The 57151-nt window shown below is 67.8% G+C and carries 54 protein-coding genes and 1 tRNA gene (2 of these 55 running past the window's edge); 27 read left to right on the top strand and 28 right to left on the bottom strand.

The genetic code is table 11. The features are described 5' to 3' along the window. Together crcB (A5659_RS10000) and crcB (A5659_RS10005) are read right to left on the bottom strand one after the other, a co-directional pair. Positions 1 to 78 carry the beginning of a fluoride efflux transporter CrcB gene (gene crcB, locus A5659_RS10000; protein ID WP_067180737.1) on the bottom strand. The gene continues 306 nt to the left of window position 1, outside the view, so only the first 78 of its 384 coding nucleotides appear in the window; the start codon lies at positions 76 to 78; the stop codon falls past the left edge of the window. After that, the gene (gene crcB / locus A5659_RS10005) at positions 75 to 473 is read right to left on the bottom strand and encodes a fluoride efflux transporter CrcB (protein WP_066879128.1); all 399 of its coding nucleotides are present in this window, start codon (positions 471 to 473) and stop codon (positions 75 to 77) included. The genes crcB (A5659_RS10000) and crcB (A5659_RS10005) overlap by 4 nt, the downstream gene beginning before the upstream one ends. A gap of 102 nt (positions 474 to 575) precedes the next feature. Between crcB (A5659_RS10005) and pgm the strand changes: the two genes are divergently transcribed. The 5 genes from pgm to A5659_RS10030 all read left to right on the top strand — a co-directional run bounded on the left by pgm (position 576) and on the right by A5659_RS10030 (position 6211). Then, positions 576 to 2207, top strand: coding sequence for a phosphoglucomutase (alpha-D-glucose-1,6-bisphosphate-dependent) (pgm, locus tag A5659_RS10010; RefSeq protein WP_067180740.1), 1632 nt, complete (start codon positions 576 to 578; stop codon positions 2205 to 2207). A gap of 74 nt (positions 2208 to 2281) precedes the next feature. Continuing rightward, positions 2282 to 3469: an MFS transporter gene (locus tag A5659_RS10015; RefSeq protein WP_231997801.1), complete on the top strand. Its 1188-nt coding sequence runs from the start codon at positions 2282 to 2284 to the stop codon at positions 3467 to 3469. A gap of 55 nt (positions 3470 to 3524) precedes the next feature. Continuing rightward, positions 3525 to 3600: transfer RNA gene (locus tag A5659_RS10020), tRNA-Ala, on the top strand. 46 nt (positions 3601 to 3646) lie between these two features. Further along, the gene (locus tag A5659_RS10025) at positions 3647 to 3943 is read left to right on the top strand and encodes a hypothetical protein (RefSeq protein ID WP_067180743.1); all 297 of its coding nucleotides are present in this window, start codon (positions 3647 to 3649) and stop codon (positions 3941 to 3943) included. A gap of 138 nt (positions 3944 to 4081) precedes the next feature. Next, positions 4082 to 6211: a hypothetical protein gene (locus A5659_RS10030; RefSeq protein WP_067180746.1), complete on the top strand. Its 2130-nt coding sequence runs from the start codon at positions 4082 to 4084 to the stop codon at positions 6209 to 6211. Positions 6212 to 6231: 20 nt separating this feature from the next. On the opposite strand, the gene A5659_RS10035 is transcribed toward A5659_RS10030, so the two are convergent. Further along, on the bottom strand, positions 6232 to 6447 hold the full coding sequence (locus A5659_RS10035; protein WP_067020680.1) for a hypothetical protein: 216 nt from the start codon (positions 6445 to 6447) through the stop codon (positions 6232 to 6234). 298 nt (positions 6448 to 6745) lie between these two features. On the opposite strand from A5659_RS10035, the gene A5659_RS10040 reads away from it, so the two are divergent. After that, the gene (locus A5659_RS10040; RefSeq protein WP_066881330.1) at positions 6746 to 6940 is read left to right on the top strand and encodes a long chain fatty acid-CoA synthetase Faa4p; all 195 of its coding nucleotides are present in this window, start codon (positions 6746 to 6748) and stop codon (positions 6938 to 6940) included. 4 nt (positions 6941 to 6944) lie between these two features. Here A5659_RS10040 and A5659_RS10045 read toward each other — a convergent pair whose 3' ends face one another. Then, a complete protein-coding gene (locus tag A5659_RS10045) occupies positions 6945 to 8348 on the bottom strand; it encodes an aldehyde dehydrogenase (RefSeq protein ID WP_067180749.1) in 1404 nt (467 codons plus the stop codon). A gap of 186 nt (positions 8349 to 8534) precedes the next feature. Between A5659_RS10045 and A5659_RS10050 the strand changes: the two genes are divergently transcribed. From A5659_RS10050 to A5659_RS10095, 10 genes are all read left to right on the top strand, one after another. Continuing rightward, entirely contained in the window at positions 8535 to 9803 is a 1269-nt protein-coding gene (locus A5659_RS10050) for an aromatic ring-hydroxylating dioxygenase subunit alpha (RefSeq protein ID WP_067141103.1), read from the top strand. Further along, positions 9800 to 10135, top strand: coding sequence for a hypothetical protein (locus A5659_RS10055; RefSeq protein WP_197497968.1), 336 nt, complete (start codon positions 9800 to 9802; stop codon positions 10133 to 10135). The genes A5659_RS10050 and A5659_RS10055 overlap by 4 nt, the downstream gene beginning before the upstream one ends. Further along, on the top strand, positions 10132 to 11379 hold the full coding sequence (locus tag A5659_RS10060; protein ID WP_067180752.1) for an amidohydrolase family protein: 1248 nt from the start codon (positions 10132 to 10134) through the stop codon (positions 11377 to 11379). Before A5659_RS10055 ends, A5659_RS10060 begins: the two co-directional genes overlap by 4 nt. Positions 11380 to 11390: 11 nt before the next feature. Next, positions 11391 to 11843, top strand: coding sequence for a MarR family winged helix-turn-helix transcriptional regulator (locus A5659_RS10065; protein WP_066864875.1), 453 nt, complete (start codon positions 11391 to 11393; stop codon positions 11841 to 11843). Between the two features lie 77 nt (positions 11844 to 11920). After that, positions 11921 to 13009: a ferredoxin--NADP reductase gene (locus tag A5659_RS10070; RefSeq protein WP_082976008.1), complete on the top strand. Its 1089-nt coding sequence runs from the start codon at positions 11921 to 11923 to the stop codon at positions 13007 to 13009. Positions 13010 to 13031: 22 nt separating this feature from the next. Beyond that, positions 13032 to 13775, top strand: a complete 744-nt coding sequence (locus A5659_RS10075; RefSeq protein ID WP_067020673.1) for an SDR family NAD(P)-dependent oxidoreductase — start codon at positions 13032 to 13034, stop codon at positions 13773 to 13775. Positions 13776 to 13788: 13 nt separating this feature from the next. Next, positions 13789 to 15051: an aromatic ring-hydroxylating dioxygenase subunit alpha gene (locus tag A5659_RS10080; protein WP_067141109.1), complete on the top strand. Its 1263-nt coding sequence runs from the start codon at positions 13789 to 13791 to the stop codon at positions 15049 to 15051. Beyond that, complete coding sequence (locus A5659_RS10085) at positions 15048 to 15386, top strand: hypothetical protein (RefSeq protein WP_067020667.1); 339 nt, start codon at positions 15048 to 15050, stop codon at positions 15384 to 15386. The genes A5659_RS10080 and A5659_RS10085 overlap by 4 nt, the downstream gene beginning before the upstream one ends. Positions 15387 to 15427: 41 nt before the next feature. Beyond that, a complete protein-coding gene (locus A5659_RS10090; RefSeq protein ID WP_067020664.1) occupies positions 15428 to 16273 on the top strand; it encodes a TauD/TfdA family dioxygenase in 846 nt (281 codons plus the stop codon). 1 nt (position 16274) lies between these two features. After that, on the top strand, positions 16275 to 16826 hold the full coding sequence (locus A5659_RS10095; RefSeq protein WP_066864859.1) for a carboxymuconolactone decarboxylase family protein: 552 nt from the start codon (positions 16275 to 16277) through the stop codon (positions 16824 to 16826). Between the two features lie 13 nt (positions 16827 to 16839). Here the strand turns inward: A5659_RS10095 and A5659_RS10100 are convergent, their stop codons facing one another. Further along, positions 16840 to 17031: a ferredoxin gene (locus A5659_RS10100; RefSeq protein WP_066864855.1), complete on the bottom strand. Its 192-nt coding sequence runs from the start codon at positions 17029 to 17031 to the stop codon at positions 16840 to 16842. A 164-nt stretch (positions 17032 to 17195) separates the two neighbouring features. Between A5659_RS10100 and A5659_RS10105 the strand changes: the two genes are divergently transcribed. Then, a complete protein-coding gene (locus A5659_RS10105; protein WP_067180755.1) occupies positions 17196 to 18476 on the top strand; it encodes an enolase in 1281 nt (426 codons plus the stop codon). A gap of 5 nt (positions 18477 to 18481) precedes the next feature. Here A5659_RS10105 and A5659_RS10110 read toward each other — a convergent pair whose 3' ends face one another. The 11 genes from A5659_RS10110 to A5659_RS10155 form a co-directional block, all read right to left on the bottom strand. Beyond that, positions 18482 to 21364 carry an ATP-binding cassette domain-containing protein gene (locus A5659_RS10110; RefSeq protein ID WP_067180757.1) on the bottom strand — a complete coding sequence of 961 codons (2883 nt, stop codon included), beginning with the start codon at positions 21362 to 21364 and terminating at the stop codon, positions 18482 to 18484. Positions 21365 to 21409: 45 nt separating this feature from the next. Continuing rightward, positions 21410 to 22237 (bottom strand): mycofactocin-coupled SDR family oxidoreductase, encoded by an 828-nt coding sequence (locus tag A5659_RS10115; RefSeq protein WP_066881304.1) that lies wholly within the window; start codon positions 22235 to 22237, stop codon positions 21410 to 21412. Continuing rightward, on the bottom strand, positions 22234 to 23802 hold the full coding sequence (locus tag A5659_RS10120; RefSeq protein ID WP_067180760.1) for an NAD(P)/FAD-dependent oxidoreductase: 1569 nt from the start codon (positions 23800 to 23802) through the stop codon (positions 22234 to 22236). The genes A5659_RS10115 and A5659_RS10120 overlap by 4 nt, the downstream gene beginning before the upstream one ends. After that, complete coding sequence (locus A5659_RS10125) at positions 23795 to 24412, bottom strand: TetR/AcrR family transcriptional regulator (protein ID WP_066864840.1); 618 nt, start codon at positions 24410 to 24412, stop codon at positions 23795 to 23797. The genes A5659_RS10120 and A5659_RS10125 overlap by 8 nt, the downstream gene beginning before the upstream one ends. A gap of 54 nt (positions 24413 to 24466) precedes the next feature. Beyond that, a complete protein-coding gene (locus tag A5659_RS10130; protein ID WP_066864837.1) occupies positions 24467 to 27295 on the bottom strand; it encodes an RND family transporter in 2829 nt (942 codons plus the stop codon). Continuing rightward, a complete protein-coding gene (locus tag A5659_RS10135) occupies positions 27292 to 27735 on the bottom strand; it encodes an MmpS family transport accessory protein (RefSeq protein ID WP_197497969.1) in 444 nt (147 codons plus the stop codon). Before A5659_RS10135 ends, A5659_RS10130 begins: the two co-directional genes overlap by 4 nt. A gap of 205 nt (positions 27736 to 27940) precedes the next feature. Further along, a complete protein-coding gene (locus tag A5659_RS10140) occupies positions 27941 to 28366 on the bottom strand; it encodes a hypothetical protein (protein WP_066881300.1) in 426 nt (141 codons plus the stop codon). A gap of 36 nt (positions 28367 to 28402) precedes the next feature. After that, a complete protein-coding gene (locus tag A5659_RS28125) occupies positions 28403 to 28576 on the bottom strand; it encodes a hypothetical protein (protein ID WP_197497970.1) in 174 nt (57 codons plus the stop codon). 31 nt (positions 28577 to 28607) lie between these two features. Next, complete coding sequence (locus A5659_RS10145) at positions 28608 to 30098, bottom strand: hypothetical protein (RefSeq protein ID WP_067021472.1); 1491 nt, start codon at positions 30096 to 30098, stop codon at positions 28608 to 28610. Between the two features lie 176 nt (positions 30099 to 30274). Beyond that, positions 30275 to 32719, bottom strand: coding sequence for a glycogen/starch/alpha-glucan phosphorylase (locus A5659_RS10150; RefSeq protein WP_067180814.1), 2445 nt, complete (start codon positions 32717 to 32719; stop codon positions 30275 to 30277). A 254-nt stretch (positions 32720 to 32973) separates the two neighbouring features. Next, a complete protein-coding gene (locus tag A5659_RS10155) occupies positions 32974 to 33297 on the bottom strand; it encodes a multidrug efflux SMR transporter (RefSeq protein ID WP_082972124.1) in 324 nt (107 codons plus the stop codon). Between the two features lie 57 nt (positions 33298 to 33354). On the opposite strand from A5659_RS10155, the gene A5659_RS10160 reads away from it, so the two are divergent. The 4 genes from A5659_RS10160 to A5659_RS10175 are packed head-to-tail and all read left to right on the top strand — an operon-like array spanning position 33355 to position 36541. Next, positions 33355 to 34278 (top strand): alpha/beta fold hydrolase, encoded by a 924-nt coding sequence (locus A5659_RS10160; RefSeq protein WP_066864822.1) that lies wholly within the window; start codon positions 33355 to 33357, stop codon positions 34276 to 34278. Next, the gene (locus A5659_RS10165) at positions 34275 to 34712 is read left to right on the top strand and encodes a DoxX family protein (protein ID WP_156748954.1); all 438 of its coding nucleotides are present in this window, start codon (positions 34275 to 34277) and stop codon (positions 34710 to 34712) included. The genes A5659_RS10160 and A5659_RS10165 overlap by 4 nt, the downstream gene beginning before the upstream one ends. 60 nt (positions 34713 to 34772) lie before the next feature. After that, positions 34773 to 35579 (top strand): SDR family NAD(P)-dependent oxidoreductase, encoded by an 807-nt coding sequence (locus A5659_RS10170; protein WP_066864819.1) that lies wholly within the window; start codon positions 34773 to 34775, stop codon positions 35577 to 35579. Next, a complete protein-coding gene (locus A5659_RS10175; protein WP_067180763.1) occupies positions 35576 to 36541 on the top strand; it encodes a phosphotransferase family protein in 966 nt (321 codons plus the stop codon). Before A5659_RS10170 ends, A5659_RS10175 begins: the two co-directional genes overlap by 4 nt. A 16-nt stretch (positions 36542 to 36557) precedes the next feature. Here A5659_RS10175 and A5659_RS10180 read toward each other — a convergent pair whose 3' ends face one another. Beyond that, complete coding sequence (locus A5659_RS10180; RefSeq protein WP_067180766.1) at positions 36558 to 36803, bottom strand: hypothetical protein; 246 nt, start codon at positions 36801 to 36803, stop codon at positions 36558 to 36560. 171 nt (positions 36804 to 36974) lie between these two features. Between A5659_RS10180 and A5659_RS10185 the strand changes: the two genes are divergently transcribed. After that, positions 36975 to 37658: an MspA family porin gene (locus A5659_RS10185; RefSeq protein WP_066881289.1), complete on the top strand. Its 684-nt coding sequence runs from the start codon at positions 36975 to 36977 to the stop codon at positions 37656 to 37658. Positions 37659 to 37671: 13 nt separating this feature from the next. Here A5659_RS10185 and A5659_RS10190 read toward each other — a convergent pair whose 3' ends face one another. The 5 genes from A5659_RS10190 to A5659_RS10210 all read right to left on the bottom strand — a co-directional run bounded on the left by A5659_RS10190 (position 37672) and on the right by A5659_RS10210 (position 44071). After that, positions 37672 to 38967, bottom strand: a complete 1296-nt coding sequence (locus A5659_RS10190) for an acyl-CoA dehydrogenase family protein (RefSeq protein ID WP_066881287.1) — start codon at positions 38965 to 38967, stop codon at positions 37672 to 37674. 21 nt (positions 38968 to 38988) lie between these two features. Further along, positions 38989 to 40131, bottom strand: a complete 1143-nt coding sequence (locus tag A5659_RS10195; protein WP_067180823.1) for a CaiB/BaiF CoA-transferase family protein — start codon at positions 40129 to 40131, stop codon at positions 38989 to 38991. After that, entirely contained in the window at positions 40128 to 40904 is a 777-nt protein-coding gene (locus A5659_RS10200; RefSeq protein ID WP_067180818.1) for an enoyl-CoA hydratase/isomerase family protein, read from the bottom strand. The genes A5659_RS10195 and A5659_RS10200 overlap by 4 nt, the downstream gene beginning before the upstream one ends. Before the next feature lie 2 nt (positions 40905 to 40906). Continuing rightward, positions 40907 to 42115, bottom strand: a complete 1209-nt coding sequence (locus tag A5659_RS10205) for an acetyl-CoA C-acetyltransferase (RefSeq protein ID WP_156749114.1) — start codon at positions 42113 to 42115, stop codon at positions 40907 to 40909. A 141-nt stretch (positions 42116 to 42256) separates the two neighbouring features. After that, the gene (locus A5659_RS10210) at positions 42257 to 44071 is read right to left on the bottom strand and encodes a glycoside hydrolase family 15 protein (protein WP_231997799.1); all 1815 of its coding nucleotides are present in this window, start codon (positions 44069 to 44071) and stop codon (positions 42257 to 42259) included. 81 nt (positions 44072 to 44152) lie between these two features. Here A5659_RS10210 and A5659_RS10215 point away from each other — a divergent pair, with 81 nt between their 5' ends. Then, positions 44153 to 45109: an LLM class F420-dependent oxidoreductase gene (locus A5659_RS10215; RefSeq protein ID WP_066864801.1), complete on the top strand. Its 957-nt coding sequence runs from the start codon at positions 44153 to 44155 to the stop codon at positions 45107 to 45109. An 11-nt stretch (positions 45110 to 45120) separates the two neighbouring features. On the opposite strand, the gene A5659_RS10220 is transcribed toward A5659_RS10215, so the two are convergent. The 5 genes from A5659_RS10220 to A5659_RS10240 form a co-directional block, all read right to left on the bottom strand. Continuing rightward, on the bottom strand, positions 45121 to 45786 hold the full coding sequence (locus A5659_RS10220; protein ID WP_067180769.1) for a nitroreductase family protein: 666 nt from the start codon (positions 45784 to 45786) through the stop codon (positions 45121 to 45123). 14 nt (positions 45787 to 45800) lie between these two features. After that, entirely contained in the window at positions 45801 to 47318 is a 1518-nt protein-coding gene (locus tag A5659_RS10225) for an Hsp70 family protein (protein WP_067180773.1), read from the bottom strand. 183 nt (positions 47319 to 47501) lie between these two features. Then, complete coding sequence (locus tag A5659_RS10230; RefSeq protein WP_066864791.1) at positions 47502 to 47804, bottom strand: hypothetical protein; 303 nt, start codon at positions 47802 to 47804, stop codon at positions 47502 to 47504. Positions 47805 to 47904: 100 nt separating this feature from the next. Further along, positions 47905 to 50166, bottom strand: a complete 2262-nt coding sequence (locus tag A5659_RS10235) for a carbon starvation CstA family protein (RefSeq protein ID WP_067180779.1) — start codon at positions 50164 to 50166, stop codon at positions 47905 to 47907. Between the two features lie 54 nt (positions 50167 to 50220). Beyond that, positions 50221 to 51750, bottom strand: a complete 1530-nt coding sequence (locus tag A5659_RS10240) for an ATP-dependent DNA ligase (RefSeq protein ID WP_067180782.1) — start codon at positions 51748 to 51750, stop codon at positions 50221 to 50223. A 112-nt stretch (positions 51751 to 51862) separates the two neighbouring features. Here A5659_RS10240 and A5659_RS10245 point away from each other — a divergent pair, with 112 nt between their 5' ends. After that, entirely contained in the window at positions 51863 to 52630 is a 768-nt protein-coding gene (locus A5659_RS10245; protein WP_066864782.1) for an SDR family NAD(P)-dependent oxidoreductase, read from the top strand. Positions 52631 to 52762: 132 nt separating this feature from the next. Beyond that, positions 52763 to 54952 (top strand): acyl-CoA dehydrogenase, encoded by a 2190-nt coding sequence (locus tag A5659_RS10250; RefSeq protein WP_067180785.1) that lies wholly within the window; start codon positions 52763 to 52765, stop codon positions 54950 to 54952. Between the two features lie 3 nt (positions 54953 to 54955). On the opposite strand, the gene A5659_RS10255 is transcribed toward A5659_RS10250, so the two are convergent. After that, positions 54956 to 55291 carry a Zn-ribbon domain-containing OB-fold protein gene (locus A5659_RS10255; RefSeq protein ID WP_067138109.1) on the bottom strand — a complete coding sequence of 112 codons (336 nt, stop codon included), beginning with the start codon at positions 55289 to 55291 and terminating at the stop codon, positions 54956 to 54958. 56 nt (positions 55292 to 55347) lie between these two features. Here A5659_RS10255 and A5659_RS10260 point away from each other — a divergent pair, with 56 nt between their 5' ends. Beyond that, complete coding sequence (locus A5659_RS10260) at positions 55348 to 56541, top strand: thiolase family protein (RefSeq protein WP_066881269.1); 1194 nt, start codon at positions 55348 to 55350, stop codon at positions 56539 to 56541. A gap of 22 nt (positions 56542 to 56563) precedes the next feature. Then, positions 56564 to 57151 carry part of the coding region annotated (locus A5659_RS10265) for a FadR/GntR family transcriptional regulator (protein ID WP_156748962.1) on the top strand (this coding region is incomplete at its 3' end). The annotated region continues 199 nt past the right edge of the window, so 588 of the 787 annotated nt are shown.

A 57151-nucleotide genomic window follows, 5' to 3' on the forward strand; every position in this document is an offset into this window, starting at 1 on the left:
ACGCAGGATCGACCCGATGCCGCCGATCAGCGCGACGCCGACCCAGACCAGAGCCGTCGTCACGGTGGCGGCCGTCATCGGCGCACCGGAACCCGGCGCACCAACTTGGTGGCAAGGTGCACCGCCAGCAGGCCCAGCACGATGCTGGTGACCGTGTAAGAGACGGCCAGCGTCCAATGACCGTGCTCGATCATCCGCAGCGTCTCGACCTGCATTGTCGAGAAAGTGGTTAAACCGCCGCACAATCCGGTGCCGAGCAGGGGCCGCCGATAGCTTGACGTCGGCAACCGCTCCAGCAGCCGGGTGGTGAAGTAACCCACCAGGAAGGCCCCGACGATGTTGACCGCGAACGTGGCCCAGGGCCAACTCGCCGGATCGCCGCCGGCCAGCGTGCTCAGCGCGGCACGGGCCACCGACCCCAGCGCACCACCGGCGAACACCGCGGCCAATTCGCGATAGTCCCGTTGAGCCACTGGCGTCGGTTCCCTTCGTTTGCCGGTGCGCTACGCAGCGTATGGCCGAAGTCCAGACCGGCGCAGCCCGGGGGGACGCGGACACGGGCAGAATTGACAACCATGGTCGCCAACCCTCGCGCCGGACAGCCGGCCCAGCCCGAAGATCTCGTCGATCTGCCCCACCTGGTGACGGCGTATTACTCGATCGCGCCCGACCCCGGTGACGTCGCCCAGCAGGTGGCGTTCGGCACGTCAGGCCATCGCGGCTCGGCACTGGGCGGCGCGTTCAACGAGGCGCATATCTTGGCGATCACGCAGGCCATCGTCGAATACCGCGCCGCGCACGGCGTGACGGGTCCGCTGTTCATCGGCCGGGACACGCACGGGCTTTCCGAGCCGGCCTGGGTGTCCGCGCTGGAGGTGCTGGCCGCCAATGAGGTGGTGGCCGTCGTCGACAGCAGGGACCGCTACACGCCCACGCCGGCGATCAGCCACGCCATCCTCACCTACAACCGGGAGCGCACCGACGGGCTGGCCGACGGGATCGTGGTCACGCCGTCGCACAACCCGCCCGCGGACGGCGGCTTCAAATACAACCCGCCCAACGGCGGACCGGCCGACACCGACGCCACCAACGCAATCGCCAAGCGCGCCAACGAGATCCTGCGCGACGGGTCGGGGGTCAAGCGCGTTCCGCTGGCCCGCGCGCTACAGTCCGTGCAGCGCCACGACTACCTCGGCAACTATGTCGATGACCTGCCCAACGTGGTCGACCTCGATGCCATCCGCGACGCCGGGGTGCGCATCGGCGCCGACCCGCTGGGCGGGGCGAGCGTCGACTATTGGGGCGAGATCGCCCAGCGGCATCGCCTGGACCTGACCGTGGTCAATCCGCTGGTCGACGCGACCTGGCGGTTCATGACCCTCGACCACGACGGCAAGATCCGGATGGACTGCAGCTCGCCGGACGCGATGGCGAGCCTCATCGCCAACCGCGATCGGTATCAGATCGCCACCGGCAACGACGCGGACTCCGACCGCCATGGCATCGTCACGCCCGATGGGGGTCTGCTGAACCCGAACCACTACCTCGCGGTGGCCATCGAATACCTCTACACCCGGCGGCCGTCGTGGCCGGGCGGTATCGCCGTCGGCAAGACCGCCGTCAGTTCGTCCATGATCGACCGGGTGGTCGCCGGCCTCGGCCGCAAGCTGATCGAGGTGCCGGTCGGATTCAAGTGGTTCGTCGACGGCCTGATCGAGGGGACCATCGGCTTCGGCGGCGAGGAGTCGGCCGGGGCGTCGTTCCTGCGGCGGGACGGCTCGGTGTGGACCACCGACAAGGACGGCATCATCCTGGCGCTGCTGGCGTCCGAGATATTCGCCGTCACCGGGCTGAGTCCGTCGCAGCGCTACCAGCAGCTGGCCGGCGAGTACGGCACGCCCTACTACGCGCGCGTCGACGCGCCCGCCGATCGCGAGCAGAAGGCGCGTCTGTCGAAGCTCTCCGCCGACCAGGTGACCGCGACCGAATTGGCGGGGGAGCCGATCACCGCGAAGCTGACCGCGGCGCCCGGCAATGGCGCACCACTGGGCGGATTGAAGGTGACGACGGCCAATGCGTGGTTTGCCGCGCGCCCGTCGGGCACCGAGGACGTGTACAAGATTTACGCGGAATCCTTCAAGGGGCCGCAGCATTTGGCCCAGGTGCAGGAAACCGCGCGCGAGGTGGTTAATAAAGTCATTGGGTGACCTTTTCCCTCCGTCTTGCCCGCCCGGGGGGACGTGCATCCCGTTCTAGCCGGCTGCCGCGCGAAGTCTGGATCCTGAGCTGGGCGAATATCATGATCGCCCTGGGCTACGGCGTGATCTCGCCGGCGCTGCCGACCTTTGCGCGCACGTTCGGGGTGAGCATCAAGGCGGTGACTTTCTTGGTCACCGTCTTTTCATTGAGCAGGTTGTGTTTCGCGCCGATCAGTGGACTGCTCACCGAACGCTTGGGCGAGCGGCGGATCTACATCGGCGGTTTGCTGATCGTGGCGGTGTCCACCGCCGCGTGTGCCTTTTCCCAGGCCTACTGGCAGTTAATGCTTTGCCGGGTTTTCAGCGGCATCGGGTCGACGATGTTTTACGTCTCGGCGCTGGGGCTGATGATCCACATCAGCCCTCCCGATGCGCGCGGCCGGATCGCCGGGCTGTTCACCACCTCGTTCATGGTGGGCGCGGTCGGCGGCCCGGCGGTGGGCGGCCTGGCGGCGGGTTGGGGGTTGACCGCTCCGTTCGTGGTCTACGGCGTCGCCATGCTGGCCGTCGCGGTGGTGCTGTTCTACAGCCTGCGGAACTCGGCGCTGGCTGCGCCGCCACCCCCGACGCGATCCACGGTGACGCTGCGCGAGGCGCTGCGGGTGCGCGCGTACCGCTCGGCGTTGCTGTCGAATTTCGCGACCGGCTGGTCCGCGTTCGGCCTACGGGTCGCGCTGGTGCCGCTGTTCATCTCCGATGTGATGGGCCGGGGCATCGGCATCATCGGCGTGGTGCTTGCGGCCTTCGCGGGTGGAAACGCGTTGGCGGTCATCCCCAGCGGCTACCTGTCGGACCGGATGGGGCGGCGCACCCTGTTGATCATCGGGCTGGTGACGTCCGGGGCGGCGACCGTCTGGTTGGGTTTCGTCTCGTCGTTGCCGGTGTTCATGGTGGCGGCGGGCGTGGTCGGGGCGATGACGGGGATCTACATGTCACCGCTGCAGGCCGCCGTCGCCGACATCCTGGGCAACGAGGCGCGGGCGGGCCTGCCGGTGGCGACGGTGCAGATGATGTCGGACCTGGGTGCGATTGTCGGGTCGATGGCGGTCGGCTGGGCCGCCGAGCAGTTCAGCTACATGTGGGGTTTCGTCATCAGCGGGGTCGTCCTGCTGATCGCCGCCATCGGCTGGGTGGTGGCGCCGGAGACCCGGACGGCGGCGGATCTCGAGGCCGATCTGCTGGCCTCCGAGGCGGACGTGGAGCCGGTCTAGCAGCAACTTTGATGGACGGTTACCGGTGGTGTAGCTTCGATGGGCACGACTTCTCGGGGCTATGGCGCAGCTGGTAGCGCACCACACTGGCAGTGTGGGGGTCAGGGGTTCGAGTCCCCTTAGCTCCACCAATTGTTTGCTGATTATCGATCGTTATAGCTGGGTATTCAGCAAACCGTGCGTTGCATCCACGTCGTCGCGGTTGGCGTAGCGATTGGGGCCTCGATTGTCGGGCCGGCGGTGCTCACCGCGTCCGCGCACGCCGATTACAGCGGCTATCGCCGCTGTGTGGGAAAGATGACCGAGCCGATCGCGGGCCACGACCCCCAGAACCTGCAACTCGTCGGCGTCATTGAGCAGGATCTCGATTCCGGTGTCTCCCCGGCCGCGGAGGCCCAGCGAGTGGCGCACCTGGGATTCGACCCGAGCTTCGCCAACGGCATCGTCCAGTGCGTGATTGAAGAACGTCCGTAGCCGAGTCCAGGCCAGGTTGCGAACGAATCATGGTCGAGCGCAACAGCTTTGGCGGTCGCCTTTTCTGGGTACAGCATGCACGAACCGACTTGAGCCCACCGGTCGGGCACCATGGGTCCCGAGGGACGGAGTTATCACATGCATCGCCCCGACACGATCATCGAGATTCATCGCGAACGCGTGCAGGATCAAACGGCCGAGATGTTCAGCGGCGACAAGTACACGCAGTCCGTCGACGGCGCCGGCTACTCGGCGACGGCCACCCTCGACCTCACCCTGGACCGCGTCTGGTTCATCCTCGACGCCCGTGGGCGGCTGTGGCAGGAGGAAGCTGACGGTGCATCCCGCGACCCCCTGCGGCACTTCGCGATAGACCTGGTGATTTTCGATTCGAAGATCGTCATCGACTCGGTCACCTGCATCCCGCTGGTATCGCTGCCCCCGGCCACGATCACCATCCCGGATGGCCCGCGTGCCGGAGAATCGCGCGAGATTGCGTACAACGAGATTCCGTTGTTCGGGCGGTTGACGATTCACGATCAGCTCGAGCCGCACCAGCTAGAGCCGGGCAAGCAGACGATCGCACTGAACTTCACCGCCCAGGACGCGCCCGCGCTGGTGGCACACCCGTTGCCCGACCGGCACGCCGGGTGGCTGTTCGGTCCGCACGTCGAACGCCGTGCGGACGGGATCACGGTCTTCGCCGGACAGGATCCGCGGATCAGCTGGGAACTCGACTATGCCGAGGCGCACTGGATCACCCACAGCATCGCCGGTGAGCTGATGGTGAACCTGGAGAAGCTGCAGCACCCCGGCCTCTCCGACGAAGAAGCCAGGACCAGGGTGCTCGACTCGCTGGCCGCCCAGATCGCCGATGCGGTCCGCCCGCAGCTGGAGGCGATGGGCGACAAGGGGATTCAGACGTTGCTGCCGACGCCGGTGGACGTCGACCCCGAGGCGCAAGACGACAGTACGGTCAAGGAACTCGACGCCATTGTGCAGCGCTTCGACGTCGGCGAGGCGACTGAGGAATCCATGGTGGTGCAGCTGCAGACGCTGCGCGATTTGCCGCCCGGCGAAGAGCTGCCCCCGTCCATTCTTGCCGAAAACCCATGTGAGCGAGCGGCTTTGGCCGCTACCGGGTGGAGCATTCTGCGGCAGGTCCGGGACACGGTGATGAAGAGTTTCGATCTCGACGAGGTCGACTTCGACCCCGATGCGCCGTGCGCGCTGGCGGGTCCGAAGACCATCAGCATCGGCGGGCAAGACCGAAGCCTGGATGCCCTCGACGCCGACATCGTGCCGCGAACCGGGGATGGCCGGTTGGTCGTGGACGGCACCGTGAGCGCCGAGACCGCGCTCTATGACTTCAACGCCACCTTCAAGGTGACCTACGAGATGGGCCTCGGCGACATCCCCCGCGACCCGAAGGACAATGAGCTGCTGCGCGAGGATGTCGACACCATCGAGCTTCTCGAAGAGACGCTGAAACTGGCGGGTGCGAAGAAGCGCGCCGGCCACCTCGGCGCCGAAGACTACGAGGCCGAAGTCAAGCGCGTCCGCGAGCGATTCGATCGGCTACCGCGGACCGTGGGGGTGCGACCGGCGCAGAACTCCGAGCCGGAGGTGAACGCCGACTTCAGCCTCACCGCGGCCGGCAAGGTGGCCACGGCCGCGGGGGCGGCGGCCGTCGTCGGGCTGCTCGCGCTGCCGGTGACCTGGGTAGCGGGGGCGGCCGGGGTGGGGGCCGCCGGCGCGGGCGGTCTGTTGACCGCCGCGATCGCGCAGTACATCACCACCGTCCTGACCATCGACTGGTTCGGTACCGGCTTGGGTTCTCGTCAGGTCAAGAAATCGCTGAACGACCAACCCGAGGGCACATCGCTTCCCCCGATCGGGATGCCGATCGGCGTCGACCTCAATCGCCAACGCCTCGCGGTGTACTTCCGTCCGGTGCCGGCGAAATTGTGGATCGATTGCGTCATGGCCGACGCCGACGAGGACCGGGAAGCCGATGACGAGGGCATTCGCGTCGTCGGTGGCCGCTGGCCCAGCGACGGCCACCCGTGGCGGCTGTCGCACGATGACGCCGTGTTGTACGTCGACGCCGACGAACTGGAGCTCTTCGTCGATCCGGCCGGCGCGGGCGGCCACGAGTTGCCGATTTGCGTCGACATCGGAGAGGGCGGGCGACGCCGACTGCGGGTGCACGGTGATCCCGGCGTACTGCGCCGGCTGGCGCACTGCGACGAGCGCGACTCACCGTAGCGAGGCGGGATCCTCCGGGATCAGCAGAAGGCGGCGGCCGAGAACCATCCCCCGGCCACCAGCGCGATGAGGAGCGCCGCGGTGGTTTGCCCCATCATCGCGGCCGCGATGACGCCCACGATTGCGCAGATAAAGACGGTGACGGTCAGGAAGGCGACGAGCAGACGGTGTGAATTGACCGCCGCGCCGGTACGAGGCGCGATGACGGTTTTATGAGGACGATCCACGCCAACCATGAAATCTCCTTCGGTGTGACGCCCGCAACATGCCACGGCGAGATGTGGTCTACATCACATGATAGGCCTCCAGCCGTCGACCGCTCGGTTATCCGCACGGAACGTCGCGGCGGCATTACGATTCGTCGTTATCCACCTGAGACCGCCAATTAGGTTTTCGCCTCGATGCGGATTACTGTTGCCCGCGGTTCGTCCGCGACTCAGGAAAGCAGCCATGTCTGTTCAGCCCACTCTGCTGCGCCGCCAATCGTTGCGCGGCGCCCGCCGAACGCGGGTCGCTCCCCGCGTGAAGTGCCCGATGGTCGGCCAGTGCTTCGACATCGAAATCACTCGCGACGCGGATGGATGGATGATCCGGATTCCCGAGATCGGCAGGGCCACCCGCGCCAGCAGCCGGGCCACCGTGGAGCTGGCCGCCCGCGAGTCCATCGCGACCTGGACCGGCATCCCGATCGGTTATGTCGCCGTTTACGTCGCCAGCGAGACCAGCTAGCTACCTAGCCGGCTTGGGCGACGGCGATTGATTTCGTATCCACGTAGCCGTCGAGACCTTCGGGGCCGAGTTCTCGGCCATAGCCGCTGCCTTTGACGCCGCCGAAGGGCGCGAACGGGTCCATGGTGTAGCCCTGGTTGATGCCGACGGTGCCGGTATGGATCCGCGCGGCGAGGGCGAGGGCCCGGTCGGTGTCGTTTCCCCACACCGATCCGGCCAGGCCGTAGTCCGAATCATTGGCGATCGCCACCGCCTGGTCCTCGTCGCGGTAGGGGATGACGGTGATGACGGGGCCGAAGATCTCTTCCCGCGCGATCCGCATGGTGTTGTTGGCCGCCGCGAACAGGGTGGGCCGGACGTACCAGCCGCGGTCGAGCCCGTCGGGCATGTGGGCGCCGCCGACGATCAGCCGTGCCCCCTCCTGCTGACCGACGTTGATGTAGTCGCGAACGCGCTGCTGCTGGCGACGGGAGACCAGGGGACCGAGCTGGGTCTTGGGGTCGCCCGGATCGCCGACGCGAAGGCCGGACATCTCGGCGGCGAGCGCGTCGACATATTCGTCATGGCGCTCCTGCGGCACCAGGACGCGGGTGAGCGCGTTGCAGATCTGGCCGCTGTTGGACAGGCTGGCCGATCGCACGCCGGCGGCGACCTTGTCCGGTGCCGCGTCGTCGAGGACCAGCGCCGCGGACTTCCCGCCGAGTTCGAGGCTGACCTTGGTGAGGTTGGCCGCGCAAGCGGCGGCGACGGCGCGGCCCGCCGCGGTGGAGCCGGTGAACGACACCTTGTCCACTCCGCGGTGGGCGACCAGGTAGGCGCCGAGGCTCGCATCGCCGGGCAGCACGCTGACCACACCGGGCGGCAGGCCGGCCTCGTCGATCATCTCGGCCAAAAGCAGGGCGTCCAACGGGCTTTCGGGCGCGGGCTTGAGTACGACGGTGCAGCCGGCCAGCAGCGCGGGCACCAGCTTGGTGACGATGAGGAACTGGGGCATGTTCCACGGCACGATCGCGGCGACGACGCCGACGGGCTCCTTGCGGACCAGCACGTCGCTGCCGAAGAACCCGGTCCTGGTCTCCTGCCACTGATGCCGCTCGGCCAGGTCGCAGAACGCGCGGATCATGAACGCGGGCAGGCCGACCTGGGCGCGCTGGGCGAAGCTGATCGGCGCACCGATCTCGGCGGTGATGATGTCGGCCATCTCGCCGCGGCGCCCGTCGTAGATGTCGGCCAGCCGCCGGATCGCGGCGATCCGGTCCGATGGTTCGCTGTGGCCCCAGGGCGCCGAGGTCAAGGCCGCGCGCGCGGCGGTTACCGCGGCGTCGACGCCGTCGGATCCCGCCGCATCGACCTCGGCGATGGGTTCTTCGGTATGTGGTGAGATGACTTGCACGACGCTGCGGTCCATCCGTGCCTCCCGAGGCCATTATCAACTACTTGCTATTGATGGGGTCGAGGATATACCGTCGGCCGTGACGGAGCTCTCAGGGATCGGTGAAACCGGTGCGCAGGCGGTTGTTTCGCGCAGACAGTGCTGCGAGACGCGGCTGGGCGCCGACGGTTTTGCCGAGATTGGACTGCTTAAGGAGCGATCATGGCTCGATTCCCCAAACCGCCGGAGGGCAGCTGGACCGAGCACTACCCGGAACTGGGCACCGACCCGGTGTCGTACCACGACTCCATCAGCCCGGAGATCTACGAGCTGGAGCGCGAGGCCATCTTCAAACGGGCCTGGCTCAATGTCGGTCGCGTGGAACAGCTTCCGCGTAAGGGTAGTTACCTCACTAGGGAGCTGAAGGTCGTCAACACGTCAATCATCTTGGTCCGCACGGCATCCGGTGACATCAAGGCCTACCACAACGTGTGCCGGCACCGCGGCAACAAGTTGGTGTGGAACGACATGCCGCAGGAAGAAACGAGCGGCGTGTGCCGGCAGTTCACCTGCAAATACCACGCGTGGCGCTACGACCTGAACGGCAACCTCACCTTCGTGCAGCAGGAGGAGGAGTTCTTCAACCTCGACAAGAGTCGCTACGGCCTGGTGCCGGTGCACTGCGAGGTCTGGGAAGGCTTCATCTTCGTCAACTTCGCCAAGAAACCCGAGCAGTCGTTGCGAGAGTTCTTGGGACCCATGATCACCGGGCTGGAGGGTTACCCCTTCGACAAGATGACCTCCCGCTGGTATTACCGCTCGGAAGTCAAGGCGAACTGGAAGCTCTACATGGACGCGTTCCAGGAGTTCTATCACGCCCCGGTGTTGCATGCGAACCAGTCTCCGACCGCGTACTCAAAGGCGGCCGCCCAGGCGGGTTTTGAAGCCCCGCACTACCGGCTGGACGGGCCGCACCGGCTGGTCAGCACGTCGGGGGTGCGGGCCTGGGAAATGGCCGACGAGATGCGCAAGCCGATCGAGGACATCTGCCAGAGCGGACTGTTCGGGCCCTGGGACAAGCCCGATCTCGGGCCGATGCCCGCCGGGCTCAACCCCGCGAAATGCGACCCGTGGGGCCTGGACTCGTTCCAGCTGTTCCCCAACTTCGTCATCCTGTTCTGGGGTCAGGGCTGGTATCTGACCTATCACTACTGGCCGACGTCGTATAACAGCCACCTTTTCGAAGGAACGCTGTACTTCCCGGCGCCGCGTACCCCGCGCGAGCGGGTCGCTCAGGAATTGGCGGCCGTGTCGTTCAAGGAATACGGGTTGCAGGACGCCAACACCCTGGAGGCGACGCAGACGATGCTCGAATCTCAGGTGATCGACGAGTTCCTGCTGTGCGACCAGGAGGTGCTGATCCGTCACCTGCATAAGGAGACGGCGGCCTGGATCGATGACTATCGCCGGACCTCGACGGCAGGAGTGTGAACGCGATGTCGATGTTGCCCGCCGAGTTCGCCGACCTCGAACGGTTCGCCGAGTGGTGCCTGCCCAGCGAACCGGAACGCTACGCGAAGAGGCTGGCCAGCTCCATGACGGAAATGAAGGCCTTCTACGACGCGATCACCCCGCGTGCCGAAGAGGCGCTGGCGTTCTGCGACAAGTTCTCCCTCGACGACCTGCCCGACGACGTCCAAAATTTGATGCATCTGCTGTATTCGATGATCATGGTGTCGTTCCCGGTGGAGTGCTGGAAACAGCCCCGCGTCCCCGATTCGGGTGCTTCGAGCCTGGACTGCGTGTCCGAGCCCGTTCCATGACCTGCGTGCTGCGGGCGGCGCGTTGGGCTGACGTCGTGACGGGTCAGATCCACACGCCGGCGGAGGTGGTGATCGATGGCGAACGCATCGCCGCGATCAATCCCCAAGAGCCGCTTGACGATTCGGCCACCATCGTCGATCTCGGCGACGTGACGCTGCTTCCCGGGCTGATGGACATGGAGCTCAACCTGCTCATCGGCGGACCCGGCGGCCCCGAGGGACTGCCGTCGCCCATGCATGGCGTGCAGGACGACCCCGCGTATCGCACGCTGCGCGGCGCGGTCAACGCGCGCACCACGCTGGAGGCCGGGTTCACCACGGTGCGCAATCTCGGGCTGATGGTCAAGACCGGCGGATACCTGCTCGACGTGGCGCTGCAGCGCGCCATCGACCAGGGTTGGCACATCGGACCGCGCATCTATCCCGCCGGACACGCCGTCACCCCGTACGGCGGGCACCTGGACCCGACGGTCTTCCAGCGGTTGGCCCCCGGGGTCATGCCGCTCTCGGTCGCCGAAGGCATCGCCAACGGCGTTCCCGACGTGATCGCTTGCGTGCGTTACCAAATCCGGCACGGCGCCAAGCTGATCAAGGTGTCCGCCTCGGGCGGGGTGATGTCACACAGCACCGCGCCGGGTGCCCAGCAGTACTCCGATGCCGAGTTCGCCGCCATCGCCGACGAGGCCCACCGGGCCGGGGTGCGGGTGGCCGCGCACGCCGTGGGGGACAGCGCAATTCAAGCGTGCATTCGCGCCGGGATCGACTGCATCGAACACGGATTTCTGGCCAGTGACGAGACCATCCAGATGATGGTCGATCACGGCACATTCCTGGTCTCGACCACGTATTTGACCGACGCCATGGCCATCGATCGGATCGCACCCGAGCTTCGCAAGAAGGCGCTCGAGGTGTTCCCGCGGGCAAAGTCGATGCTGCCCAAGGCGATCGAGGCCGGGGTGCGGATCGCCTGCGGCACCGATGCGCCGGCCATCCCGCATGGCCACAACGCCAAGGAACTGGGCGCGCTGGTCGAACGGGGCATGACGCCGGCGCAAGCGCTCCACGCGGCCACCGTGGTGGCAGCCGAGCTGATCGAGGCGGACGACGAGTTGGGCAAGCTGGCGCCCGGTTATCTGGCTGACATCATCGCCGTCCCCGGCAACCCCTTCGACGACATCGCCACCACCCTCGACGTCCGCTTTGTCATGAAAAGCGGGCAGATCTACAAGACCCCCGCGACGTAACGGAGGCGGGCATGGAACTCACCGACAACATCCTGTGGCTGCTCAAACAGGCCTTCTACTACTCGCTGACCACCATCAACGAGGCGATGCGCGAACACGGCGTGAGCACCGCGCAGATCGGCGTGCTGCGCCAACTGGCCAACGAACCCGGCTTGTCCGGCGCCGAGCTCGCGCGGCGGCTGCTGATCAGCCCGCAGGGCGTCCAGCTCGCGCTCACCGCCCTGGAACGCCGCGGCCTAGTGGAAAGAAAGCAGGATCCCCAGCACGCGCGCATCTTGCGGGCCTACCTCACCGGCGAGGGCCGCAAGGTCGCCGAAACGGTGGTGAACGACGCGATCGCCGCCCATCAGGAGGTGTTCGGCGTGCTGACCGAGCAGGAGCAACGGACCCTGCGTGAATTGCTGGGCCGGGTGGTCGAAAAGGGCACCGGCCACGAACTGTTCAACGACCACGTCGAGGGCTGACCGCCCGTGGGCAGCGACGGGCTGCGCCTGTATCTAGTACTTGAGACTAATCGCAAGTAGTTGATACTCTGGCCGGGATGGGTGAAATCCGCGCGACCACAACCGCCGGTTCGGCGACCGCGACCGACGCCGGGGGCGCCGGTGTCGGCATCGCTGCGTCGCCGGATGGCTTTGTGCCACTGCGGATCAAGCGCGTGGTTCGCGAGACCCGCGACGCCGTGTCGATCGTTCTCGATGTCCCACCGGGCAGCGCGGAACAGTTCGGGTACCAGGCCGGACAGTTTCTGACGCTGCTGGTCACCGTCGACGGACGCGAGCATCGACGGTGTTATTCGATGTCGTCGTTACCGGACGAAGACCTGCAGATCACCGTCAAACGCGACCGAGACGGTGTGGTGTCGAACTGGCTCAATGACACGGCCGCAGCCGGCGACCGGCTGCCCGCCCTGCCGCCGCAGGGTCGCTTCGTGTTGCGCGAGACCGACCGAGATCTGATCGCCTTCGCCGGGGGAAGTGGCATCACGCCGGTGTTTTCGCTGCTGCGGACGGCCCTGATGTCGGGCACCCGCGCCACGCGACTGTTCTACGCCAACCGCAGCCGCGACGCGGTGATCTTCGACGAGGCCTTGGCGTCGCTGGCCGCGCGGCACGCCGATCGTTTCGTCCTGCACCACCACCTCGACGACCACACCGGCTTCGTCACCCGAGCGGAGATCGAGGCGTTCGTCCGCGATGCCGGCGACGCCGAGGTATACATCTGCGGGCCCAACGAGTTCATGGAGATTGTGCGAACCGCCGTGTGCGCGGCCGGCGTGCCGGCCGATCGCCTGCACATCGAGCATTTCGACGTCGACGACGTGGCCGCGGCGGCGCCCCCGGACACCGAGGTGGTGACCGACGAGGTCACCATCGTGCTGGACGGATCGACGACGACCGCGCCGTACCACTCGGGCAACACGTTGCTGCAGACGGCCCGCATGGCCGGGCTGCGCGCGCCGTCGTCGTGTGAGATCGGTTCGTGCGGAACGTGTATGGGCCGCCTGACCCACGGCAGCGCCCGGATGATCAACAACGACGCGCTCGATCCGGACGAGGTCGAGGAGGGCTGGGTGCTGACGTGTCAGGCCCTGCCCACCAGCCCCACGGTGCGGGTGGTCTACGAGTGAGGGAAAGGGTGGAGCGGAGTCGATGACCAGGGTGGCGGTGGTGACCGGAGGCGCCTCGGGTATGGGCGAAGCGACGTGCCATGAATTGGGTCGGCGCGGACTCAAGGTCGCGGTCCTCGATGTCAACGAGCATGCCGCACAACGCGTCACCGACGATCTGCGCGCCGACGGTGTGACCGCGCTGGGGGTGGGTGCCGACGTGACCGATCGGTCCGCCGTGGAGCACGCGTTTGCGAAGGTGCGCAGCGAGCTGGGCCCGGTGACGGTCCTGGTGACCAGTGCGGGCATGTTCGACTTCTCGCCGTTCTTGGAGATCAGCGCCGAAACCTGGTCGCGGATCATCGATGTCAATCTCACCGGCACCTTTCACTGCTGCCAGGTCGCTCTGCCGGACATGGTGGAGGCGCGCTGGGGCAGGATCGTGATGATCTCGTCGTCGAGCGCCCAGCGGGGCTCGCCGTTCGCCGCCCACTACGCGGCGTCCAAAGGCGCGGTGATCACCTTGACCAAGTCGTTGGCCCGTGAATATGCGCCGCACGGGATCACGGTGAACAACATTCCGCCCTCGGGCATCGAAACCCCGATGCAGCACCAGGGCCAGGCCGCCGGATACCTGCCGTCCAACGAGCAGATCGCCAGCAACATCCCGTTGGGTTACCTCGGCACCGGCGCCGATATCGCCGCGGCCGTGGGATTCCTGTGTTCGGAAGAAGCCAGGTACATCACCGGCCAGGTTTTGGGCGTCAACGGCGGAGCGGTGATGTGATTGTGAGGATTCGATGACCAGAGTAGGCAGGCCCCCGGAGGGCTCCTGGACCGAGCACTATCCCGAATTGGGAACGGGGCCCGTGTCTTTCAAGGACTCGACGTCGCGAGAGTTCTACGAACTCGAGCGCGAGGCGATCTTCAAACGGGCGTGGCTCAACCTCGCGCGGGTGGAGGAGTTGCCGCGTGTCGGCAGCTACCTGACCAAGGAGATCGAAGTCGTCGGCGTCTCGGTGATCCTGGTCAAGGGCAAGGACGAGCGCATCCGGGCGTTCTACAACGTGTGCCGTCACCGCGGAAACAAGCTGGTGTGGAATGACTTTCCCGGCGAGGAGACGCGCGGGACGTGTCGGCAGTTCACCTGCAAGTACCACGGCTGGCGCTACGACCTGCAGGGCGCCTTGAAGTTCGTCCAGCAGGAATCGGAGTTCTTCGACCTGGACCCCGCGCAGTACGGGTTGCGGCCGGTGCACTGCGACGTGTGGAACGGCTTCGTCTTCATCAACTTCGACCCCGAACCCCGCCAGAGCCTGCGGGAGTTCCTCGGTCCGATGATCACCGGCCTCGACGGTTACCCGTTCGACAAGTTGACCGAGCGCTACGACTGGGTGGCGCACAACAACAGCAACTGGAAGATCTTCGCCGACGCCTTCCAGGAGTACTACCACGTGCCCTCGCTGCATTCACAGCAGGTCCCCTCCGAGGTGCGCGACCCCAACGCCGGATTCACTTGCGGGCACTTCCAACTCGACGGCCCGCACCGGTTGGTCTCCACGGCCGGGCGGCGGCGCTGGCTGCTGCCGCCGGAATACATGTATCCGATCGAGCGGGCCACCCGCAGCGGACTGGTGGGACCGTGGCGAACCCCCGACATCGGCGACCTGCCGGCCGGACTCAACCCCGGCGGGATCGAGCCCTGGGGCATCAGCAATTTCCAGATCTTCCCGAACATCGAGATCCTGATCTATGGCGGGTGGTATCTGCTGTACCGGTACTGGCCCACCTCGCACAACACGCATCGATTCGAGGCCTACACCTACTTCCATCCGGCGCGAACCGTGCGGGAGCGCATCGAGCACGAGGTCGCCTCGGTGGTGCTGAAAGAGTTTGCGCTGCAAGACGCCGGGATGCTCGGCGGGACGCAGGCGGCACTCGAGTACGGGATCGTCGACGACTTCCCGCTCAACGATCAAGAGATCCTGGTGCGCCACCTGCACAAGGTCGTGGTCGACTGGGTCGACGCCTATCGCCGCGAACGGGATTCGGTGGGGGTGTGACCATGCCTGTCAAGCTGCCCAGCGCCTTCGCCGAGCTGGAGGGCTATGCCGAAACCTGGTGCCTGGCAACCGAAACCGAACGCTGGAACGCCCGGGTCAACTCGTCGATGCCCGAACTGCGCGACTTCTACGACGCGTTCTTCCCCCGGCTCGAAGAGGCGATCGACTACTGCGACAAGTTTCCCCTGGACAACGTGCCCGACGACGCGCTGAACCTGTTGCACATGATCTATTCGCTGATCATGGTCGCCATGGCGGTGGAGATCATGCATCAACCCGCCCCGGTCGACGCCGCCGACGCGGTGATGATCCGCACCGGTGGCCCGGTGCCCTGAGCTTTCCGCCGTCAGACATCCCTTCATCGAAAGGAGCGACGATGAGTCTGCTCACCATCACCAAGCTCACCGAATCCGTCGGTGCCGAAGTCGCGGGCCTGGAGCCGGCCGCGCTGGCGGGCGACGACTCGGTGGGTGCAGCCGTCCTGGACGCGTTGGAGGACAACGGCGTTCTGGTGTTCCGCGGCCTGCAGCTCGACCCGGCGGCCCAGGTCGAGTTCTGCCGCCGCCTCGGCGAGATCGACCACTCGTCCGACGGTCACCACCCGGTGGCCGGCATCTACCCGATCACCTTGGACAAGTCCAAGAATGCCTCGGCCGCCTACTTGAAGGCCACCTTCGACTGGCACATCGACGGCTGCACACCGCTGGGTGACGAATGCCCGCAGAAGGCCACCGTGTTGACGGCCGTCCAGGTCGCCGAGTGGGGCGGCGAAACGGAGTTCGCCAACTCCTACGCCGCCTACGACGCCCTGACCGAGGACGAGAAGGAGCGGTTCGGCACGCTGCGTGTGGTGCACTCGCTGGAAGCGTCCCAGCGCCGCGTCTACCCCGACCCCTCCCCGGAACAGGTGCAGCGCTGGCGGTCCCGGCGCACGCACGAACATCCGCTGGTGTGGACTCACCGCAGCGGCCGCAAATCGCTGGTGCTGGGCGCCTCCGCGGACTACGTCGTCGGCATGGATCTCGACGAGGGACGCGCCCTGCTGGACGAGTTGCTCGAGCGCGCAACGGTGCCCGACAAGGTGTACAGCCACAGCTGGTCGGTCGGCGACACCGTGATCTGGGACAACCGCGGAGTGCTGCACCGCGCGGCCCCCTACGACCCGGACTCACAACGCGAAATGCTGCGCACCACCGTGCTCGGCGACGAACCGATCCAATAGCATGACCGCGTCCGACGGACATCCACTGCGCCTGTCACCGTTACCCGCCGACGAGTGGGACGAGGGCGCGCGCACGGCGCTGGCGTCCCTGATCCCGGCCGAGCGGGCGAATCCCGTTGGCGCGGGCAATGTTCTGTCGACCATGGTCCGTCATCCCGAGCTGACCGCGGCCTACCTGCCGTTCAACGCCTACCTGCTCGCGCGGTCGACGCTGTCGCCCCGCGTGCGAGAAGTCGCGCTGCTGCGCGTGGTACATCGCAGCAACTGCGGCTACCTGTGGTCACACCACGTCCCGATCGCCCTGCGCGCCGGCCTGACCGAATCCGAGATCGACGGCATCCGATCCGGGCACTGCGCCGATCGGACGGACCAGGCCGTGATCCGGGCCGTCGACGATCTCACCGCCGACAGCACGATCAGCCAGGCAACCTGGGATCTGTTGTGCGAGTTGTTCACCCAGCAGCAGTGCATGGACCTGACCTTCACCATCGGCGGCTACCTCTTACTGGCCTTGGCGGTCAACACCTTCGGCGTCCAGGAGGAGCACGGCTAGACCTGGTCGCCCGCTAGTCCTCGCGGGACAGGGCGGCGCGCGGGCATTCGGCGATCGCCCGCTCGACCAACGCCTCCTGCTCGACGGGCACCGGATCGGCGGTGACCACCGCGTAGTCGTCATCGTCGAGCCGGAAGACATCCGGCGCGATGTTCACGCAGTAGGCATTGCCTTCGCACCGATCAAGGTTCACTACCGGCCGCATGAAGATCCTCCTTCTCCGATCGAGAGCTCGGAGTTTTTACAGTACAACTTGTGTAAACGCTAGCTTAGGGCGGCTGGGCGGGAAACGGCCTCCGATTCGCGACTTCTCAGTGACCTCTCAGTGCCGCGGCCTTAGGCTGGAACCCTGGGTCCGGGAGGTCGACGATGAAGATCGCATCCGTCATCGCCCGCCAACTGCTGGACTGCAAAGCCCGGCCCCTTCTGGAAGTCGAAATCACCACCGACACCGGCTTTGTCGGCCGCGGCGCAGCTCCGACCGGCAGTTCGGTGGGGTCGCACGAGGCGTACGTCCTACGGGACGGGGACCGGACCAGATACAACGGCCTGAGCGTGCACCGCGCCATCGCCGCGGTGGACGACGAAATCGCCCCGGCCCTGATCGGCGCGGAGCTCGACGATCCGCTATCCCTGGACCGGGTGCTGATCGCGCTCGACGGCACACCGGACAAGCACCGGCTCGGCGGCAACGCGATCTACTCCACGTCGATCGCGCTGCTGCGCGCGGCCGCCGCCGCGGCGGGCACGTCCACCTATACCTACGTCGGCGAACTGCTCGGGCTCGAACCGCCCACCACCGTCCCGGTGCCCAGCTTCAACATGATCAATGGCGGGCACTACGGCGACGTCCGCCAGACGTTCAGCGAATTCCTGGTGGTGCCGTACCGCGCGGACTCGATCGAATCGGCGGTCGAAAGGGGGGTGAGTCTGTTCGAGACGCTCGGCGAGGTGCTCGCCGAGCGACTGGGCCGCGCGCCGATGCTGGCGTCGTCGTACGGATACATCGCGCCGTCCAGTGACCCGCACGCCGTCATGGAGGTGCTGGCCGAGGCCGTCGAGCGCGCCGGCTGCGCCGACATCATGGCGTTCGCGCTGGACTGCGCGTCCAGTGAGGTGTACGACAGCGACTCTGCCACATACGCATTCAACGGTGAGCGGGTGACCGCGGAGGAGCTGATCGACTTCGCCCGCGGATTGTCCCAGGAGTTTCCGATGTTGTTCATCGAGGACCTGCTCGACGGCGACGACTGGGCCGGATTCGCCAAAGCGGTGCAGACGGTGAACCGTTCGATCATCCTGGGCGACGACCTGATCGTCACCAACCGCGCCCGCCTGCAGCGGGCGGTCGAATCGTGCGCCGTGGACGGTTTCGTGCTGAAGCCCAACCAGGTCGGAACCATCGCCGAGGCGCTCGACTGCTTCGAATACGCCACGCGCAACGCCGTTTTGGCGATTCCCTCGGGCCGCTCGGGTGGCGTCATCGACGACGTCGTGATGGATCTGGCGGTGGGCCTGGCGGCACCGTTTCAAAAGAACGGCGCGCCGCGCTCGGGCGAGCGCATCGCAAAGCTCAACTTCCTGCTGCGCGCGGCCGAAGGCATCCCGGATTGCGCGTTGGCGGACGTGCCGGCGTTGGCGAGGTTCTGAAAACGTCAGTGGCCGGCGACCAGGGCGAGTTCGGCGGCCACCGCGGTCCCGCACACCGCCAACACGATCGAAAGCGCCGCCCAGTCGGCCCGTTTCGGGCGCGACGGGGCGGCCGAGATCTGGCCGGTGCCGCCGCGGGCGGTGATCGCATCGCCCATCTCGTCGGCGCGGCGCAGCGTCACCGTGATGACCGCGACGACCACGTCGATCACGTCCGTCGCCGGACGCCGCAGCCGGGCCCAGCGGGTCTGCGGGGGCTGTTTGGGCCGCAACCGGCGAGCGGCGAAGAGCACCCGAAATTCGTCGATGAGCATCGGAAAGGTGCGCAGCGCGAGCGCCAATGCCACCGACCAGTCGTCGACCGGGACCCGCACCGGCCGCAGGAAGCGGCCCAAAGTAGCCACCGCCGGGGCGATTTGGGCAACATTGGTCGTCCACGACACCAGGGCGCCCAGGGCGAGCAACACCACCGACAGCACGGTGATGCGCAGGAAGTCGAGCAGCCCGCCCAGGCCCAGCGACGCCGATCCCAGCCGGATGTACGGACTCCCGCCGGCGAATGCCGCGTTGGCGCCGACGATCACCAGCACGATCCACAGCCAGCGCGGCACGGACGGCAGCACGCCCCGCGGGATGCGGGCGAGCCGGATTCCCGTGGCCGTCAGGGCGGCGGTGAGCCCGATCGCCACCCAGCCGGGAAAGAACGTCAACAGCAACGAAATACCGAAAGCCACAAGTAATTTCGTCCCGGCCCACAGGTTGTGGATGGGGGAGGTGCCCGGCACTGGCCGCAGCAGCACGAAGGGGCGACGGCGGCCGGCCGGGTGCTGCGCCGGTGGGACGGCGGCCACCGAATTGTGCTGCGCCGCGGCCGGCGACGGTTCCAGCGAACCGTCACGCAGGTGCAAGGTGCGTGGGCACAGCTCCTGAAGCCCGGCGAAGTCGTGCGAGATGACCACCACGGTCAGGCCGGTGTCACGGCGCCGCTGGGCCAGCAGCTGGACCAGGCCGCGCTGACTGGCGGCATCCAGTCCCGCCAGCGGCTCGTCGAGGATCAACACCCGCGGCGACCGGGCGAGCAGTCCGGCCAGCACCACCCGACGCATCTGGCCGCCGCTGAGCTGGTCGATGCGCCGCTTGGCCAGTCCTGCGTCCAAGCCGACGGCCGCCAGCGCCGCGATCACCCGCGCGTCATCGGCGGGCGAAAACCCGGCCGCCGAGGCCACTTCCAGGTCCACCCGGCCGCGCATCAGTTGCAGCCGGGCCGCTTGGAATTGGATCGCGACCGCTCCGACCTGGTCGGCGGTCGGGCGCCCGTCCAGCAGGCAGGCGCCGGTGGCCGGCACGGTCAACCCGGCCATGATCCAGGCCAGGGTCGATTTGCCGGAACCGTTGCCGCCGTGGATCAACAGCCCGTCGCCCTCATGCACCGCGAAGCTGACGTCGCGCAGCGCAATCTGAGCCCAGGGCGTGCCGCTGGCGTATTCGTGTCCGACACGGACGAGTTCGAGCACCGGCGGGCTGGCGGGCCGTCCGTTCGGCACCGTCGGAGCCGGCGCGGTTGCGCTGCGGACCAGGTCGGCGTCGAGTGACGCGTCGCCGAGGTTGATTGCGCGGTCGGCGTATTCGGCCTCGTCGTTGTAGTGCGTGATGTGCACCAGGGCCGTCTGGTGGCGTTCGGTGAGGCCGGACAGGACGGCGAGCAACTGCTCCCGGCCCTGCCGGTCGACCATGCTGGTGACCTCGTCGGCGATCAGCAGCGCCGGCTCGCGCGCCAGGGCCGCGGCCACCGCCAGGCGCTGCAGCTCCCCGCCGGACAGACTGCCCGTGTCGCGGTCCGCCAGCGCGCCCAAGCCGACCTCGCCGAGGAGCCGGGGGATGTCGGTGGTCTTGCCGGGCGGCAGTCCCCAGACCACGTCGTCGGCGACCCGCGTGCCCAGCACCTGGCTTTCCGGGTGCTGCATGATGACCGCGGTGCCGCCGAGCTCACCGAGCCCCACCGCCCCCGGGCGCTCGACGACGCCCGATGTCGGTTCGCGCCCGGCCAGGATCAACATCAGCGTGGTTTTCCCGGACCCGTTGGCCCCGGTGACCGCGATGTGCTCGCCCGTCCGCACGTCCAGGCTGACCGCACGCAGCGCGTCGTGGTCGGCGTGCGGGTAGCGCAGCCGCACCCGCTCCAGACGCACCGGGACCGGCCGGATCGGGCCGCCGCCGGCCGGCGCGTCCAGCTTGTGCACGTCGGGGATCCCACGCAGTCGCTCCAGCACCCGGGACAGCGCCCACCAACCGACCAGCGAAGCACCCACGATGGTGAAGACGGCGTAGCCCAGCACGAGCCACTGCCAGTAGTGCAGCGCCTCGGCGAAGAACGCCTTGAACTGTTGCGCGGGCGCGCGCAACTGCGCCACCCGCGAGACGACCGTCACGGCACCGTCCACGGTGGCGCTGGCGGCGTGGAAGGCGAGCTGCCGGAAGCGGGTCAGGACGGTCAAGGCGGCGACCATGCCGGCGCCGACGACGACACCCGCGCCGAACGACACCGCGATCACGGTCGGTGTGCCGCGGCGGTGGCGCTTGACGGTTCCGGCCAGCCCACCGACATAGGCGCAGAGGGCGATCGCTCCCAGGCCGCTCAGCCCGACGACCAGAAAGCCGATCACACCGGCGGCGACCGTAGCGGCGATCAGAACGCGGATCCGGTAGCGGTAGGCCAGCAGCCCGGTCGGCACGCTGCCGAGCAGGCCCAGCCCCCCGCCATGCGGAAGGACGACCGCGATGATGGCGATCGCCGCGCACAACGCGCCCATCACCGATGCCTGCGCCAGCTCGCCGGGTCGCAGCGATCCGGCCCGCGTTTTCGGCATCGCAGCGCCGGGCGCCTTCACGACACGATTATGCCCGTCGTCGGCGGGGCGCCTGTGCGTCTCTTATCAGATCTTCAGGTAACCCTTGTCGGCGGGAATTTGCGCGGCCGTCACAAGCGACGAGGCGTCGCTGGCGAGCCACAACACGATGTCGGAGACCAGGTTCGGGTCGGCCAGTGAGTCGGTGGGCAGCGCACCGGGGGAGAAGCTGTGAATGTAGGTCTGGTTGTCGGCGAAGAGCTGCCACATCGAGGGGTCGTTGCCCATGGGCGTGTCGGTGCCGTACGGGTGCACCGAGTTGACGCGGATGCCGTATCCACCCAGTTCGACCGCCAACGAGTTCGTCAGCCCGACCACGCCGAACTTGCTGGCGCAGTAGTGACCGCATCCCGGTACGGCCTTGATGCCCGCCGCCGAGCTGATGGTGATGATCGAGCCCCCGTTGCCCGCCTGAATCATCGCCGGCACGGTCGCTTTGATGGTGTTCCAAACTCCGGTCAGGTTGGTGTCGAGGACCTCTTGCCATTGCTGCGCCGAAATCTCCCACAGCCGGCCCCAATTGAGCACGCCGGCGTTGGCGACGACGATGTCCAGGCGGCCGAATTGGGTGATCGCGTCGTCGACGAGCCGTTGTTGGCCCGCGGCGTCGCGGACGTCGACCTGCGCGGCCAGCATCTTGCGGCCTTCGCTTTCCACCAGGCTCGTCGTTTCGGCCAGGTCCTCCGGCGTCGCGGCCGGGTAGCCGTTGTTCGCCGCCACCGGGCCGCACGCGTCGATGGCCACGACGTCCGCCCCGGCCCGGGCCAGCCGCACGCAATGCGAACGGCCCTGTCCGCGCGCGGCGCCCGTGACGAATGCGACCCGGCCGGCCAACGGTTTGTCGTTGTCGCTCATGCTATCTGGGCCTTCCGGGTCGGGGCCGCCTCGCACGGCGCGGCGGCGCGGGAAAACTCGTAGTCGGACAGTGCCGACTTGCGCGCGAAGCGCCGCGAGGCGGCGATCGTTTGTGGCCGGTGATAGACGGTGTCGCGCTGGGAGTTGATGAAATACGTGGACAACCCCGGATTGCACTCGGTGAAGTACAGGTGGGCCGTTTTTGCGCGGCGCCGCATCAGCGCGTTCCACCGCTGGAACGCTTGGGGTTTGACGCGCACGACCTCGGTGCCCTGCCGGCGCGCGACGTCGATGATCCGGACCGCGTGGGCGGCCATCGTCTCGACGAAGTCCGGCCACGCGAAGCCGACGAAGCCCAGCGGCCCGACGATCTCCCACCGGTTGGGCAACTGCGGGTGCGCCGTGCCGGCATAGGCGTGCAGGCCGTGCGTGCGGTAATGCTCGCCGAGGTCGAATCCGGCTGTGCCCACCACGGTTCCGGGTCGATAGGTCTCCGGGTCCGTCCACAGCTCGTAACCGGTTGCCGCGACGATGAGGTCGGCGGGATGTTCGACTCCGTCGACGGTACGGATGCCGGTGGCGGTGATTCGATCGATGGCGGTGGTGATCAGGCGGGTGTTCGGATTGTTCAGTGCCGGCAGGAAGCTGCTGGAGATCACCGGCCGCTTGGCGAGGATCCCGTATCGCGGGACGAGCGCGGCGCGGGTGGCCGGGTCGTGCACCACCGCCCGCAGCAGCAGCCGGTACAAGGCGCGGCAGTACGCGTCGTACAACGGCATCGTGCGAACCAGGACGCGCTGCGGCAGCCGCGACAGCAGGTGGACGATGGGCGCGATCATCGCGATGTCCATTGCCCATCGTCCCGCCGAGTTGATGGCGCCGACCACGCCGGGCACCCGCAGGAACCGACGCATCAGCGGGGGAATGTCGAAGTCGATCTTCGGCAGCACCCAGGCCGGTGTGCGTTGGTACACCTCGAGATTGGCAGCCTGACCCGATAGGGCGGCGGCGATCTGCACACCGCTGGAGCCGGTGCCGATCACCGCGACGCGCTTGCCGCGCGGGTCGTAGCCGTCGTCCCAGGCGTTGGGCCGCAGGATGGTGCCGGCGAAGTCGTCGATTCCGTCGATGTCGACGCGCTGCTTGGCGTTGACATAGCCACCCACCGAGCTGATGACGAAACGCGCTGTGACGCAGGGCTTTCCCTCGATGTCGAGGTGCCAACGCTGCGTCGTGTCATCCCAGGACTGGCGCAGCACGTTGCAGCCGGTCTGCAAATGGTCGTACAGATGCAGCGACCGGGCGGTGTCGCGGAAATAGTCGTAGAGTTCGCGGCCCGGGGCGAAGAAGCGTGACCAGTTGGGGTTCGGCGCGAACGAGAGCTGATACCACAGGCTGGGGATGTCCACGGCCAGGCCGGGGTAGTGGTTGTCGCGCCAGGTGCCGCCGACGTCGTCGCCGCGCTCCAGGATGACGAAGTCGAAAATCCCCTTCTGACGCAACAGGTGCCCGGCGGCGATGCCGCCCGGGCCGGCTCCGATGACGGCGACGTCGTAGTCAGCCATCTCGTCTCCTCTCGCTTCCGGTGAGTCCGGCCACGATGTGGTCGGAGACGAATTTGCCGACGGCGCGGGGGCTTTCCAGATTGACCACCATCGGCGGCAGCAGTTCGAAACTGAGCAGCACGCGCACGATCCATTCCGCGGCGTGCCGGGGATTGACCGACTTGCCGACTTCGCCCCGGCGCTGGGCGGCCCGGACCAGCGGCGCCCAGAGGTTGATGGAGCGCTGCATGAGGTCCTCGCCAAGGTTGTCGAGCAGCAGGACGATGAGGCTCTGATTGAACCCCTTCGGGCCCAGCGGGTCTGAGGTCTGCCGGTGCTTGCAGATCACGTTGGCGGCCGCGGCCACCTGGCCGGCGAGGTTGTCTTGCCGCTGCACTTCGGCCGCCATGGTGGTGATGAAACCGGTGGCGAGTTCGTCGAGCGCGGTTTTCAGTGCGGTTTCGCGGTTTCCGAACGCGTTGTGCACGGTCCCGCGCGACACACCGGCGATCTCGGCGACGGCGGTCAGGTTGAACTGGCGGGGGCCCAGCCGGCGCAGCGTGCTGGTGGTGGCCGACAGCAGCGACGGTGAGACGGCGCGGATCGTCTCACGCGGCGTCGTCGTCGACATGTGAACACATTAACGAGATGTGTTCAATCCGGTCAACGATTCGTCAGATCCGCATCAATGCTGTGGCAGCGGACGGGGGCGTACCAGCGTCGGCCACCAGAACCACGGCCCCAGGATCCGCAGGATGGAGGGCACGACGAACGAGCGCACGATCAACGTGTCCAGCAGCAGGCCGATGCACACGGTCGATCCCACCTGACCGATGGTCCTCAGATCGCTGGTGAGCATGGCCAGCATGGTGAAGGCGAACACCAAACCGGCGGAGGTCACCACGCCGCCGGTGCTGCCCAGCGCGCGGATCAGGCCGGTGTGGATCCCGCCGTGCAGCTCCTCTTTGACCCGGTTGATCAGCAGCAGGTTGTAGTCCGATCCGACGGCCACCAGGATGATGAACGTCAGCGGCAGCACGAGCCAGTGCAGGTGCAGGCCGACCAGGTGCTGCCAGAAAAGGATGGACAGGCCGAACGCCCCGGCGTAGGAGAAGGCCACGGTGCCGGGAATCACCAAGGCCGCCACCAGGCTTCGCGTGATGAACAACATGATCAGGAAGATCAGCACGAAGGCCGCGATCGCCGCGATCAACAGATCCGACATCGCGTATTGCTTGATGTCCTTGTCGTTGGATCCCGAGCCCCCGATATAGACCCGGGCGCCGGCCAGCGACGTCTCTTTGAGGATCGTCTTTATCGCGTCGGGGAACTGCTCGACGTGCTCGACCCCTTCGGGGCCCATCGCATCACCCTCGTGGGTGACGATGAAACGGGCGGCTTTGCCGTCCGGCGACATCATCAGCTTCATGCCTGCCTTGAGGTCCTCGTTGTCGAAGGCCTCGTGCGGGATATAGAAGTAGTCGTCGCTGCGGGACCTGTCGAAGTCGTTGCCGACGTTGATCGAATCGTCGAAGGTCTGCTCGGTCTGGATGGACTGCAGGTCGGCCGAGCCGTAACTGTTGACCAACTTCAGCTGCAGCGCCTCGGTGTCATCGGCGGTGGCCTTCAGTTGGGCGATGATCTGCGGGAAGGCCTTGTCCACCTCCGCGAGGGAGATTTCGGCCTTGTCGATATCTTCGGCCAAGTGGTCGATGTGATCGATGGTGTCCCACAGCGATCGGAACGCCCAGCAGATCGGGATGTCGAAACAGTGTTTCTCCCAATAGAAGTAGCTCTTGATGGGCCGGAAGAAATCGTCGAGGTTCGAGACTTCCTCGTTCATTTCGTTGCTGACCCGTTTGAGGTCCTCGACGGTGAGCACCGTCTGGTGCAGTTCGTCGGACACCTTCTGGAAGAAGCCGATCTCTTTGCGTAGCACCGCCACGGAGTGCGCCTGGATCTCGGCCTGCGCATCGGTGTTGGAGTTCTGCTCCCTGTTGAACGGGAGTTGTTGACCGTTGCCGCTGCCCTGCGTGGTGAACAGGTAGGGAATGCTGGCGTGTTCGAGCGCCCGGCCTAACGGCCGCGTCATGCCCTGCACCATCGCCACGCCGTGCAGCCGGATCAGCGCCCTGGCGACGCGGTCCAGCGAGATGAAGTCGGCCGAGTTGCGCATGTCGTGATCGGTCTCGACCATCAACATCTCGGAGAACAGCTTGCTCTTGGGGAAGTGCCGATCGGCGGCCTGGAAACCGAGATTCGCAGGCGCACTGGCAGGTTGGTACTGGCGATCGTCGTAGTTCTGCCGGTAGCTCGGCACGAAGATCGCGCCGAGCATGACGACGGCGGAACTGGCCACCAGGATCGGCACCGGCCAGCGCACCACGCTGGCACCGATGCGCCGATAAAGCCGCCCGTGGACGTTGGTTCTCGGGTCGAACATCCCGAACAGGCTGCCCACGGTCAGCACCGCCGGGCCCAGCGTCATCGCCGCCGCGATGGTGAACAGCATGGTGATCGCGACGGCCGGCCCCATGGTATGGAAGTAGTTGAGCCGCGCGAACGTCAGGCAGTAACAGGCGCCGGCGATCGTCAGTCCGGAGCCGATGATGATGGGTGCCACGCCCTTGTAGGCGATGTAGAAACTGTCCTCCCGGCTCTCGCCGGCCTGGCGCGCCTCGTGATAGCGGCCCATCAGGAAGATGCCGTAGTCGGTTCCGGCCCCCAGGGTCAGCGCGATGACGATGTTCACCGCGAACGACGACAATTCGATGTATCCGTAGTGCCCGAGGGTCGAGACGATGCCCTTGGCGACAAGCATTTCGATGAGGACGCCGAGCAGGGGCACCAGCAGGGTGGACGGGGTGCGGTACACCAGCAGCAACATCACGACGATGAGGATGATCGTCACGATCGTGACGTTGTTCAGGCTGGCGTTGGCGATGGTGAGCGTGTCGGAGGCCAGCGGAGCCGCACCGCTGACATAGACCTTGAGGCCCGGCGGAGGCGTGTCCTTCTTGATGATGTCGCGGACGGCGTCCACGGACTGGTTGGCCTGGATCTGGCCGATGTCACCGGCGAGACGAAGGAGCACATAGGTGCACTTGCCGTCGACGGATTGCGCGCCGGCCGCGGTGAACGGTTTGCCCCACAAGTCCATCACGTACTGGACGTGCTTGGTGTCGTTCTGCAGGCGGCGCATCAAATCGTCGTAGTACCGGTGATCCTGGTCGCCCAGTCGCCGGTTCGCCTCGAAGACCACCATGGTCAGATTCGTGGAGTTGGATTCGTGGAACTTCTCGCCGATGTGCAGCAGCGCCCGCTGCGAGGGCGCGTAATGCGGAACCATCGGCCCGGCGAGCTCTTCGGCGACCCGTTCCACTTGGGGCATAAAGGTATTGGTGGTGACCGCGAGCAGGGCCCAGAACAAGATGATCGGAATCGCCAGGGCGCGCACCATTTTCGGGATGAACGGACGCTTGACCCTGGGATCCTCGAGGCGATGCTCGGTCATGCCGACTTCACCCTGCACTGGACGTCGGCGTCCTGATGATCGCCCGATTGTTCGTCGCGGATGACGCCGTCCACCAGCATTCGGCAACCGACCTGACCGCCGTGGACGTGCACCGAGATGCTGCCGGACGCCACCGTGAGCGTGGTGGTCTCCGTGTGGGACCACGGCAGGGTGGTGATGTCGACCTGATGCGGATGACCGTCGATGTCGACGTAGACCAGTTTCCCGCCCTGGCCGGCGTCGCCGAACACCTCGTAGGTGATCCGCTTGATGTTGAACTCCTCGGGTGCCTGCGGACCGTTGACGGTGATGACCGGCTCCGGTTCGGAGAACTGATGCACCTTGTACATGCAGAGCAGACCCACGCCGACCGCGACCACGGCGACCAACGGCATCCAGGTTCGCGCCAGGACGGTCCGACCGACGAAACGAGGGCTCATTCGATCACCTCTCGCGACCCGGTCCGGACATCGTGTTCGTGCCCCCCGCCCTCGCCCTCGTGCCCGCCAAATAGTAGACGGTCATGTGCTCAATTGACACATCATGGTGCAAAGACTCCGGACAGCGCAACCCGGACACGACCTCGAAGGCCGGCCGGCCCACCCGGGCGCCCGGTGGGCGCCGCACGTCCGGTCTCGTTGTGCGTCAGGCCAGCTTCTTCAGCCGCCGCCGCAACCGCGCGCTGCGGCGAATCTGAATGGCCAGGTTTGTCGAGGTCAACATGGGGATCACCCCGAGGAATGTGCGCTCCGAGGGCGTCGCTCCCTGCAGGTGGTAGAGACTGCCGAAGACGAAGAAGCAGCCGAGCATGAACAACGCGCCCGGGATGCACAGGGTCATCAACGAACCGCGATCGGCAACGACCTGCTTGGCGTAGTCCACCTCGTCGCGCGACATCGGTTCGCCCTTGCGGACCTTGTGCAAAACCGCTTTGGCGCTGCCGATTTCTTCACTGACCGGAGCAGTCGTTCGGCGCTCCAAGCGATTTACGTGCACGGCGGCGACGGCGGCCAGCGCCACGGCCAGGACGAGGGTGACCAGGGTCAGCAGACCGTAGAGATACGTGCTCATTTTCCAGTCCTTGCTCCGCTGTTGGACTTCCGAAGACTATTGCCGGTCCCTGATCACGTCCCGGACGACGAGCCCGAGCAGGACGATCAGGCCGAGCGGCACCAGGAGCCTGAAGACGATCGAGGCGTGGCTGTACAGCAAGCAGTAGGCGACCGTCCCGATCACCACCATGGTGAGCAGGATGGCGCGATTGATCTTGTCCGTACTCATTGCAGGAACCTAACTTCTCGACGGCGAGACCTCAAAACCCGAAGTCGCCACCGCCGCCGGAATCGGAACCGCCGCCGCCGAAATCCGATCCGCCCCCGAAATCGGAGCCGCCGGAATCCCAGCCGCCGCCGGAGTCCCAGCCACCGTCGAAGCCCACGTCACCGCCGCCGGAGTAGGTGGCGTCGTTGCCCGCGAATCCGACGTCGGCGCCACCGGAGTCCTGGTAGCCGCCGGTGAACCCCACATCGGCCGGCGGGCTGTCGTAACCGGCTCCCTGTCCGCCGTCATAGCCGTAGCTGTTGGCATCGGCGAACGCGGAGTCGCGGCCGGCCTCGAAGCCGCGCTCGTAGCTGCCGCCCCAATGGTCGTCCAGCAACGCGTCCATCAGCAGCACGTCGGTCAGCGCCCACGTCCAGCCGGGACCCCAGAACGCGTACGGGTAATAGCCGGGGTAGAAGAACATTCCGTTGTGGTAGCCGCCGCCGTAGTAGTGCGGGTAACCCGGCTGCGCGGTGGTGCTGTAGTTGTTGTTGTTGATCGTCACCGTTTCGCCGGTGTCCGGATTCTTGGCCCGCACGGTGGCCTGCTTGCGGTCGTCGGCCGGGACAGAAGTCACGGCCGCGACGTCGGGTTGGCGCGGGTCGAGCTTCCGGTTGGCCTTGGCGACCGTGGACTCGACCACCCGCAGATGCGCCCGCGCGGAGCCGTAATCGCCCTTCTCGTAGGCCTTTCGGGCGTCGTACAGGCTGGCGTTGGCTTTCAGCGACTCGGCGCTGACATCGGCGCCGCCGGTGGTGAGCACCGCGTTGTCCAGGTCGCTGACGTTCGACGTGGCCGCGATCAATTCCTGCTTGATTTCCTCACGTGCCTCGGAGTCCTTGCGGTGCTTACGATTTCGGCCGATCGCGAACCAGAACAGGCCGGCCATGGCCAGCGCGATGCCGAAGATGACCAGCGTGACCTTCAGCCACGCCCACTCGTCGTGCTTTTGGTGCGCGACTTCAGAGGTGGTCGCCGGTCCGGTGGGGCTTGCATTGGCGCTCGCCAGCCTGGCGACGAACGCGCTCGTGGCGCCGTACGGGTCGTTGCGATGATCCCTCGCCGACTGATTCATGAATTGGTCGACGTTGTCGGCGATCGCCTTGGGCACGTTGTAGGCGCGCACGTGGTAGCCGCGAGCGTCGATGACGAGGATGACGCCGCTGAATCCGGCGTTGCGGCCCAGCATGGCGGTGTGTACGGCGTCGGCGGTGGTGACCCCGCTCTGGGCGGGCGACACCGCCGCCACCCAGACCGGTGGGCCCGCGCTCCACCGCCACGAGCTGGTGAGAATCTGCTGGTTCAGCTTGTCGGGATTCTGCAGCGGCGGTCTGGCGCCCGGATCGACCACCACATGCGTCTGGGCGTCGAACCTGCTCACCAGCTGGTCGGTGTAGGTGTCGGCCGAAGCGGTCGGCACCAGCAGCATGGCCAGTGCCACGGTCAACGGGACCAGGACAAGGCTGCGCAAGCGTGTGGTCACATCTCTCCTGCCACGAGTCGTTCTGTCGATCGCGGGGCCGCGACAACGTCCCAGTGCACCCTGCGCGTGAGCGCCCACCCTAGCCCGTTTCGGGCGGCGCTGCCGCGGGGCCGGGCGGCGCCGGTCGCGGCGGTAGTCGATGGCCCGCCGGGCGCGGCCCGACTACCCGGCCGGCGCTAGATCTTGACCGTCAGCGGCCAGACGTTCCAGATCTCGTCGCAGTACTCGGTGATGGCGCGATCCGACGAGAACTTGCCGCTGCGCGCGGTGTTGAGGATCGACATCTTGGTCCACGACTCGCGATCCTGCCACGCGGCGCCGACCCGCTCCTGACAGTCCACATACGACGCGTAGTCGGCGCACACCAGGAAGGGGTCGTAGTAACGCAGGTTGTCCACGACGGGCTTGAACACCTCGGTGTCCCCGCGCGAAAACGTCCCCGCGGCAATCAGATCCAGCACAGCGCGCAGCTCGTCGTTGCCGTCGATGTAATCGCCCGGGCGATACCCGTCGGCCTTGACCGCCCCGACTTGCTGCTCGGTGAGCCCGAACAGGAAAAAGTTCTCCGGCCCGACCTCGTCGCGCATCTCGACGTTCGCCCCGTCCAGGGTGCCGATGGTCAGGGCCCCGTTGATCATGAACTTCATGTTCCCGGTGCCCGAGGCCTCCTTGCCCGCGGTGGAGATCTGTTCGGACAGATCGGCCGCCGGGTAGATCAGATGGGCGTTTTGCACGTTGAAGTTCGGCACGAAGGCCACCTGGAGGAACCGGTTCACGTCCGGGTCGGCGTTCACGGTTTCGGCGACCGCGTTGATCAGCTTGATGATCCGCTTGGCCAGGAAGTATCCAGGCGCGGCCTTGCCACCGAAGATGAAGGCCCGCGGCGGGATCGACAGGCCGGGGTCACACTTCAGGCGGTGATACAGCGCGACGACGTGCAGGACGTTCAGGTGCTGGCGCTTGTACTCGTGGATGCGCTTGACCTGGACGTCGAACATCCAGTCCGGGTTCAGTTCGACGCCGGCCACCGAGTGGACGTATCTGGCCAGGCGGGACTTGTTGTTGCGCTTGATGTCGCGCCACTCGCGCCGGAAGGCCGTGTCCTCGACGAACGGCTCGAGCCCGCGCAGCCGGCCCAGATCGGTCAACCAGCCGTCGCCGACCGTGCGGTCCAGCAGTTCGCGCAGCCCGGGGTTGGCCAGCGCGAGGAAGCGGCGCGGTGTCACGCCGTTCGTCTTGTTGCTGAACCGTTCCGGCCACATCTCGTAAAAGTCCTTCAGCACACTGCTTTTCAGCAGCTCCGAATGGAGGGCTGCGACGCCGTTGACGGCGTGGCTGCCGACGGTGGCCAGGTGCGCCATCCGGACATTCTTGCCGCCGTTCTCCCCGATCAACGACATCCGGGCGACCCGGTCCTCGTCGCCGGGGAAGCGGGCGCGCACCTCGTCGAGGAACCGGCGGTTGATCTCGTAGATGATCTCGAGGTGGCGCGGCAGCGACTCGGCGAACATCTCCAGCGGCCAGGTTTCCAGCGCCTCGGGCAGCAGGGTGTGGTTGGTGTATCCGAACGTCGCGACGGTGATGTCCCACGCCGCGTCCCAGTCCAGCTCGCGCTCGTCGACGAGCAGCCGCATCAGCTCGGCGACCCCGATGGACGGGTGAGTGTCGTTGAGCTGCAGGGCAAACCGCTGCGGAAGCTCCTTGACGGACACGTCGGCGAGATCGTCCATGATGTGCAGCACGTGTTGCAGCGAGCAGGACACGAAGAAGTACTGCTGCAGCAGGCGCAGCCGCTTGCCGGCCTCGGGTTCGTCGTTGGGGTAGAGCACCTTGGTAACGGTCTCGGAGGTGACCTCGTCCTCCACCGCCTTGTAGTAGTCGCCGGTGTTGAAGGCCTCCAGGGCAAACGATTTGACGGCGCGCGCGCTCCACAGCGTCAGCACGTTGCAGGTGTTGACGCCGTAGCCCTGGATCGGCGTGTCATACGCGGTGCCTTTGAGCAACCGGCCCGGCACCCAGCGGACCCGGTCGTGGCCGGCCCCCTTAGCTGGGTCGGTGTAGTGCTCGGCGTAGCCGCCCCACTTCACCAGGAAGCTGACGTCGGGTTTGGCGATCTCCCAGGGGTTTCCGTTGTCCAGCCAGTTGTCGGTCTGCTCGACCTGCCAGCCGTCGTGGATTTCCTGGTCGAAGATGCCGAATTCGTAGCGGATGCCGTAGCCGATCGCCGGGCGCTCCAGGGTGGCCAGCGAGTCCAGGTAGCACGCGGCCAGCCTGCCGAGGCCGCCGTTGCCGAGCCCGGGTTCCTCCTCGCAGGCCAGCACCGTGTCGAGGTTTTGGCCCATCGCCGCCAGCGCCTCGCGAGCCGCCCGCTCCATCTGGAGATTCAGCAGGTTGTTGCCCAATTGCGGGCCCATCAAGAACTCGGCCGACAGGTAGCAGGTCACCTTGCGACCGAGGTCCAGCGAGGTCTGCGTCGAGGCCACCCGGCGGTCCTGCATGCGATCACGGACCGCCAGGGCGAGCGCGCGGTAGTAGTGCTCGGGGCGCAGGGCCGCCGCCGGACGCCCGATCGAATAGCGCAGGTGGTCGTTGATCGCGCGCTGGAGTGCGGCCGCGCTCATCCCGGTGCGCGAGTGCTCGATCAGGTCGGCCCGGGTGGGGTTGCCGGGGGACAGGCCATCGGAGGGCGTCTGATCGACATCGGTCATGGTGAGTCCTACTCGCTAGGGGGTGGCGGGCAGCACCGCCCCGGGCCGCTGCAATGCCCGGTGGCGACAGACCGTCAGTCTTGCAGCGATATTTGCACACCAGGCCCGCAATAGAGGTCGGAAACGTGAACGGGAGTCCACCTGCCGGCGACGAAATGGCCCCGCGGTCAGTGCGCGCCGGCCAGATTCAGCGTGACCACCCCGGCGATGATCAGCCCGACACCGGCGACCTTCGTCAGCGATATCGGCGAACCCAAGAACAGCACCGCGATCAGCACGATCAGGGCCGTACCGATGGCCGACCACAGCGCGTAGGCGACGTCGGTCTGCATGCCGCGCGAGATCGACACCGCCAGCAGCGCGAAGGAGACGGCATAACCGGTAAGGCACACGACGGTCGGCCACAGCCGGCTGAAACCGTCGGTGCTCTTGAGCAGGCTGGTCGCTATCACCTCTGCGAATATGGCGCCGAGGAGAAAGAGATAGGTCAAAACGCCTCCTTGCATACCCCTGTACAGGTACGTGTTTACCTCCAAGGATTACGCCGTATGACCCGCACCCCGCGCTCATTGACGTTCGATGTCGGCGAGGTGGCCGGGCAGCCGGCGTCGCTGGCGGCGACGTACTACCCCGCGCGCGACGTCGCCGACGCGGCCGCGCTGCTGGTATGTCTGCCGGGCGGCACCTACAGCCGCGACTACTGGGACCTCACCATTCCCGGCCACCACGGGTACAGCTTCGCCGGCTTCGCCACCGAGAACGGCTACGCCGTCGTGACCATCGACCCGCTGGGGACCGGCGAAAGCTCGCAGCCCACAGGCGATTTCGGCTTCAGCGATATCGCCGGCGCGCTGGCGCGAGCCGTCAGCGCGTTGCCGGACACCATCGGCATCGAGGCGCCGGCGATCGCGGTCGGGCATTCGCTGGGCGGGTACCTGGCCATCACCCAGCAAGCGCTGTTTCCCGGCTATGCCGGGCTGGCGGTGCTGGGTTGCACCAACCAGCACGTCGCGCCGTTGAACCTGGACGCGGCGTTCATCGCGCGTTGCGCCACGCCGCAAGGCCGCGCCGAGGCGGCCGCCGAAATACTGTCCGCGCTCGACAGGCCGTATTTCGAGGGGCCACGCGAGCACCTGCAGAGTTGGTTCCATCTCCCCGACGTTCCCGCCGACGTCGTCGCGGCCGACGCCAGCGCCGCCAAGTCGGTGGTACCGCGCGTGTTCGGCACGGCGATGGTCCCCGGCATCGTCGCCGAGCATGCGGCGCGCATCGACGTCCCGGTGCTGGTCGGTTACGGCGTCGTCGACGTCTCGCCGGACCCGCGCGCCGAGGCCGGGCTGTACCGGAGCAGCCCGGACATCACCACCCTGGTGGTGGCCGGCAGCGCGCACTGCCACAACATGGCGTCGAGCCGGCATCGGCTGTGGCGGCGCCTGCTCGCCTGGGCGGCGACCGTAGCCTGTCCCTCGTGAGGAATGGTCTCGACGCTCGCCTGGCCCGGCACGCTCCGGGGGTGCTGAGCCTGTTTCGCCTCGTCTACGGTTTGCTTTTCGCCGCGTACGGTTCGCGCAGCCTGTTCAATTGGCCCGTCCGCTCGCCGGTTGTCGTCGAGTTCGGATCCTGGCCCGGCTGGTATGCCGCACTGGTCGAGATCGTCGCGGGCCTGCTGGTGGCCGCCGGGTTGTTCACCCGCGCCGCCGCGTTCGTCGCGTCGGGGGAGATGGCGGTCGCCTACTTCTCGGTCCACCAACCCCAGGCGCTGTGGCCGGTCGCCGATCCGCCGGCCGGCAACGGGGGCGCGTTGGCCGTTCTGTTCTGCTTCGCGTTTTTCCTGCTGGTCTTCACCGGCGGCGGCAGCTACGCCCTGGACGCGCGACGCCGAATGCTTCCCCTCCGCCGGCGATAATGGCATTCTCTGATACGGAGAAGCCATTTCCGCAGGGCCGGCAGGCCGAGGAGGACGACGATGAGCGCGCAGCGGTGCGACGGGATGGTGGCCCTGGTCACCGGCAGCAGCCGGGGCCTGGGCAGGGCGATCGCCACACGGCTGGCCGAGCACGGGGCCACGGTGGCCCTGACCGCCCGCACGATGGACCCCGACCCCAAGTATCAGGGGTCGCTGAGCCAGACCCGCGACGAGATCGTCGCCGCGGGCGGGAAAGCCATTGCGGTCCAGGCGGATCTGTCCCAGACCGAAGACCGTGAACGGCTTTTCGCCGAGGTGGCCGGCGCGGTCGGCGCACCCGACATCCTGGTCAACAACGCCGCGGTGACCTTCCTGCGGCCCCTCGACGGGTTTCCCGAGCGGCGAGCGCGGCTGATGATGGAGATGCATGTGCTCGGGCCCCTGCATCTGTGTCAGCTGGCGATACCCGCGATGCGCGAGCGCGGACGCGGCTGGATCCTGAACCTGACCTCGGTCGGCGGTGACCTGCCACCCGGGCCGCCGTTCTCCGAGTTCGACCGCACGGCGGGCTTCGGCATCTACGGCACGGCCAAGGCCGCCCTCAACCGATTGACGAAAAGCCTTGCGGCCGAGCTGTACGACGACGGAATCGCGGTCAACGCCGCCGCCCCGTCCAATCCCGTGGCCACGCCGGGCGCCGGCACGCTCGACCTGGCCAAGACCGACACCGAGGACATCGCGTTGATCACCGAGACGGCCTTGCGGCTCTGCACCGGCGATCCGAAGACCCTAACCGGGCGCATCGCGCACACCCAGCCCTTCCTCGCCGAGGTCGGCTGGACGAGGACCGGCCCGCTGACGGGATGAGCCGAGCCGAGCTCGATCCGACCGAGCTGCGCCGCCGACTCGACGGCGCGGGCGTCACCGACGTCGCCCCGCTGGCCGGCGGCGCCTCCAGCCTCACCTTCGCGGGCAGCAGGGATGGCCGGCGGGTGGTGATCAAGGTGGCTCCGCCGGGCGTCGCACCCGTCGCGCATCGCGACGTGCTCCGCCAGGCCCGCATCATCAAGGCGCTCAAGACAACTCACGTTCCGGTCCCGGAGGTGCTGTGGGAAGATGCGGGGGACCCGCCCGGCACACCGCCGCTGTATGTGATGAGCCATGTCGAAGGCGATTGCGTGGAACCGTTGTTCGACGACTGCCCGCATGTCGGCGGGCTGAGCGATCGATACCGGAACGCGTGCCGCGCGATGGCCGCGCTGCACAGGCTCGCGCCGGCGGACCTCGGGCTGGGCGATGAACCCGTGGTCGACCCGGTCGCCGAAATCCACCGGTGGTCCGACACGCTGCGGACCGTCGACCCGGCGCTGGCCCCCGACTGGCCGAAAGTGTATGAGGCGCTGCTCGATTGCGCGCCGCGTGCGATGGCGCCGCGTGTGGTGCACGGCGACTTCCGGCTGGGCAACCTGCTCGCCGCCGGATCGCGGGTCAACGCGATCATCGACTGGGAGATCTGGTCGATCGGCGATCCGCGCATCGATGCGGGCTGGTTTCTGATCAACTGCGACCCGGACACCTACCGGCGGGTCGACGCACCCGACGGTATGGTACCGCCGATCGACGAACTCACCGAGCTCTATGCATCCGAGTTAGGTTGCGAGATAACCGATTTGGCGTGGTTCACGGCGCTGGCGTGTTTCAAATCGACGGCGACCTGGTCGTTGATCGTCAAACACAATCGCCGCCGGGCGGCGCCGCGAGCCGAATTGGAAGCGATGGCAACGATTTTGCCGAGGCTGCTCGACCGCGCCCTGACGTCGCTAACTTAGTGTCCGCCGACGAGCCTTACTGGCAGCGGACCAGAAGATTTTCGCAGATCATTCCGATGTCGCCCGTATCGTTCACGGGCTGGCCTTCATTGGACGGATTGATCCAGGTGGTGGGGAACGGACTGTAGACGTCGTCCATGCCCGGCGGCTGGGGGCGGGGATCGACGTTCGGGTCCGCGTGGGCCATGCCGGCGCCGCTCGCCAGGGCGATGGCCGTCGTCGCGCAGACCAGCATTGCGCGAGTCCGGGTGGAAACCGTCATCGCCGCCTCCTCGGTTTCTGGCCGAATTGCTGGCTGCTGAAACGCCGATTCTACCGTTGACCGCATATCGCGTAACAGTTACAAACCCACAACGACTTCGGTGGGCCGCCCAGCAAATCTCGTGACTCGAAACGCCGGGTGCGTACGGTGTCGCCCGTGAGGCCGATTGCCGTGGTCGTTCGTCGCGCCCTGGTGGCCGCCGCCTGCCTGGCCGTTTCGCTGCCTACGGCGCCGTCGACATGCGCGGATCCCGACGCCGCCCCGGTTGCTGCGGAAGCGGCGCCGGAGGCCGAGGGAGCGATTCCCTCGAATCCCCCCGCAGTCCTGCACACCCCCGACGGCTGGACCCTCGGTCTGGGCGCCCGCGACGAGCAGCAGGTTCCGGTGGCACCGTTGACCACCGCGGTGTCGTCCCGCGAATACGTCGCCAGCGGGATATTCGTCGGCTCCCTCATCGGGCCGGGACCGCCCCAGGGCGTCCTCGAGGTGGGCTATGAGATCGGCTGTGGCATCGACATGAGCACGTCGGACGGCGTCACGATCGGTGGCAGCGCCGGTATCACCCCGGGTGTGACCGGACCGGTGACCGGAGTGCCGGGAGACGTGCTTCCGTTGGTCGTCGCCCCGATCGCGGGCATCCTCAACGTGGGGCTCAAGCCGGGCCTGGTCGTCGTGGTGCCGGTGGTCAAGAAACAGTTCAGGGCACCGGATCCCTGGGTGATGGTCAGCAACTTCCACGTCAAGATCGACGGTTGCGTGGGTGAGTCGTTCATCCGCTCCTACGCGGTGCTCAATCGAGTGACCGACCAATCCGATGTGGTGCTGTCCTACGTCGGCGTCACCAAGAAAGTCTGAGCGGGCTCGCCGCTCAGCCCCGGGGGATGCCCGCCAGCTTGTCGGCGAACTTGGCCTCGGCGGCCGCCCGCAACCGCAGCAGATGTTCGGAGGGAAACAGATCCGGCGCGGGTTCACGGTCCTTCAGCAACAGGCGCGCAAGCGTGACCTTGTGCACTTCGGTCGGGCCGTCGGCCAGCCCGAGCACGAACGACTCGACCAGATACTGCACGAACGGCATCTCGTGGGTGGTGCCCAACGAGCCGTGCAACTGAAGCGCCCGCGATGACACGTCGTGCAGCACCTTCTGCATCATCGCCTTGACCGCCGAGATGTCGGCCCGGACGGCCTTGTAGTCGTTGAATTGGTCGATCTTCCAAGCTGTTTGGAGCGTCAGCAGCCGAAACGCCTCGATCTCCATCCACGAGTCAGCGACCATCTCCTGCACCAGCTGCTTGTTGGCCAGCACCTCGCCCTGGGTGTAGCGCGACGCGGCCCGTTCGCAGATCATGTCGAAGATCCGCCGGACCAGTCCCACGGTGCGCATCGCGTGGTGAATCCGCCCGCCGCCCAGGCGGGTCTGCGCGACGACGAACGCCCCGCCGCGCGGCCCCAGCATGTTTTCGGCGGGCACCCGGACGTTGTCGTAGCGCACATAACCCTCACGCCCACCGCCGATCGGCTGGTATCCCAGCCCGACGTCGCGCAGCACGTTGATGCCGGGGGTGTCGCCGGGGACGACGAACATCGAGTAGCGCTCGTAGGGCGGCGCGTCGGGATCGGTCATCGCCATCACGATCAGGAACGACGCCATCGAGGCGAACGACGAAAACCACTTCTCCCCGTTGATGACCCAGTGATCACCGTCTTGTACGGCGGTGGTGCGGAACACCTTCGGGTCGGCGCCGCCCTGTGGCTCGGTCATCGAGAAACAGGAGATGATGCGGTTGTCCAGCAGCGGCTCCAGATAGCGCTCTTTGAGCTCGGGTGTGCCGTAGTGCGCCAGGATTTCGCTGTTGCCCGAATCGGGGGCCTGTGACCCGAAGACGATCGGCGCGCATTCCGAGCGCCCCAGAATCTCGTTGAGCAGCGCCAATTTCACCTGCCCATAGCCCGGACCGCCCAGGTGCGGGCCGAGGTGGGTCGCCCACAGCCCGCGCTTTTTCACGATGTCCTGCAGCGGCGGGATCAGCGCCTGACGCACCGGGTCATTGAGGTCGTGGGATTCGGTGACAATCAAGTCGATCGGCTCGCACTCCTCGCGCACGAAGCCTTCGACCCACTGCAGTTGTTCGGCCCACTCCGGGTCGGTGGAGAAGTCCCACGACATGTGTCGTCCTCTCTGGATCGGTCACTTTGCACTGCTCTGGGCCACCACGCCGGCATCCTCCAGCGCGGTGATGTCGTTGGCGGCCAGGCCCAGCTCGCGCAGCACCGCGCGGGTGTGATCGCCGGGAAGCGACGGAGGCGCGGGCGTGGCCGGACGGGTCCGGGAGAAGCGCGGGGCCGGTGCCGGCTGGGTGAGGCCGTCAAGCTCGACGAACGTGCGCCGCGCGACGTTGTGTGGATGCCGCGGCGCCTCGGTCAGCGAAAGCACCGGTGTCGCACAGCATCCCGGCGTGCCCAGCAGGCGCTCCCACTCGGCGCGGGACTTCTCGGCAAAGCGCGCGGCCAGTGCGGCCCGGTGGCCGGCCCACGCCGTCGGATCGTCGTCATCGTGCGGCACGTCCACGCCGAGCCGATCGCACAGTTCGGCGTAGAACTTCGGCTCCATGGCGCCGACGGCCATGTGGCCCCCGTCGGCCGTGGCGTAGGTGCCGTAGAAGTGCGCGGCGCCGTCGAGCAGATTGTCCTGACGCCGGTCGCGCCACGTGCCCGCCGACAGCATGCCGAAATACGGTGCCAGCAGCGCGGCGACGCCGTCGACCATCGCCACGTCGAGCACCTGCCCCTGACCCGACTGGCGGGCCTCCAGGATCGCGCTGAGCAGCCCGACCGCCAATAGCATTGCGCCGCCGCCGTAATCGCCGACGAGATTCAAGGGCGGCACCGGTGATTCGGCGGTGCCGATGGCGTGCAGGGCGCCCGTGAGCGCAAGGTAATTGATGTCATGCCCGGCGTGACCGGCCAAGGGCCCGTCCTGTCCGTAGCCGGTCATGCGGGCATAGACCAGCCGGGGGTTGCGCGTCCGCAACGCATCCGGGCCGATGCCCAGGCGTTCGACCACCCCAGGCCGGTACACGTCCACGAAGGCATCGGCGTCGGCGGTCAGGCGGTGGACGAGGTCGCGCCCGCGTGGGTCCTTCACATCGGCGGCCAGTGACCGCTGGCTGCGGCGGACCGTGTGGTCGACGGGCGGCGGACCGTCGACACCGGCCAGCGCGTCGATGCGGATGACTTCGGCGCCCAAGTCGCCCAACAGCATTCCGCACAGCGGTGCGGGCCCCAAGCCGCCCATCATGACGATGCGCACACCGCGCAGCGGACCGGTCATGACGACCACTTCTTGCGGCGCTGCGCCGCCTCGTCGGTGGCGTGGGAAATCACCTGGTTGCGGTTTTCCAGTTCCATCGCCGACGCCAGGCTCGCGGCGTCGGTGTTGATTTGAAGGGCGCGCTTGGTCAGTTGCGCGCTCAGCGGGGCGTGGCCGGCGATCAGCGACGCCAGCTCGACCGCGCGGTCGGCCAGTCGGTCCGGCTCGACTACCTCACTGACCAGCCCGCGACGGTCGGCCTCGGTGGCCGAAACGGTGCGACCGGACAGCATCCAGTCGGCGGCCACGCTGGTGCCGACGATGCGCGGCAGGTGGTAGCTCATGCCCATCTCGGCACCCGAGAGCCCGAGCAGGATGGCGGCATTGGCGAAAGATGCTGCCGCCGAACAGATTCGGATGTCGGCGGCCAGGCACAGCGCGAGTCCGGCGCCAACGCAGGGGCCATTGACCGCCGCGATGACGGGCTGCGGCAACGCGCGCACCGCTTCGGCGAGGGCGGCCATCCTTTCCTGGAAGCGCATCCGGTCCAACGCGGGTGCGCTCGCTTCGAGCATCGAGGGGCCGAAGTCGCGCACGTCGATGCCCGCACAGAACCCGCGTCCGGCGCCGGTCAGCACCACGGCGTGTACGGCCGGCTCGGCGGCCAGATCGCCGAGACCGTCGCGCAATTCGGTCTGCATCGCCTCGTTGATGGCGTTGAGCCGCTGCGGGCGATTCAGCCGCAGGACGGCGACCCCGTCACAGGGCCGTTCGAGGGAAACGGTGTCCGCCACGTTCACACCCGCTCGATGATCGTCGCCGTGCCCATCCCGCCGCCGGTGCACATGGTGACCAGACCCGTTGTCAGGTCACGACGTTCGAGCTCGTCCAGGACGGTGCCGATCAGCATGGCGCCGGTGGCGCCGATGGGGTGCCCGAGCGCGATCGCCCCGCCGTTGACGTTGACCAGCTCGGGGTCGATGTCGAGGTCGCGCATCGTCTTGAGCGGGACGGCGGCGAAGGCCTCGTTGATCTCCCACAGATCGATGTCGGCCACGGTCATGCCCGCCCGCTGAAGACATCGCTGGGCCGCGGGGCCGGGGGCGGTGAGCATGATGATCGGTTCGCTGCCGATGGCCGCGGTGGCCCTGATCTGCGCGCGCGGCGTGACCCGATGGGTGTGCATCCAGTTCGACGAGGCCAGCGCAACCGCCGCGGCGCCATCGACGACACCGGACGAGTTGCCCGCATGGTGCACGTGATCGATGCGGTCGATGTCCGGGTAGCGCTGCAGGCAGATCTCGTCGAACGTGCGTTGCTCGCCGTCGGCGCACGCGGCGCCCAGCGCGGCGAAGGCCGGTTTCAGGCGTGCCAGCGACTCGGTGGTGGTACCGGGGCGGGGATGCTCGTCGCGTTCGACGTGACCGTGCGGAGTCGGCACGTCGACCAGCGACCGCTCGAAGCGGCCCTGCTCGATGGCCGCGCCGGCGCGGCGCTGGCTCTGCGCGGCGTAGGCGTCGACGGTCTCGCGGTCGAATCCCTCCAGGGTGGCGATCAGGTCGGCCGAAATACCCTGCGGGACGGTCGGATACAGCGCACGAAGATCCGCGTTGTTGCCGTCGATGGTCGGGACTCCCGCGGTGACGTCCCAGCGTGACATGGATTCGACGCCGCCGGCGATCATCAGATTCTCGCTGCCGGCGGCGATCGCCGAGGCCGCCACGGTCACCGCCTGCTGACCCGACCCGCAGAATCGGCTCAGCGTCATCCCGGGCACGCTCTGCGGCCAGCCGGCCAGCAGCACCGACAGGCGGGCGATGTCGTCGCCGTGGTCTCCGGACAGGATGCCGTTGCCCGCGATCACGTCGTCGACGTCGGCCGGGTCGAAGCCGACCCGCTCGGCCAGTGCGGTCAGGCACCGCGCGAGCAGGGCCTGCGGGTGCACGCCGTGCAGTCCGCCGTCGGGGCGGCCGCGCCCGCGGGGCGTGCGGACCGCGTCGAGAATCCAGGCGTCGATGAGGGACTCCGATCGTTGTGGTTCGGACGAGACCGGCACAGGTCACCAGCGATCGTAATCCGTCTCTCGGCAGTGGAGAACCTCCTTCTCCAAATTGGCGAAGCTGTTCTCGTTCGGGGCCCCAGGTCGTCACGACTCCAGGTCGAGCGCCGCCCCGATCAACGCGAGGTGGCTGAGGCCCTGCGGCAGGTTGCCCATGAACGAGCGGTCGTCGGCATCGATCATTTCGGGCAACACGCCGACGTCGTTGGTCAGCTCGACGAGTTCGGCCATCAGGTCACGGGCCTCGGACGCGCGACCCACATGGTGCAGCGCCGAGACGGCCCAGAACGAGCATGCGACGAACGCCCCTTCGCGTTCCTCCTCACGCGCGCCACTGAACCGGAAAAGTAAAGGTCCGCAGCCTAACTCGCGACGTAGTGCGTCGATCGTGGCGGACATCCGTTCGCCACGGTCAAACCCGCTGCCGGCGTGCAGCAGAATCGACGCGTCCAGCTGACCGCTGCCCGGAAACCATTCGTAGCTGCCCAGGTCGTCGCTCCAGCAGTGGCGCTGCACCCAATCGCTGATCCGCTCGGCCTCGCCGGCCCAGCGGCCGGGGTCGCCGGGAATCTGGCCCTGGTCGGCCAGGTAGACCGCGCACCGCAGCGCCTGCCAACAGCCGAGCTTGGACGTCGTGTAGTGCTCTTGCCGCGGCAATTCCCACATGCCGGCGTCGCGGTGGCGCCAGGCGTCGCACGCCCGATCTGCGAAATCCGCCAGCAGATGGCCGGTTTCGGTATCCAGGACGTGGCCGCTGTCGACGTAGAGCCGCACTGTGTCAAAGAGGTCGGCGAAGATGCTCAGCTGCAGCTGCCCGTCGGCGCGGTTACCGGTCACCACCGGGCCGATTCCGCGCCAGCCGGCCGCCTCGAACCGGCTCACCGGGGGAGGCGGTGAACCGTCGAGGCAGTAGAAGACACCCACATCGGGAATGTGCCGGCGGACGGTTCGCAGCAGCCAAGCCACGGCGGCGTGCGTCTCCTCGCGAATCCCGAAGCGGCGCAAGGCGGACAGCGTGTATGCGGTATCGCGGATCCATGCGAAGCGGTAGTCCCAATTCTTTCCGCCCGACATCCGTTCGGGCAGCGAGGTGGTCGCGGCCGCCGCGATGGCGCCGGTCGGACTGAAGATGAGCAGCTTGAGCAGCAACACACTGCGGCGCACCGCCTCGGCCCACGACTCGGGGCATTCGAACTGCCCGGACCAGTTCCGCCAGAACGCGATGGTCTTGTCCAGCCCCTCGTCGATGTCGGACGCCGACGACAGCATCAGCGGTTCGGACTCCGAGGCGACCAGGCCGATCAGCCTCCGCAGGCCGGCCGTCGCGGTGAACGTTCCGGACGCCGTCTGGTCGGTCCACTCGACGTCGAGCTGCTCCGAGACACACACGCCCACGTTGAGCGACCCGGCTCGCAGCACCGCGCCGTGCGGGGTGCGCCGCGCCCACGGCGAGGAATGGTCGAAGCAGGTCCCCGGCGCGACCCGCCAGCGCATCGGCACCGTCCCGTCGAGGCCCTCCACGCGGCGGGCGAGTTCGGTCCACGGCAGCCGGCCACCGAAGCCGATGTTCAGCGCGTCGGTGACCCGGACCCGTCCCGACTCGGTGACGAAGGTCGTTTCCAGCACGTTGGTCTTCGGCAGGTAACGCCGCCGCGTGTGAAACGGGACGGTCGGCGTCAGGTCCAGGCGTCCGCCGTTGGGTTGGTCGAGCAGCGCGGCGAATACCGGGAGCGAATCCAAATCCGGAATCGGAAACCAATCAATGGCGCCGTCTTCGGCCACCAGCGCCACCGTGCGGCCGTCACCGATCGCCGCATAGCTGCTCAGCGCCGCGAAACCGGCTGTGCGGTAAGGAGATTCGGTTGGCGCCGAGGTCTCGGTATCAAGTTCTGGCGCCGGCACGTAGGAACGGGTTCCCCCACACGCCGCAGGTAAACGGCGCGGTGGGTGCATAACCGGGCGCGCAGCGGGTAGCCGGGCGCCATGACCAAGATCGGATACTTTCTCACCTGCGAGCAATTCGGCCCGAAGGAGCTCATCGACCAGGCCAAGCGGGCCGAGGACGCGGGATTCGACGCGCTGTGGATCTCCGACCACTATCACCCCTGGAATGACGAGCAGGGTCAGAGCCCGTTCGTGTGGGGAGTGATCGGTGCGTTGTCGGAGGCGACGTCGTTACCGGTCAGCACCGCCGTCACCTGCCCGACCATTCGGATCCACCCGGCGATCATCGCGCAGGCCGCGGCCACCGCGGCCGTGCAGCTAGACGGGCGCTTCGTGCTGGGGGTCGGCAGCGGCGAGGCGCTCAACGAGCACATCCTGGGCGACCCCTGGCCGTCGGCCGGTGTGCGGCTCGAGATGCTCGAGGAGGCGATCGACGTCATTCGCAAGCTGCACAAGGGCGGCGAGGTCAGCCACCACGGCAAGCACTACGAGGTGCAGGAGGCCCAGGTCTACACCCGGCCCGAGCAGCCGGTGCCGATCTACGTCTCGGCATTCGGCCCGCAGGCCGTGGAGCTGGCCGCCCGCATCGGCGACGGCTACAGCATCGCCATGCCCGACGGGGACCTGGTCAAGCAGTTCCGCGAGGCCGGGGGCGGCAACAAGCCGGTGCAGGGCGGAACGAAGGTGTGCTGGGACGCCGACGCCGACGCCGCGCTGAAAACCGCGCACCGGTTGTGGGCCAACGAGGGGTTGCCCGGCCAGACGTCCCAAATCCTGCCCCGGCCCAAGGATTTCGCCGCGCTGCAGTCGCTGGTGCCTACGGAGACCGTCGGCGAGAGCGTGGCCTGTGGCCCGGACCCCGACAAGCACGTCGCGCAGGTGCGCGAGTACATCGACGCCGACGTCGACGAGATCTACGTGCAGCAGATCGGTCCCGACATGGACGGGTTCTTCGCGGCGTGGCAGCGTGACGTGCTGCCCCAGGTGCGCGGGTAGGGCTCAGCCGATCACCCGCACCACGCCGGGCCGTCGAATCGATCACGAGTGATGAACTCCGCGACCGGCCGCCGGCGCAGCTTGGTCAACTGCCGCACCGGTTTTCCCAGCGGCACGACCGCGGCCACCGCATGCTGGTCGGGGATGCCCAGCAGGCGACGGACGTGATCTTCGGCCGCGATGGCCATCGTCGTGATGGTGCCGCCGTAACCCTCGCCGCGCGCGGCGAGCAAGATGTTCCAGATCAGCGGGTAAACCGACGCGCCCCCGGCGATGCCGACGCGGTCCAGGTCCTGATCGACGGCCGCGACGACGGCCAAGTCCACCGAAACCACAAGGACGACAGGCGCTTTGGCGATCGGTGCCACGAACGTGTCGGGGACCTCGGTTGCGTCAATGACGTCTTGCGGCACGCCGCTGGGATGCACCGAGTTCCAAGGGTTTTCGCCCGCCTGCAGCTGGGCGAAGTAACGGCGGGCCGCGGGCTTGCCGAGCTCGGCCAGCCGCCGGCGGATCGCCTCGCCGCGCACCACGGTGACGTGGGCGCCCTGCCGGTTGCCACCGCTGGGAGCGAACCGGGCGTGCTCGAAGATGCGGCTCAGCACCTCGTCGGGCAGCGGGTCGTCGGTGAATTCCCGTGCCGCGAAGGTCGTTCGCATCACGTCGTACAGCTGCATGGCGGGATGGCTCATCAACTCGCGGACGCGCGCCGCTCCAGGCGGAAGGTGCGTTCGAACCCCGCCGGGTGCGTCGTCAGCGTCACCTCCACGGCACCGCTGGGGGCGATGACGTAGCGTTCCTCCACGTCGGGTCCGTCGGTCCAGCGGCCGACCGGCTGACGCCGCAGGTCGTCTCGGTCGTGCAGGGCCGGGTCGAATGGAAACAGCACCGGGTCATACGGCGTGACGTCGCCGTCCGGCCGCCCGTTGACCAGCCGGCTGCACTCCACGAAGCGGAAGTGCCCGATGTTGTGCGCCGCTCGGTATTTGCGCTTCACCACCAGCGGGGAACGCCCGTCGGCCGGCAGCGAAACGTCCTTGCACACGATGGGGTCGAAGACGACCCCGGCGCCCGCCTCGGCCTCCCGGAACACCCCGAAATTCCTCGAAAAGCGTTCGGACAGTGCGAAACCGGACTCCTTGTCGAGGAAGACTGCAAGGCCGATGGCCGTGGCGGCGAAGGGATGCGGCGAGCGTTTCACCCGCTTCTCGCCGAAGGTGGTGCGCAGCATGCGCGACACCAGCGGGAAACCGCCCGCCCCGCCGACGACGTAGATGCCCGCAACCTCCGACCAGTCCACGTCCGTGCGTCCGCGCGCCGGATCGTGCAGGACGCGGCGCAGCAGCGCCATCGTCTGGTCGACCAGCGGTGCGCACACGCCGTAGACGTCGTCGATGGGGCAGGAGAAGGGAGGCCGATCGAGCGGGGACAGGTCCACCAGGAAGCGGCGCGTCTGCGGCCCGACGGACTCCTTGCGGGTGGCGCACTCCTCGGCCAACAGGTCGCGCTGTGCCGGGTCGAGGCCGGGCAGGCCGGCGCCGGCCAGCACGAGCTCGACGATCGCGTCGTCGAAGTCGTCACCGCCGAGGCGCTGGATGCCCTCGCTGACCACCACCTCGTTGGCGTGTCCGGTCATCTTCAGCAGCGACGCGTCGAACGTGCCGCCCCCGAGGTCGTAGATGAGCACGTATTCGCGTTTGGCGGTGATGGTAGAGCGGTACCGGTGGGCGTATTCCAGGCTGGCGGCCGACGGTTCGTTGAGCAGCGCGACGACCCGGAAACCGGCGGCCACATAGGCGTCCAGGGTGAGCAGGCGCTGGGCGCTCGAGGCGTTGGCCGGCACGCTGATCGCGGCCTCGATGGCTTCGCCCGGGGAGGGGGTGACGTTCGAGGTGCGCTGCAGAGCGGTTTTCAGCTGAGACAGGAAGCCGGTGAGCAGGTCGGCCAGCCGATAGGCGCGCCCGGCCAGGCTGACTTCGGTCTGCGGTCCGGCGTCGTTGAGCAGGCGCTTGAACGAGCGCAGCACCGACCATGCCGGGTCGTGGCGAACGGCGGCCGCGTCCGGGCCGAAGCGCAACTGCCCGGCGGCGTTGGCGGCGATCAGCGACGGCCACGCATCGTCGCCCTCGAAGGAGACGACGGGATAGTTGCCGCGATCGACGGCCGCGACGACGGTGTGGGTGGTGCCGAAGTCGATACCGACTCTCATCGCGCAAGTTTAGGACCGCGGCGCGGGCTTGGGCACAACCTTTTTGCCCGGCGTGCCGTCCGCGTTGGAGTCAGTCCTCGAAATGGCGCTCGTAGTCGTTGCGCTCGAGCCACCACTGCAGGTTGTAGGTCCCCATCGCCAGCAGCACCATCAACCCGGCGCAGACGACGCTGATGGTTGCGTTCACAGCCGGTCCATCGCGCGTGCCATGCGGGCGTCCTCGATGTAGCCGTAGTACCTCGGGGGGTGGGGATGGCGCGGCGTGTTCGCGTTCGCGGCCATCCGCCGCAGCGCGGCGCCGATGCGGCGGGCGAGGGGGGCACGACGCGCCCCCTGGACAACGGCGGCGCCGAAGAGCACCTGCTGGGTGGTGATCAGTACCTCGGCGGGGGCCACCTCGACCGAGGGCGCCGCCGAGGACGGTGGTGCGGTGGGCTCGTTGGCAGTGCGGGGTGAGGTCCGCAGTCCCGTTGGCGTGACCAGCATTTCGTTCACCTTCTTCGCGTGCGGCCGCGTTGACCAGGTAGTTCGGCCGCTGATGCGGTTAACGTACGGTCGGTGCCCACCGGTACGCACGCGTAGTCGACTACCTATCTGTGCGCGACTCGCTCCCGCGCTTCGGCAGCTCGTCCCATTGCCGCTGTAATTCGCGCTCGGCGGCGGTGGGGATCAGACCCGAGGGGGCGAAGAACTTCGAGGGCACCGGGTCGTCCTCGGTCAGCGGCCGGCCGGGCCCGCGGATCGCCCCGAGAGCGACCACGGCCCCGGCGATCACGACGATGACGACGGCCACCGCGAACAGGATGGACAGCGTGCCCTGGATGAGGGTGTTGCGGATGACGTCGTCGAGCTGGTGCGCGTTCTTGGCCGAACCGAACACCGTCTTGCCCGCCTGCCTGGCCGCCAGGTACGTCGAGTGCTGCGTCCAGTAGCCGACGGCCGGGTCGGGAGAGAAGATCTTCTGCCACGACGCCGTCAGCGTGACCGCGAGATCCCACAGCAACGGGATACCGGGGATCCACCCCCACTTCAGCAGGCCCTTCTTGATGACGATGACCGTGATCACGGTCAGCGCTATCGCGGCGAGCAACTGGTTGGCGATGCCGAACAGCGGAAACAGCGTGTTGATGCCGCCCAGCGGATCGGTCACCCCCATCAGCAGGATGCCGCCCCAGGCCGCGGCCACCGCCAGGCTGCACAGCCACACGCCCGGGCGCCAGCTCGGGCTGCGCAGCTTGGTGAGGGGTCCGCCGAGGTTTCCGAGGGTGTCGGAGAGCATGAAGCGGGCGACGCGGGTGCCGGCGTCGACGGCGGTGAGGATGAACAGCGCCTCGAACATGATCGCGAAGTGGTACCAGAACGCCTTGAGGCCGGCACCGCCGAACACCCGGTAGAGCACCTCGGACATGCCGACCGCCAGCGTCGGCGCCCCGCCGGTGCGCGACACGATCGACTTCTCGCCCACCCCGGCGGCGGCCGCGGTGAGCTGGTCCGCGGTCGCCGGGGCGCCGCGCAACCCGAGGCCGTTGACGTAGTGCGCGGCGGTGGCCGCGGTGCCGCCGGTCTGCGCGGCCGGCGCATTGAGCGCGAAGTACACGTGCTGGTCCAGGACCGCCGCGCTGATCAGCGCCATGACCGCGACGAACGATTCGGTCAGCATGCCGCCGTAGCCGATCAGCCGCATTTGGCTTTCCTTCTCCAGCAGCTTGGGCGTGGTCCCCGACGAGATCAGAGCGTGAAATCCGGACAGCGCCCCGCAGGCGATGGTGATGAACAGGAACGGGAACAGCGCGCCGGGGAACACCGGCCCGTCGCCGCGGGACGCGAACTGCGACACCGCGGGCGCCTGCATGACCGGGCGGGCGATGCAGATGCCGACCGCGAGCAGCGCGATGGCGCCGACCTTCATGAACGTCGACAGGTAGTCGCGCGGGGCGAGCAGCAACCACACCGGCAGCACCGACGCGACGAACCCGTAGCCGATGATCAGCCAGGACACCGTGACCGCCGACAGGTTCAACCACGATGCACCCCAAGGGGTTTCGCCGATCCAGGCACCGCCGGCCACGGCCAGCAGCAGCAGCGCCACACCGATGAGCGAAACCTCGGCGACCCGGCCGGGGCGCAGGAACCGCAGGTAGCAGCCCATGAACACAGCGATGGGAACGGTCATGGCGATGGAGAACACGCCCCAGGGGCTCTGGGCCAGCCCCCGCACCACCACCAGCGCCAGCACCGCGATGATGATCACCATGATGACGAACGCGCCGAGCAGCGCGGCCACCCCGCCGGTGGCGCCGAGTTCGTCGCGGGCCATCTGTCCCAGCGAGCGCCCGCGCCGCCGGGTGGAGATCCACAACACCAGGTAGTCCTGCACCGCGCCGGCGAACACCGCGCCGATGACGATCCAGATGCTGCACGGCAGGTAGCCCATCTGGGTGGCCAGCACCGGGCCGACGAGCGGTCCGGCCCCCGCGATGGCCGCGAAGTGGTGGCCGAACAACACCCGGCGATCGGTCGGCACGTAATCGGTGCCGTCGTCGAGAACCTCGGCCGGCGTGGCGTGGTCGTCGCGCGGGCGGACGATCTTCATCTCGATCAGGCGGGCGTAGAACCGGAACCCGATGAGGTAGGTGCAGATCGCCGCGACCACGAACCACACCGCGTTGACCGTCTCGCCTCGCGTGAAGGCGATGATCGCCCAGGCGACGGCGCCGAGCACCGCGATGATCGCGAACACGATCTTGTGCCGCGCGGTGATGGGGGAGCGGTCGACGATGGCGACGGGCGGCAGGTCTGCGCCGGTGTGGATGTAGCTGACGTCGTTGTCGTGCCCTGTGATCGCCACGGACGGAAACCCTACGCGCGCAAAATGAACTGTGCCTGCCGGAAAGCGGCTCGTTCAGTACAGCGCGCGCACGGCGTCGATGGTGTCGGCCTCGCCGGGGCTTTTGTCGTCGCGATAGCGCACCACGCGGGCGAACCGCAGCGCCAGGCCGCCGGGGTAGCGCGACGACTTCTGCACGCCGTCCAGGGCGATCTCGACGACCTGCTCGGGCCGGACCTCGACGACGTAACCGTCCGTACCGTCGATGGCCAGTTCGCTGAACCGGGCGGTCTGCCACTCCAGCATGGCGTCGGTCATGCCCTTGAAAGTCTTTCCCACCATGATGAATTCGCCGCTGCCCGGATCGCGGGCGCCCAGGTGGATGTTGGAGAGTTTGCCGCGGCGGCGCCCCGAGCCCCACTCCACCGCGAGCACCACCAGATCCAGCGTGTGCACCGGCTTGACCTTCAGCCAGCCGGCGCCGCGGCGCCCCGCCTGATACGGCGCGTCGGGCGCCTTGGCCATCACGCCCTCGTGCCCGGCGGCCAGCGTCGCGTCCAGGAAGGCGCCCGCCGCCGCGGGGTCGGCGGTGAGCAGCCGGTCGACCCGCTGCGCCGGTGGCACCAACGCGTCCAGGGCGGCCAGCCGGTCGGCGGTCGGGGCGTCGAGCAGGTCGACGCCGTCGCGATGCAGGACGTCGAAGAAGAACACCGAAAGTTGTTGTGCGGCAAGGGCTGCGGCGATGTCGACGGAGCGGCCGAAGCGGGAGGCGGTGACCTGGAAGCGCTGCGGTGAGTTGTCGGGCCGCAGCGCGATCGCCTCGGCGTCGGCGATCAGGTGATCGACCGGCAGTGCCAGCGTGGCCTCCACCACCTCGGGCAGCCGGGCGGTGACGTCGTCCAGGCTCCTGGTGTAGACGGTGACCTCGTCACCGGCGCGGTGGATCTGCACCCGCGCCCCGTCCAGCTTGGCTTCGAAAATGGTTGGGCCGCCGTGGCGTTCGATCGCGTCGGCCACGCTCGTCGCGGTCTGCGCCAGCATCGGGCCGACCGGGCGGCCGACCCGCAGGGTGAACTGGTCCAGCGCCGCGGGTGCACCGGACAGGGCGGCCGCCGCCACCGCAGGCAGGTCGCCGCCCAGCATCGCGGCGCGCTGCACCGCGGCGGCCGGCAGGCCCGCGGCCTTGGCGACCGCGTCGGCCATGATCCCGGCCAGCGCGCCCTGGCGCAGCTCGCCGCCGAGCAGCCGCAGCAGGAAGGCCTGCTCGGTGTCGGTGGCGGCGGCGAACAATGCGTTCAGCAGGGCGGCGCGCCGGGCCTGCGCGCCCTTGCCGGACACGGCGCCGATGTGGGAGAAGGTGGCGTCGACCCCGCCGACGGTCAGCGAGGCGTGTGGGGACGCGGGCGGGCGCGAGCGCAGCGCCGCCCAGCCCACGCCGATCTGGCGTTGCCGCAACTCGCCGGACAGCCACGACACGATGACGGCGACCAGCGCGCCATCCGGCGCGGCGCGGCGCAGCAGGTCGGCGATGTGGGCGACTTTGGTCAGCCGCGACGACGTGCTCGAGACGTCGGATGACGTCGCGGCCACGTCGAGAAGGAGCACGGTTGCCAGCTTGGCACGGCTCGGTGACAGGCCTGGAGTGCGGACACGCTAGCGTGCCTACGTAACGTTACAGATTGCACAGGATCTGACAACCCAAGAAGGAGACGTCCGGATGGAGATCAACGGGAAGAAGGTCGTCGTCATCGGCGGCGCATCGGGAATGGGGCGTGCCAGCGCCGAGCTGCTGCATGAACGCGGCGCGGATGTCGCCATCCTCGATCGCGAGGGCTCCGACGGCAAGACGGTCGCCGAGGGCGTCGGCGGTACCTTCTATCCCGTCGACGTCACCGACTTCACCGGCACCGAGGAGACGCTGCAGGCCGCGGTCGACAAGCTCGGCGGATTGCACGTCGTGATCACCACCGCGGGCGGCGGCATCGCCAAGCGGACGCTGACCAAGTCCGGTCCGCACGACCTCGAATCCTTCCAGTCCGTGATCGACCTCAACCTGATCGCCACGTTCAACATCAGCCGGCTGGCCGCCGCGCACATGGCCAAGAACGAGCCCGAGGACCCCGACACCGGTGAGCGCGGCGTCATCATCAACACCGCCTCCATCGCGGCCTACGAGGGCCAGATCGGCCAGGTCGCCTACACCGCCGCCAAGGCGGGCATCGCCGGCATGTGCCTGACCATGGCCCGCGACCTGGGCTCGGTGGGCATCCGGGTGCTGGCCATCGCCCCGAGCCTGTTCGCGACCGGTCTGACGCAGGGCATTCCGGACGAGTTCGCCACGCAGCTCACCAAGGACGCGGCGTTCCCCAAGCGCCTCGGCCGTCCCGAGGAGTACGCGAAGCTGGCCGCCGCCATCGTGGACAACCCGATGCTCAACGGACAGTGTCTGCGCCTGGACGCCGGGCAGCGGTTCGCACCCAAGTAACCCCCCGTCGGGGCCCTCCCCGCATTAAGTACACTCTTTAGGCAGCCGCCCCGCTTCCCCTCGAAGCGGGGCAGGCCACCCAGCTTCTGGGGCGATCACACCCGGCCGGCATGCTGCGCGAGGAGGGCCCTGATGGGTATCGCAATAACCGACGACCATCGTGAACTGGCCGAGGTGGCCCGCGGGTTCTTGACCTCGCAGAAGGCGCGGTGGGCGGCCCGATCGCTGCTCGACGCCTCGGACGAGCCGCGGCCCGGGTTCTGGGCGAACCTGGTCGAGCTGGGGTGGCTCGGCCTGCACGTCGAGGAAGAGTACGGCGGCTCCGGGTACGGGCTGCCCGAACTGGTCGTGGTGATCGAAGAGCTCGGCCGCGCGGTGGCGCCGGGACCGTTCGTGCCCACCGTCATCGCGTCCGCGGTGATCGCCAAAGACGGTACCGCCGAACAGAAGTCGCGGCTGTTGTCCGGCCTGATCGACGGGACGGTCACCGCGGGCATCGGGCTGGACAGCCAGGTGCGAATCAACGACGGCTCGAACGGTCGGACAGCCGACGGTGAGGCCGGAATCGTGTTGGGCGCCGGGCTGGCCGACCTGTTGCTGATCGCCGCGGGCGACGACGTGCTGGTGCTCGAGCGCGGCCGCGACGGTGTCTCGGTCGAGGTGCCGGAGAACTTCGATCCGACGCGGCGATCCGGACGCGTCCGCCTGCGCGACGTGCGCGTCGGCGACGACGACATCTTGACGGGGGCAAGGCAATCGGCGCTGGCCCGCGCCCGCACCCTGCTGGCCGCCGAGGCCGTGGGTGGGGCATCGGACTGCGTCGACGCCGCTGTCGACTACGCCAAGGTGCGCCAGCAATTCGGCCGCACCATCGCCACCTTCCAAGCGGTCAAGCATCACTGCGCCAACATGCTGGTCGGTGCGGAATCCGGGATCGCCGCCGTCTGGGACGCCGCCCGGGCGGCATCCGAGGACTTATCCGAGGACGAAGCGCAGTTCCGCCTGATCGCCGCGGTGGCCGCGACGCTGGCCTTTCCCGCCTACGTCCGCAACGCCGAACTCAACATCCAGGTGCACGGCGGCATCGGCTTCACCTGGGAACACGATGCGCATCTGCATCTGCGCCGGGCGGTGGTGAGCGCGGCGCTGTTCGGCGGTGACGCCCCCGCCGCCGACGTGTTCGAGCGCACCGCCGCCGGCGCTGTCCGGGAGAACAGCCTCGACCTGCCGCCCGAAGCCGAGGAATTGCGCGCCGGCATCCGCGCCGACGCCGCCGAGATCGCCGGGCTGAGCAAGGAGGCCCAGCGCGACAAGCTGATCGAGACCGGCTACGTGATGCCGCACTGGCCCAAGCCGTGGGGACGTGCGGCCGACGCGGTCGCGCAGCTGGTGATCGAGGAGGAGTTCCGCGCGGCCGGCATCAAGCGTCCCGACTACGGGATCACCGGTTGGGTGATCCTGACCCTGATCCAGCACGGAACGCCTTGGCAGATCGAAAGATTCGTGGAGAAGGCGCTGCGCAAGGACGAGATCTGGTGCCAGCTGTTCTCCGAACCCGACGCCGGCTCGGACGCCGCGTCGATCAAGACGCGGGCCACCCGGGTGGACGGCGGCTGGAAGATCAACGGCCAGAAGGTGTGGACCAGCGGGGCGCACTACTGTGCGCGCGGCCTGGCCACGGTGCGCACCGACCCCGACGCCCCGAAGCACGCCGGCATCACCACGGTGATCGTGGACATGAAGGCGCCCGAGGTCGAGGTGCGGCCGCTGCGCCAGATCACCGGCGGTTCGGACTTCAACGAGGTCTTCTTCAACGACCTGTTCGTCCCCGACGAAGACGTCGTCGGGACGCCCAACTCCGGATGGACCGTCGCGCGGGCGACGCTGGGCAACGAGCGAGTCAGCATCGGCGGCAGCGGATCGTTCTATGAGGGGCTGGCCGACCAACTGGTGCAGCTGACCGAGCAGCGCCCGGATCGGTTGGCGGGCGGGCGGATTCGGGTCGGCTCGTACCTCGCCGAGGAAACCGCGTTGCGGCTGCTGAACCTGCGGCGCGCCGCGCGCAGCGTGGAAGGCGCGGGCCCCGGACCGGAAGGCAACGTCACCAAGCTGAAGCTGGCCGAGCACATGGTGGAAGGCGCCGCGATCATGGCGGCGCTGCTGGGTCCCGAGGTCGCCCTGACCGACGGTCCCGGCGCCCTGGCCGGCCGGCTGATGATGGGAGCCCGCGGCATGGCGATCGCGGGCGGCACGTCGGAGGTGACGCGCAATCAGATCGCCGAGCGGATCCTCGGCATGCCCCGCGACCCGCTGATCAACTAGGGGTCACGCCGGCGCGAACTGCGCCGCGCCACCGCTGCCACGCTTTGGCCGCAGGTCGACGGGCATGCCGCAGATCACCGAATCCGGTTCGCAGTCAACGATATTGGCGGCGACCCGCAGACCGCTCTGTTCGGCGAGCTCGACGATGGCGATGACGTAGGGGGTGGGGATCTCCGGGTTGTAGGAGTGATGGTTGACCGTGTAGGTGAACACGGTGCCCCGCCCGGAAACCGGCCGCGCCTGCAGCGAACCCCCGCACTCGCGGCATACGCCGCTGTCTGGATGCACCCAGCGCGCACAGTCGTCGCAGTACTCGATGAGCAGCGGCCCGTCTGACACGACGAATACAGTACACTCTATTGATTCGATGCGGTGTGGTCTGACGGGCGGTGTGCATGACGCATTTCGAGAAAGACGCGATCCTGTCCGGCATCGGGATCTCCCGGATCGGCCGCCGCACCGGTATCCCCGGTCTGGACTTGACCATGGAGGCGGTGCGCGCCGCCATCGAGGACGCCGGACTTGCGGCGACCGACATCGACGGCATCGCGACCCTCGGAGACACGCCCGCCGCGGACGTCAACGCCCAGCTGCACATCGACGCCGCGGACTGCGGTGCGGGCTTCGGCACCGGCGGGCTGCTCTCGCCGGTGATGTCGGCCTGCCGCGCGGTCGCCGAACGCCGGGCCCGCCACGTCGTCGTGTACCGGACGATACAAATGCTCGGCGGCACGGTGCCGGTCAAGCAGGAGGAGAACGCCGCGGCCCCGCCGCTGGCGCGGATGTTCGAAACCCCCGAGGGCGAGCCGAAGCCGGCCGTCGGTGCGATGGACGACGTCAACGATCTGGTTGCCGCGCATGCCTATTCGGCCGCCAACTGGCTGGCGCTCAACTGCCGCCGTCACATGGAGCTGTACGGGACCACCAAAGAACAGCTGGGCTGGATCGCGCTCAACGGCAGGCGCAACGCCGCGTTGAATTCCCGTGCGGTGTACCGGGATCCGATGACGATGGCCGACTACCTGGGCGCGCGATTGGTGTCCACCCCACTCGGGCTGCTGGACTGTGACGTCCCGATCGACGGCTCGATCGCGGTGGTGGTGTCGCACGCGGAGTACGCCGCCGACTGTCCGCACCGCGCGGTGAAGGTGGAGGCGATCGGCGGGTCCGACGGCGCCGGTGGCTGGTTTCACCGCGCCGACTACCCCAAGATGGCGATGTCGGATGCCGCGGCCCAGATGTGGTCGCGCACGACGTTGACACCCGCCGACCTCCAGGTCGCCCAGCTCTACGACGGATTCACCTACCTCACCCTGGCCTGGCTGGAAGCGCTCGGCATCTGCGGTGACGGCGAGGGTGGCCCGTTCGTCGAGGGTGGGGAGCGGATCGCCCGGGACGGGCAGCTGCCGCTGAACACCTACGGCGGCCAACTTTCGGCCGGCCGCATGCACGGCTACTGGGCGCTGCACGAAGGGTGTCTGCAGTTGCGCGGCGACGCGGGGGAGCGGCAGGTCGCCCGCCGCCCCGAGGTGGGCGTGGTCTCCGTCGGCGGTGGGCCCGTCGCCGGGTGCATGCTGCTGACCTGTTGAGCGCGAGCGTGATCGAGCCCGGATGACTGAGGAGCCCGCGACCGGCCAGGCGAACAAACTCGCTTCGCTGGTGGCCCGCGACATCGAGGCCGACATCGTCCGCCGCGGCTGGGCGGTCGGCGAATCGCTGGGATCCGAACATGCCCTGCAGCAGCGCTTCGGGGTGAGCCGGTCGGTGCTGCGCGAGGCCGTGCGGCTGGTCGAACACCATCAGGTCGCGCGGATGCGCCGCGGACCCAATGGCGGCCTGTACATCTGCGAGCCCGACGCGGGACCGGCCACCCGCGCGGTCGTCATCTATCTCGAATACCTCGGCACGACGCTGGGCGACTTGCTCAATGCGCGTCTCGTGCTCGAGCCGTTGGCGGCCTCGCTCGCCGCCGAGCGCATCGACGAGGCCGGGATCGCGCGGCTGCGTGCGGTGCTGCACGCCGAGCAGCAGTGGCGGCCCGGCTTACCGGCGCCGCGCGACGAGTTCCACATCGCGCTGGCCGAGCAATCCAAAAACCCGGTGCTGCAACTGTTTATCGACGTCCTGATGCGGCTCACCACCCGCTACGCCCTGGCGTCGCGAACGGATTCGGCAACCGAGGCCAGCGAGGCGGTCGAC

The organism is Mycobacterium sp. 1165196.3 (assembly GCF_001673415.1).
In the GTDB taxonomy this organism is placed as follows: domain Bacteria; phylum Actinomycetota; class Actinomycetes; order Mycobacteriales; family Mycobacteriaceae; genus Mycobacterium; species Mycobacterium europaeum_A.

What these genes read in the sequence shown, in the direction of transcription:
- pgm (WP_067180740.1), top strand. Translation starts at nt 576, where the DNA reads ATGGTCGCCAACCCTCGCGCCGGACAGCCGGCCCAGCCCGAAGATCTC.
- A5659_RS10030 (WP_067180746.1), top strand. Translation starts at nt 4,082, where the DNA reads ATGCATCGCCCCGACACGATCATCGAGATTCATCGCGAACGCGTGCAG.
- A5659_RS10035 (WP_067020680.1), bottom strand. Translation starts at nt 6,447, where the DNA reads ATGGTTGGCGTGGATCGTCCTCATAAAACCGTCATCGCGCCTCGTACC.
- A5659_RS10040 (WP_066881330.1), top strand. Translation starts at nt 6,746, where the DNA reads ATGGTCGGCCAGTGCTTCGACATCGAAATCACTCGCGACGCGGATGGA.
- A5659_RS10045 (WP_067180749.1), bottom strand. Translation starts at nt 8,348, where the DNA reads ATGGACCGCAGCGTCGTGCAAGTCATCTCACCACATACCGAAGAACCC.
- A5659_RS10050 (WP_067141103.1), top strand. Translation starts at nt 8,535, where the DNA reads ATGGCTCGATTCCCCAAACCGCCGGAGGGCAGCTGGACCGAGCACTAC.
- A5659_RS10060 (WP_067180752.1), top strand. Translation starts at nt 10,132, where the DNA reads ATGACCTGCGTGCTGCGGGCGGCGCGTTGGGCTGACGTCGTGACGGGT.
- A5659_RS10065 (WP_066864875.1), top strand. Translation starts at nt 11,391, where the DNA reads ATGGAACTCACCGACAACATCCTGTGGCTGCTCAAACAGGCCTTCTAC.
- A5659_RS10070 (WP_082976008.1), top strand. Translation starts at nt 11,921, where the DNA reads ATGGGTGAAATCCGCGCGACCACAACCGCCGGTTCGGCGACCGCGACC.
- A5659_RS10075 (WP_067020673.1), top strand. Translation starts at nt 13,032, where the DNA reads ATGACCAGGGTGGCGGTGGTGACCGGAGGCGCCTCGGGTATGGGCGAA.
- A5659_RS10080 (WP_067141109.1), top strand. Translation starts at nt 13,789, where the DNA reads ATGACCAGAGTAGGCAGGCCCCCGGAGGGCTCCTGGACCGAGCACTAT.
- A5659_RS10090 (WP_067020664.1), top strand. Translation starts at nt 15,428, where the DNA reads ATGAGTCTGCTCACCATCACCAAGCTCACCGAATCCGTCGGTGCCGAA.
- A5659_RS10095 (WP_066864859.1), top strand. Translation starts at nt 16,275, where the DNA reads ATGACCGCGTCCGACGGACATCCACTGCGCCTGTCACCGTTACCCGCC.
- A5659_RS10100 (WP_066864855.1), bottom strand. Translation starts at nt 17,031, where the DNA reads ATGCGGCCGGTAGTGAACCTTGATCGGTGCGAAGGCAATGCCTACTGC.
- A5659_RS10105 (WP_067180755.1), top strand. Translation starts at nt 17,196, where the DNA reads ATGAAGATCGCATCCGTCATCGCCCGCCAACTGCTGGACTGCAAAGCC.
- A5659_RS10115 (WP_066881304.1), bottom strand. Translation starts at nt 22,237, where the DNA reads ATGAGCGACAACGACAAACCGTTGGCCGGCCGGGTCGCATTCGTCACG.
- A5659_RS10120 (WP_067180760.1), bottom strand. Translation starts at nt 23,802, where the DNA reads ATGGCTGACTACGACGTCGCCGTCATCGGAGCCGGCCCGGGCGGCATC.
- A5659_RS10125 (WP_066864840.1), bottom strand. Translation starts at nt 24,412, where the DNA reads ATGTCGACGACGACGCCGCGTGAGACGATCCGCGCCGTCTCACCGTCG.
- A5659_RS10130 (WP_066864837.1), bottom strand. Translation starts at nt 27,295, where the DNA reads ATGACCGAGCATCGCCTCGAGGATCCCAGGGTCAAGCGTCCGTTCATC.
- A5659_RS10135 (WP_197497969.1), bottom strand. Translation starts at nt 27,735, where the DNA reads ATGAGCCCTCGTTTCGTCGGTCGGACCGTCCTGGCGCGAACCTGGATG.
- A5659_RS10140 (WP_066881300.1), bottom strand. Translation starts at nt 28,366, where the DNA reads ATGAGCACGTATCTCTACGGTCTGCTGACCCTGGTCACCCTCGTCCTG.
- A5659_RS28125 (WP_197497970.1), bottom strand. Translation starts at nt 28,576, where the DNA reads ATGAGTACGGACAAGATCAATCGCGCCATCCTGCTCACCATGGTGGTG.
- A5659_RS10150 (WP_067180814.1), bottom strand. Translation starts at nt 32,719, where the DNA reads ATGAGCGCGGCCGCACTCCAGCGCGCGATCAACGACCACCTGCGCTAT.
- A5659_RS10160 (WP_066864822.1), top strand. Translation starts at nt 33,355, where the DNA reads ATGACCCGCACCCCGCGCTCATTGACGTTCGATGTCGGCGAGGTGGCC.
- A5659_RS10170 (WP_066864819.1), top strand. Translation starts at nt 34,773, where the DNA reads ATGAGCGCGCAGCGGTGCGACGGGATGGTGGCCCTGGTCACCGGCAGC.
- A5659_RS10175 (WP_067180763.1), top strand. Translation starts at nt 35,576, where the DNA reads ATGAGCCGAGCCGAGCTCGATCCGACCGAGCTGCGCCGCCGACTCGAC.
- A5659_RS10180 (WP_067180766.1), bottom strand. Translation starts at nt 36,803, where the DNA reads ATGACGGTTTCCACCCGGACTCGCGCAATGCTGGTCTGCGCGACGACG.
- A5659_RS10190 (WP_066881287.1), bottom strand. Translation starts at nt 38,967, where the DNA reads ATGTCGTGGGACTTCTCCACCGACCCGGAGTGGGCCGAACAACTGCAG.
- A5659_RS10195 (WP_067180823.1), bottom strand. Translation starts at nt 40,131, where the DNA reads ATGACCGGTCCGCTGCGCGGTGTGCGCATCGTCATGATGGGCGGCTTG.
- A5659_RS10215 (WP_066864801.1), top strand. Translation starts at nt 44,153, where the DNA reads ATGACCAAGATCGGATACTTTCTCACCTGCGAGCAATTCGGCCCGAAG.
- A5659_RS10220 (WP_067180769.1), bottom strand. Translation starts at nt 45,786, where the DNA reads ATGCAGCTGTACGACGTGATGCGAACGACCTTCGCGGCACGGGAATTC.
- A5659_RS10225 (WP_067180773.1), bottom strand. Translation starts at nt 47,318, where the DNA reads ATGAGAGTCGGTATCGACTTCGGCACCACCCACACCGTCGTCGCGGCC.
- A5659_RS10230 (WP_066864791.1), bottom strand. Translation starts at nt 47,804, where the DNA reads ATGCTGGTCACGCCAACGGGACTGCGGACCTCACCCCGCACTGCCAAC.
- A5659_RS10245 (WP_066864782.1), top strand. Translation starts at nt 51,863, where the DNA reads ATGGAGATCAACGGGAAGAAGGTCGTCGTCATCGGCGGCGCATCGGGA.
- A5659_RS10250 (WP_067180785.1), top strand. Translation starts at nt 52,763, where the DNA reads ATGGGTATCGCAATAACCGACGACCATCGTGAACTGGCCGAGGTGGCC.
- A5659_RS10260 (WP_066881269.1), top strand. Translation starts at nt 55,348, where the DNA reads ATGACGCATTTCGAGAAAGACGCGATCCTGTCCGGCATCGGGATCTCC.